This is a genomic window from Collibacillus ludicampi (assembly GCF_023705585.1).
Lineage (GTDB): Bacteria > Bacillota > Bacilli > Tumebacillales > BOQE01 > Collibacillus > Collibacillus ludicampi.
In genome coordinates, this window is the sequence record NZ_BOQE01000001.1 from 2,245,001 (window position 1) to 2,302,485 (window position 57,485).

A 57,485-nucleotide genomic window follows, 5' to 3' on the forward strand; every position below is an offset into this window, starting at 1 on the left:
AGCTCCCGGGAGAGTAGGTCGTCGCCAGGCTGGCTCTTATAAAAACGCGGAGGGATACCGAAGTGGTCATAACGGGGCGGTCTTGAAAACCGTTAGGGCGCAAGCCCACGGGGGTTCGAATCCCTCTCCCTCCGCCATCTATGTACGTATCCTTGATGTTGTGCGCAAGATACTGAGAGTTTCTTAAAAACAACTTGCTCGAATGGCGGAATAGGCAGACGCAACAGACTTAAAATCTGTCGGGATTTAATCCCGTGCCGGTTCAAGTCCGGCTTCGAGCACCAAAACCATTTCGGAGTGTGGCGCAGCTTGGTAGCGCGCCTGCCTTGGGAGCAGGAGGTCCAGAGTTCAAATCTCTGCACTCCGACCATGAAAATCGTATGAGCCATTAGCTCAGTTGGTAGAGCACCTGACTTTTAATCAGGGTGTCGAAGGTTCGAGTCCTTCATGGCTCACCAGAGATGCGGAAGTAGCTCAGTGGTAGAGCATCGCCTTGCCAAGGCGAGGGCCGCGGGTTCGAGTCCCGTCTTCCGCTCCACAGATGCGATCGTGGCGGAATCGGCAGACGCGCACGTTTGAGGGGCGTGTGGGTTTATCCCGTGGTGGTTCAAGTCCACTCGATCGCACCATACATGTGCCCGTAGCTCAGCTGGATAGAGCGTTTGACTACGAATCAAAAGGTCGGGAGTTCGAATCTCTCCGGGCACGCCATCGTAAAACGCCAGCGTAGCTCAGCAGGTAGAGCAACTGACTTGTAATCAGTAGGTCGCAGGTTCGATTCCTGTCGCTGGCTCCATGTCTCGCAGGGGCATAGTTCAGTTGGTAGAACGGCGGTCTCCAAAACCGCATGTCGTGGGTTCGAGTCCTGCTGCCCCTGCCATGAAGATTTTTTCGTTCTTTCGTTGGGGAGTCGCCAAGCGGTAAGGCAACGGACTTTGACTCCGTCATGCGTAGGTTCGATCCCTACCTCCCCAGCCAGATGCGGTCGTGGCGGAATTGGCAGACGCGCAAGATTCAGGTTCTTGTGAGTGCAAACTCGTGGAGGTTCAAGTCCTCTCGACCGCACCAAGCGAAATCCATAGAAACGTCGCGGGGTGGAGCAGTTGGCAGCTCGTCGGGCTCATAACCCGAAGGCCGCAGGTTCGAGTCCTGCCCCCGCAACCAAGAATCGGCTTGGTAGCTCAGTCGGTAGAGCAGAGGACTGAAAATCCTCGTGTCGGCGGTTCGATTCCGTCCCAAGCCACCATATGCCATCTTAGCTCAGTTGGTAGAGCGATTCACTCGTAATGAATAGGTCACCGGTTCGAGTCCGGTAGATGGCTCCAGCTTGGAGGGGTACCAAAGTGGTCAAATGGGGCGGACTGTAAATCCGTTGCGTAAGCTTCGAAGGTTCGAATCCTTCCCCCTCCACCATTCATGGCTCGGTAGCTCAGTTGGTGAGAGCGACGGATTCATAACCCGTAGGTCGGCAGTTCGACTCTGCCCCGAGCCACCAAAGAATGGCGCCATAGCCAAGTGGTAAGGCAGAGGTCTGCAAAACCTTTATTCCCCGGTTCGAATCCGGGTGGCGCCTCCAAAGAAGTGCACGCGGCTATAGCTCAGAGGGAGAGCACCACCTTGACACGGTGGGGGTCATAGGTTCGATTCCTATTAGCCGCACCATAATACCAAACGCTTCTCATTCGAATACATTCGAGTGGGAGGCGTTTTTTATATCATAGCTTCACGAGAAGGGAATTGTCTAAAAATATTGCGATATGAGTATGAATGTTGTAAGCTTAGGATAAATGGGCAAGCGCTTTCTGTTTTGTAGATCAAACGATCTTGTAAGAACATGAGTATTTCAAATGAATATAATAACTACTAAACGAAAGATTGATGAAAAATGAAAGTAACGATTTATGATGTTGCCAAAAAGGCGGGTGTATCTATTTCCACTGTTTCCAGAGTGATCAATAATACCGGCCGAATTAGTGAGAAGACAAAGAAAAAAGTCTTAGAAGTGATAGAAACATTACAGTATCAACCCAGTGTCGTAGCCTCCGCTTTAACGGGAAAGCGTACTCGTACAATAGGACTCATTATCCCGGACGTCGCCAATCCCTTTTTTGCAGAAATAGCCAGAAGTGTGGAGGATCGTGGAAGGGAATTGGGATTCAATCTGCTAATGTGCAATACGGATAATAACCCGGATACGGAAGAGATGTACCTTTCTCTACTAAAGCAAAAAAGTGTAGACGGAATTATTATCGGAACTACGACAAAGAACTATACTATAATAAAAGATTTATTACAAGAACGTTTTCCTATTGCTCTGATTGCACAAGATATCCCTGAATTAACGATTGATGTTGTATGTGTGGATGATTTTTTAGGCGGTTATATGGCTACCTCCCATTTAGTTTCATTAGGACATAAGAAGATTGCCATCATGTTGGGAAGTATGAATCATACAAGTGAAAAATTCCGTTTTCAAGCTTATCGGCAAGTTCTTGAGGAAAATGGAATCGAATACGATGAAAAATTAGTCCTGTACACAGACTATTCGATAGAGAATAGTCGACGTGCAGCTCTAGAAATTCTTCAATCGCCACAGCGACCTTCTGCTATTTTTGCTCATTTTGATTCCCTTGCCATTGGAGTTTATCAAGCGGCCAAAGAATTGGGACTGAACATTCCGGACGATTTATCGGTGATCGGATTCGACAATACCATATTAGCTACCATAGTCGATCCTCCGTTGACCACCATTGCACAACCGATTCATGAGATGGGACGCCAAGTGATGGATTTGCTGGTACAAGAGATAGAGGGTAATAAAAAATTGAAACAACGGGTGATATTACCCCCCGAATTAATTGTTCGTCATTCCACGAAAGAAAACGCAAGATCATAGGAGATTTGTGCTTTCAATTTTACAGCAAAAAAACTACGGCATACCAATGAACGAACGAATCCCAAAACCTCCGTCGAAGTAGTTTGAGAAGCGCTTAGACGGAGGTTTTGTTATGCCGTTGCCTAAAGATCGTATGAGGCCATCTCATTAAGTCCACATCCGCCCTGACCTTCAATTGTATTCCCGTTGTCGATCGAAATCTATTTGAAACACGTAGAGTATGTTTTCGAACGAGGTTTCGGTAAAATTAATATTTTTTAAAAAAATGTTGCAAAAGAGTTGGGTAAGTTATAAAATGAAGATAAGTTAGCGAAAGCGCTTGCTCAAATTCCTCCTCAGAAATATGTCATTGATCAATCATTACTTAGGAGCGCTGGATAGCTAACTATTCCATGTCATTCATCTCATTTTCAACCTTGGAGGAGGGGGGAGATTATAAAATTTTTATTCAAATGAAGCAAGCGCTTCCATTATGGTTGTAATATCATGAATATTTCATGTCTTCCAATGTGAGTAAAAACATTCAATTTTTTGAGCGTTCATTTCCACTTCATTTTGAATACAAAATTCGATTTAAAAATATTGTCCGACTAAAGGGTGAGATGATGGGAAGCAAGACACCAGTAAGAGTTGGGATGATTGGTTATAAGTTTATGGGGAAAGCTCACAGTCACGCATTACGCGATGTTCCGTTTTACTTTGATCAGGGAGTGACTCCGGTACTTCAAGCGGTTGCAGGACGTGATGAAAACGGGGTTAAAGCCGCCGCGGAAAAAATGGGTTGGAACTCTTATGAAACAGATTGGCGTCGACTCATTGAACGTGATGATATTGATCTGATTGATATTGTAACCCCTAACAATACACATGCGGAAATGGCCATTGTAGCGGCAGAAGCTGGTAAGCATATTCTATGTGAAAAACCATTGGCTTTAACTCTTGAGCAATCCAAACGAATGTTGGAAGCGGTTAAAAAGGCAGGTGTAATACATATGATTTGTCATAACTATCGTTTTGCACCTGCTGTTCAGTATGCTAAACAATTAATTGAAGAAGGGCGCTTGGGAAAGATATATCATATGCGTGCAACTTTTTTGCAAGATTGGAATATGGATCCTAATTTTCCGTTAATTTGGCGTTCGCGCAAAGAAATTTCCGGTTCAGGAGTCCTGGGAGATTTGGGGACACATATTATTGATCTGGCTCGTTTTTTGGTAGGTGAAATTGCAGAAGTATCCGGAATGATGGAAACGTTTATAAAGAAACGTCCACTTGGCGATATGACAAGTAATCTGCGGCCTCAAATCGATGGGGATGCTTGGGGAGAAGTTGATGTAGAGGATGCTGCAGCATTTTTAGCGAGGTTTGAAAATGGTGCTTTAGGTGTTTTCGAAGTGACGCGTTTTTGTAGAGGTAACCGTGCCGGTAATCGATTTGAAATCAATGGTGAAAAAGGCTCCATACGCTGGGATATGGAGAACTTGAATAACTTGCAAGTGTACCTTGAAGATGATGAACGAGGTTTACAAGGATTTCGTACAATTAACTGCACAGAAGTAGAACATCCATATGCGGGAGCTTATTGGCCAGCCGGACATATTATTGGATATGAACATACTTTTATTAACCTAATGGTAGCGTTGATGGATGGGATCGAGAAAGGATATTCTCCATCTCCTAACTTTGAAGATGGGGTTCGAAATCAAGCGGTATTAGAGGCGGTGATCCAATCTGCAGAAACCGGAAAGTGGATGAGCATACCCCGACTATTGGAATCATCGAAAATACTTTCTTCCCAAACAGTAAAAAATTCATAATGAAAGGGGTTTCTGGCCAAATATGAACAAAATTCGTTGTGCAGTTCTTGGGTTAGGCCGATTAGGTTATCATCATGCCAAAAATATGGCGACACAAGTTCAAGGCGCCCAATTGGTCAGCGTAATTGATCCCATGCCAGGTCGGGCTGAACAAGTGGCAAGAGAATTAGGTGTTGAAAAATGGTCAACGGATCCCAATCACGCATTTGAGGATCCAAATATCGATGCTGTGATTATTGTAACACCAACAAGTACACACGCTGAAATGATCGCGAAAGCAGCTGAACATAAAAAGCAAGTATTTGTAGAAAAACCATTAACACAAACTCTGGAAGAAGCAGAGTATATCATAAAAATCATAAAAGAGAACGGTATCATTTGTCAAGTCGGATTTATGAGAAGATTCGATCCTGCTTATGCAGAAGCAAAAAGAAGAATTGATGCTGGGGATATCGGAAAACCGATTTATTTTAAAGGTATTACACGGGATGCTGGTAGTCCACCTGCTGAGTTTATAAAGCATAGCGGCGGTATTTTCCTGGATTGTTCCATCCATGACTACGACATTGCCCGATATCTGATGGGGGCGGAAATCACATCTGTTTCCGCTCACGGAAGAATTCTGAAAAATCCGTTTATGGAAGAATTTAATGATGTGGATCAAGGACTCACTTATGTGCAATTTGACTCAGGGGCAGCCGGAGATATCGAGGCAAGTCGTAACGCGTTGTATGGACACGATATTCGCACAGAAATCATTGGAACAGAAGGTTCCCTTTTCATCGGCACCTTGCGGAATCAAAATGTTACGCTCCTGAGTACCCAAGGCAGTACCTATGAAATCGTACCTGATTTCCAGACTCGTTTTAAAGATGCTTATGTATTGGAACTGGTTCACTTTATTGAGTGTGTTCAAAACAAAGTTCAACCAGCCGTTACGGAGGTGGATGCAAAAATAAACATGGAAATTGCTTTGAGAGCAACAGAATCTTTCTTAAGTGGTAAAACATTAAATGTTGAGAAAGTTCAGGTTTAGTTGTTTGTTTCAGATCAAAAGGCTGATTTTAGGTAAAGAGAAGAAGACAAAAGGTAGAATCCAAAAAGGGGGCTTTTATCATGTGGATCTCAAGAAAAACCATATTATCCATTTTGATGATCTTGTGTTTAGCCATTTTTACCGGTTGTGGAAGCACAGCTTCGAATACGGCTTCCTCCAATGGACAGAAAAAAATTGTCATTGGTGCGGCCCTTCCTGATTTTAGTGATAAGTGGTTGAGCTATTTGCAAGATGGAATGAAACAATATCAGAAAACACTGGACAATGTTGATGTGAATTATGTGGATGCACAAAATGATGCGAGTAAACAGTTAGCTCAAGTAGAAACCTTTATTTCTCAGAAAGTGGATGCCATTGTGATCGTTCCTGTCGACACGACTTCCATAAAAGAAATAGTGAATGAAGCCAATAAAGCCAAAATTCCCATTGTCGTCGTTAACAGAATATATGATGGAGTAGAACAAGCTACGGCTTATGTGGGTTCAGAGTCAATCAAGGCCGGAATCATGCAAATGGAAGAAGTCGCTAAGCTTCTTCATGGAAAAGGGAATATCGCGATTATGGATGGACAAATGGGACAAGAGGCACAAATTAAAAGAACAGAAGGAAATAAACAAGTCATTGCTAAGAATCCGGATATGAAGGTGGTATTAGAAGGTACTGGATCATGGGATCGAGCCAAAGGCATGGCTTTGATGGAAAACTGGTTGCATTCGGGTACGAAAATCGATGCCGTTGTATCGAATAACGACGAAATGGCGATCGGTGCCATTATGGCGGCTGAAGCGGCAGGAAAAGCGAAAGACATTCTGTTTGCGGGAGTCGATGCTACACCGGACGCTTTACAATATGTAAAAGAAGGAAAGCTGCAAGTAACTGTTTACCAAAATGCAAAAGCCCAAGGACAAAAAGGACTGGAAACAGCCATTAAAGCAGCAAAAGGCGAAAAAGTGGAAAAATTGAATTATATTCCTTATGAGTTAGTCACGAAAGATAACGTAGATGAATATATCAAAAAATGGCAGTAATAATCTTGTTATCGTATCGGTTTATAGAGAAAAAGAAAGGACACTATACGATTCCATAGTGTCCTTTCATAAACAACATACTCTCGAAAGGAGGTAATCTGTATGAGTAGTGATTATATCTTGGAAATGGAGAATATCACAAAGGAATTCCCAGGAGTCAAGGCTCTGGATCATGTGCAGCTCAAAGTAAAAAAAGGAACCGTTCATGCTTTAATGGGTGAGAATGGTGCGGGAAAATCTACTCTTATGAAAATATTGATTGGGATTTATAGTCCCGATCAAGGTGTTATCAAATTTGATGGTGAAGTATTACAGACTTCCAATATTCGCAACGCTTTAAACAAAGGGATTTCCATGATTCATCAGGAACTAAGCCCAGTGCCGCATATGACGGTGGCAGAAAATATTTTTTTGGGAAGAGAGCCCAGTTATGGCTTCATGGGTTGGGTAAAAAGCAAGGAAATGGAGGAAAATACAAGGAGATTATTTGAAAGACTGGAGATCGATATTGATCCGAAAGCCAAAATGGTCGATCTCAGCATCGCTAATACACAAATGGTTGAGATTGCTAAGGCGATTTCCTACAATTCAAAATTGATTATCATGGATGAGCCGACATCGGCCATTACTGAAAAAGAAGTGAACCATCTGTTTAAAATCATCCGTTCTTTAAAGAAAGAGGGCGTATCTATCATCTATATCACCCATAAAATGGAGGAGCTTGCCCAAATCACGGATGAAGTCACGGTTTTAAGAGATGGAAAGTATATAGGAACAAAATCGACGGGAGAGATGACAAAAGATCAACTCATTGAAATGATGGTGGGAAGGGAATTAACTCAAATATTTGACAAAAAACCAATCGAAATCAAAGACGTCGTATTATCGGTGCGAAACTTATCGAAAAAAGGGAAATTTGAAAATGTGAGTTTTGAATTGAGAAAAGGTGAAATATTAGGCTTTGCCGGTTTGATGGGTTCCGGAAGAACAGAAGTGTTAGAAAGTATATTTGGAATATTCAAACCAGATGAAGGTGAAATCTACGTAAAAGGGAAAAAAGCTGTCATCAATTCCCCCAAGGATGCCATTGCACATGGAATGGGTTTATTGACAGAGGACCGAAAATTAACCGGTTGTTTTCTACCGCTATCGGTTCAGGATAACATGATTACCGTCAATATAGATAAATATTTAAAATGGGGATTTCTTAATCGGAAGAAAATCACATCCGATTGTAATAAGCAAATCGATCAATTATCCATTAAAACGCCGAGCTTACATCAAACCATCAATTTTTTAAGTGGAGGAAATCAACAAAAAGCTTTAATCGCGAGATGGTTGCTTCATGATCCCGATATTTTATTTTTGGATGAACCCACAAGAGGGATTGATGTGGGTGCAAAATCAGAAATTTATCATCTCATTTTTGAATTAGCCCAAAAAGGAAAAGCGATCGTTGTCATCTCTTCAGAGATGCCAGAAATTTTAGGATTAAGCGATCGGATTCTAGTTATGCATGAAGGGAGAAAAATGGGAGAGTTATCAAGAGAAGAGGCGACACAAGAGAAAATCTTGCAGCTGGCGACCGGAGAGTTGATCACCAACTAGATGTTAAAGAATCTGGAGGAGATAAAGATGAGTAGGAATATTTCAGTCACCCCTGAGCAAAACAATGCTCCAATCATGAATAAAATTAATTTAAAAGAAAAATCATTTCATTTCCTTCATCGTTATGGAATGTTATTGGTTTTGATTGCTTTGCTTATTCTCATGTCGACACTATCCCCTACTTTTTTTACATCTAGTAACTTAATCAATATCGTACGGCAAATGTCAGTGATAGGTATTGTAGCCATTGGTAGTACGATTGTCATTATCACCACGGGTATTGACCTTTCCCCAGGTTCATTGATCGCGCTTGTTTCTGTTGTAACCGCCAGTCTTGCTCATCCAGGTAACTATCCTCTTATTGTTCCGATCGTCATAGGACTTGGTCTGGGACTTCTCACCGGTATCTTAAATGGCACCATCATTGCCAAAGGAAAAATTGCTCCCTTTATTGTAACCCTAGGGACGATGACAGGTGCAAGAGGTGCGGCTTTACTCTTCAGTAACGGAAGACCGATTGGTAATTTGTCAGACGCCTTCAATTTTATCGGCCAAGGTGATGTGCTCGGTGTTCCTGTTCCCATTCTCCTTTTTGCTCTCGTAGGAGTTATCTCTTATATCCTTCTCAACAAAACCAAATTTGGGAAGTATGTCTATGCGATCGGTGGTAATGAGCAAGCGGCATATATTGCAGGTGTAAACGTGGATAAATACAAAATCATGGTTTATGGTTATGCCGGGTTATTAACATCCATTGCTGGCATCATTTTAACGTCTCGCATCAGCTCCGGTCAACCAACCGCGGGTTTAATGTATGAATTAGATGCCATCACAGCTGCGGTGGTTGGTGGAACGAGTCTTACCGGGGGAATCGGCACGATTGGCGGAACCGTTATTGGCGCTCTCATCATTGGTGTCATGAATAATGGACTTGATTTGTTGAATGTATCTTCGTATTGGCAACAGATATTAAAAGGGGTTATTATCGTGGCTGCTGTACTTATCGATAACAAAAAGAATAGAAAAAAATAGAGGGTGGAGCGATGAAAACGATTCGATTAACCATGGCTCAGGCGTTAATAAAATTTTTAAATCAACAGTATATTGAATTTGATGGAAGAGAGGAGAAATTTGTAAAAGGAATCTTCACTATATTCGGTCATGGAAATGTTCTAGGTATTGGCCAAGCATTAGAAGAAGATCCAGGAGATCTTGAAGTTTACCAAGGAAGAAATGAGCAAGGGATGGCTCATGCAGCCATAGCATTCGCGAAGCAAAAAAATCGTAAGCAGATCATGGCTTGCACATCTTCCGTTGGTCCGGGAGCAGCCAATATGGTCACAGCCGCAGCGACCGCTTCCGCGAATAACATTCCGGTTTTATTGCTTCCCGGCGATACGTTTGCCACAAGACAGCCAGATCCTGTTCTTCAACAAATTGAACACGATCATGACTTAACCATAACAACAAATGATGCATTCCGAGCAGTGAGCAAATATTGGGATCGCATCAACCGCCCAGAACAATTGATGACAGCCATGATCCATGCGATGCGTGTTCTCACAGACCCAGCCGATACCGGAGCGGTAACGATTGCCCTTCCCCAAGATGTGCAAGGAGAAGTGTATGATTACCCTGAATATTTCTTCAAAAAACGCGTTCATCGGATTGAACGTCGCATTCCGACCGAATCGGATCTGAAAGATGCTGTTGAACTGATAAAAGGAAAGAAAAAGCCAGTCATCATATGCGGCGGGGGTGTTCGATACTCCGAAGCAGCCGACTCGTTAAAGCGTTTTGCTGAGAAGTTCAACATCCCTTATTGTGAAACCCAGGCCGGAAAAAGTGCGATTGAAAGTTTTCATGCGTACAATCTGGGAGGGGTCGGAGTCACCGGAAACCTGGTTGCGAACATGATTACGAAAGATGCAGATTTAGTTATAGGAGTCGGTACCCGATATTCAGACTTTACGACATCATCCAAGCGACTGTTTCAAAATCCTGACGTGGACTTCTTAACCATCAATGTTTCCGAATACCATGCCTATAAACTCGATGCGGTAAAGATCGTGGCAGATGCGAAATTGGCCCTTGAAGCTTTAGAAAAGGAACTGGAAAAGATTCAATATTGTTCAGGCTATACTAATGAGATTGAAGCGGCCAAAGATGCGTGGAAGGCTGAGCTCAACCGTCTTCACCACATTCAATATACGGATCAAGGTTTTACACCGGAAGTAGCCGGTCATCTGGATGAAGTGCTGCCCGAATTCGTTGAAACCTATCAATCATGCCTAACCCAAACAGAAGTGATCGGCCAAGTGAATACACTTATCGATGAGGAGGCCATTATCGTTGGGGCTGCAGGAAGTCTTCCGGGTGACTTGCAAAGAATGTGGGAGTCTCGAAGACCGAACACATACCATATGGAATACGGTTATTCGTGCATGGGATATGAAATATCCGGGGCTCTTGGCGTAAAAATAGCTGAACCGGATAAAGAGGTCTATGCCATGGTCGGTGACGGAAGCTATCTTATGTTGCATTCTGAATTGGTGACGAGCATCCAGGAAGGTAAAAAAATCAATGTGCTGTTATTTGATAACGCATCTTTTGGGTGTATCAACAACTTGCAAATGGAGAATGGCATGGGCAGCTTTGGGACGGAATTCCGGTATCGGAACCATGAGACCGGCCGTTTGGATGGCGGTTTTATCAAAATCGATTTTGCGCAAAGCGCTGCCGGATATGGCGTGAAAACCTATAAGGTTAGAACCCTGGAAGAATTGCGGGCAGCCATCGAAGACGCGAAGAATCAAACAGTGTCTACCTTGATCGATATTAAAGTGCTTCCCAAGACGATGACATGCGGCTATGAATCATGGTGGCATGTGGGAATTGCAGGCACTTCGAATAATCCAAAAGTAAATGAGGCTTTCAATCATAAAGAAAACAACTTGAAAAAAGCGAGAAAATATTAATCAATTCTTCCATAAAAAGTGTAAGATGCATTCCTGGTATGAGGAAGTTAAGAGAAATAGCAAAACCAATTCAAAATAAAGGTGTGAATATTGGATGAAGACACAAAGCAATCAATTCCGAATCGGGATCGCTCCCATCAGTTGGGTCAATGACGATATTCCCGGTCTTGGCGATCACTATACACAAGATCAGGTCTTATCCGAAATGTCTGCTCTGGGGTATATTTCCACCGAAATGGGACGTCTCTTCTCTCAAGATCCTCCGTCTCTGAAGGCCAAATTAAAGGAACATGGAATACAGCTTGCAAGCAAATTTGTGGGGGTATTGTTTTCTGATGCCAATCGCTTGGAAGAGGAACTTCAATCCTTTAGAGAATGGGTCAAATACCTGAAGGACATGGAATGTGAGTATGTGATTACGTGTGAAATGGGTGGATCCATGCACTGGGATCCTCGGCGTTCTCCGGAAGACAAGGATATCCAAAAGCTTACAGAAAGAGAATGGGAATCTCTGGTGGATGGGTTGCACCGCGCGGCCCACATATGCCAAGAATACGGTATGCAACTGGTCTATCATTACCATGCCGGTACTGTCGTTGAAACGAAGGAAGAGATCGATCGCTTAATGACGCTGACCGATCCCCATTTAGTGCATCTATTGTACGATACGGGGCATGCCCTCTATGGAGGTTATGATCCGCTGGAGTTGTTGAAGAAATATCCTGAACGGATCCGATACGTCCATTTGAAAGATGTACGGCGCGATATTTTGGACCTTGTCAGGAAAGAAAATTTAGATTTCCGTACGGCTGTGCTAAAGGGACTGTTTACAGTACCTGGAGATGGCTGTATTGATTTTGCTCCTATCTTTAAAGAATTAATTGAAAGAAACTACGAGGGTTGGATCATCGTAGAAGCGGAACAGGATCCTGCTATAGCTAATCCTTATAAGTATGCGAAAATGGCGAAAGAATACATTGATTCTACCATCATGTCCATCAAAGCTATGTATTTAAGATAAGAAAAGGGGATAGATATGAGTCGATTGATTGTACCCAGTCGCTGTGAAGCTGATCAGGAAGGAAATGTCTTAACCATTACCCCTATGTCGGCTGGTTGGGACTATGTGGGCTTTCAAGTGTATACGTTGCAAAAAGGTCAAACGTTACATAGGGAAACGGGTGATCAAGAGGTTTGTCTTGTTCTCCTGAGTGGAAAAGCTCATGTAACGACTAAGATGGAAAAGTGGGAAAATATCGGTAGGCGGATGCATGTGTTTGAGAAAATTCCACCCTATTCCGTATATGTTCCATCGAATGATATGTACACAATCGAAGCGGTCACGGATCTTGAACTGGCGGTTTGTATGGCTCCTGGTAAAGGAACGTATCCTGCCCGTCTCATCGCTCCGGAAGATGTTGGGGTTGAAATGAGGGGAGCCGGAAATATTGAACGTAAAGTTCATAATATTCTGCCTGAGAATAAGCCTGCGGACAGCTTATTGGTGGTCGAAGTCTTTACCCCGGAAGGCCACTGGTCCAGTTATCCTCCTCACAAACATGATGAGGATCATTTGCCTCATGAGTCTTATTTGGAGGAAACTTACTATTACAAAGTGAATCCGGAACATGGGTTTGCGGTGCAAAGGGTATATTCGGATGACCGAAGCTTGGATGAAACGATGGTCATTAAAAATGGTGATGCGGTTCTTGTTCCGAAAGGATATCACCCTGTGTCTGCCCCTCCCGGCTATGAAGTCTACTATTTAAATGTGATGGCAGGTCCTGTCCGCACATGGAAGTTTCGTAATGATCCAGATCATGAATGGATTATGAATGAAAAATTGTCTTTAAAGCAGTTCTAAGTGAGGGGGGAGAACATGAATCATTTAACATTTCATCCAAATAAAAAGATGGATATGATCGCGCTGGGAAGACTTTGCATCGATTTGAATGCCAATGAAATCAATCGTCCGATGGAAGAAACCATGACGTTTACCAAATATGTAGGCGGTTCTCCGGCCAATATCGCGATTGGATTGGCCAGACTCGGCCGAAAAACCGGGTTTATCGGCCGGGTGGCGGATGACCCAATGGGGCGGTTTATTGTTAACTACCTGGAGAAGAATCAGATTGATACGTCCAACGTCATTACGGATCAATCGGGGGCGGTAACCGGACTTGCTTTTACAGAGATCAAAAGCCCAACGGATTGCAGCATTCTCATGTATCGGGATAATGTCGCCGATCTGAAGTTAGAGCCCAAGGATGTCTCTGAAGAATATATCAAAAATTCGAAATCACTCCTCATTTCTGGTACCGCCTTAGCCAAAAGTCCGTCGCGGGAAGCGGTTTTTCTCGCTCTTGATTATGCCAGAAAGCATGAAGTGATTGTTTTCTTTGATCTCGATTACCGCCCTTACACGTGGACCTCACCGGAGGAAACCGCGATTTACTACAATCTGGCGGCCGAAAAATGTGATGTCATTATCGGAACCAGAGATGAATTCGATCTAATGGAATGCTTCGAAAACAATGTCGCTCATGATGATGATGTGACGGCGAAAAAATGGTTTAAGTATCACGCGAAAATTGTAGTCATTAAACATGGGAAGGAAGGTTCGATCGCCTATACCAAGGAAGGGGAACGTTTTGAGGGAACGATTTTTCCTGCGAAAGTCTTAAAGACCTTTGGGGCAGGAGATTCTTATGCGGCTGGGTTTATCTATGGCCTTATGAATGGTTGGGAGATTCCCCGATCGATGGAATACGGCGCTGCTGCCGCTTCGATCGTCATTTCCTCCCATAGTTCTTCAGATGCCATGCCAACGGTGGAACAAATCGAAAGCTATATTCATAAGTGCAAAAACGGGGAGATCGTCACAGCTTAATAACATTCAAAAGGAAAAAGGAGATGATTGTCATGTCTACAACTGCAACTGCAGCAACTTTGAAAAACTTTATAGGCGGAGAATGGGTGGAATCCATTTCTAGTCAAGCAGAGCCTGTGTATAACCCAGCAACGGAAGAGATTTTGGCCTATGTACCGATCTCCACGAAGGAAGAAGTAGATCGAGCGGTTCAAGCGGCCAAAGAAGCATTTAAATTATGGAGCAGAACACCTGTGCCGCGCAGAGCCCGCATTCTATTCAAGTATCAACAGTTACTTGTTGAGCATTGGGAAGAGCTTGCTCGCTTAGTCACTCTGGAAAACGGAAAAAACTATGAAGAAGCGTATGGGGAAGTCCAGCGCGGAATAGAATGTGTGGAGTTTGCAGCTGGCGCTCCTACCTTAATGATGGGAAAACAATTGCCGGATATTGCGACCCATGTGGAATCGGGTATGTATCGCTATCCGATCGGAGTGATCGGTGGGATCACGCCATTTAATTTCCCGATGATGGTTCCTTGCTGGATGTTTCCTTTAGCCATCGCGTGCGGAAATACGTTTGTCCTCAAACCGTCCGAGCGGACGCCTTTGTTGGCCAACCGCTTGGCTGAACTATTCAAGGAAGCGGGATTGCCGGATGGTGTTTTGAATATTGTTCATGGTGCTCATGACGTGGTGAATGGATTGTTGGAACACAAGGATGTGAAAGCCATCTCTTTTGTCGGATCTCAACCGGTGGCGGAATATGTCTACAAGACAGGTGCTGCTCATGGCAAGCGGGTGCAAGCTTTGGCAGGAGCGAAAAACCATACCATTGTCATGCCGGATGCGGATTTGGATGCAGCGGTTCAGCAAATCATCAACGCGGCATTTGGATCTGCAGGGGAAAGGTGTATGGCATGTTCCGTTGTTGTGGCTGTAGGGAACATCGGAGATCAGCTGGTTGATAAACTGGTAAAGGCCGCCGACAACATTCAAATCGGGAATGGGTTGGAGGAAGGAGTTTTCCTCGGGCCTGTGATCCGTGACAGCAACAAAGAACGAACGGTGAAATATATTGAAATCGGGGAAAAGGAAGGAGCGATCTTGGTTCGAGACGGCCGTAAAGATGCAGCTACTTGCGGAAAAGGCTATTTCGTTGGGCCAACGATCTTCGACCATGTTTCCACTGAAATGAAAATATGGCAAGATGAAATTTTTGCTCCGGTTCTATCCGTTGTACGTGTGAATACCTTAGATGAAGCGATTGAGCTCGCCAATCAATCCGAATTTGCTAACGGTGCTTGTATTTTTACTAAGGATGGAAGTCATGTCCGTCAATTCCGTGAAACGATTGACGCCGGGATGTTGGGAGTGAACTTAGGTGTTCCCGCACCGATGGCGTTCTTCCCGTTCTCCGGTTGGAAAAATTCCTTCTACGGGGATCTTCATGCCAATGGCCCCGATGGCGTCGAGTTTTACACTCGCAAGAAAATGGTTACGGCTCGTTGGTAATAGAAATTTTTCATTTTCATACCGGGGGAATTCCCCCGGTATTCCTTCGAAAGGGTAGTGGGAATGAAATCTTCCCTTTACGATGTGGCCCGAGAAGCCGGTGTCTCCATAAAACAAGTGGTCGTTTCTATCACATGGACAGAAGGTGACGGTAATGCCTTTCGTTTCAATGAAAGAGATGTTACATCAGGCTTTGGAAAATAAATATGCAGTGGGACATTTTAACGTAAATAATCTGGAGTTTGCCCAAGCGATCCTGCAGGCGGCACAGGAAGAACAATCCCCCGTGATTCTTGCTGTAAGCCCGGGGTATATTCCTTACCTAGGGGGATTGAAGGTTGCAGCATCCATGGTGAGGGCGCTCGTTGATGAGTTTAAGATAAACGTTCCTGTCGCACTGCACTTAGATCACGGTTCATCATTCGAAATGTGTATCCAAGCCATAGAAGCAGGATTTACTTCGGTTATGATTGATGCATCTCATCATCCATTGGAGGAGAATATCGCCATAACGAAAAAAGTGGTTGAGGTGGCAAAAGGTTTAGGGATTTCTGTTGAAGCCGAGGTAGGGCGAATTGGCGGACAAGAAGATGACCTGATGGTGGACGAAGCTGAAGCGATGTATGCCATCCCGGAAGAATGTGTCCGATTCGTTCATGAAACCGGAGTCGATTGTCTCGCACCGGCACTCGGTTCGGTTCATGGCCCTTATAAAGGGGAACCTCGTCTGGGCTTTTCGCAAATGGAGGAAATCGGCAGATTAACAGGCGTCCCTCTTGTATTGCATGGTGGGACGGGTATTCCTACCCATCATATTCAGCGAGCGATTTCTCTAGGTACTGCCAAAATCAACGTGAATACGGAAAATCAGCTTGCTTTTACAGCAACGGTACGTCAATTTTTCATAGAAAATTCAACAGATTACGATCCCCGTAAATATTTGGGCCTTGCAAGGGAAGCGATCAAAGATACGGTGAAAAGAAAGATGCGTGAATTTGGTTGTTCTGGAAAAAACCATAACTACTCATACGAAAGATGATGAAAAATGAAAACAACGATTTACGATGTTGCAAAAAAGGCGGGAGTATCCATTTCCACCGTTTCCAGAGTGATCAATAATACCGGCCGGATTAGTGAGAAGACAAAGAAAAAAGTCCTGGAAGTGATGGAAGTATTGCAATATCAACCCAGTGTCGTAGCCTCCGCTTTAACGGGGAAGCGTACTCGTACAATAGGACTCATTATCCCGGACGTAGCCAATCCCTTTTATGCAGAAATAGCCAGAAGTGTAGAGGATCGTGGAAGGGAATTGGGATTTAATCTGTTGATGTGCAATTCGGATAATAACCCGGATACGGAAGAAATGTATCTTTCTTTATTACAACAGAAAAAAGTAGACGGAATCATCTTTGGAACTACAACTAAAAATTTTACAGTATTGAAGAATTTACTGCAGGAAAAATTCCCTGTCGCATTGATTGGAAACGATATTCCTGAATTAATGATTGATGTTGTATCTGTGGATGATTTTTTAGGCGGCTATATGGCCACCTCCCATTTGGTTTCTCTAGGGCATAAAAAGATTGCCATCATGCTGGGACGTTTGAATCATGCAAGTGAAAAGTACCGTTTTCAAGCTTATCGGCAAGTTCTTGAGGAAAATGGAATCGAATACGATGAAAAATTAGTCCTGTACACAGACTATTCGATTGAGAGCAGTCGACGCGCAGCTCTAGAAATTCTTCAATCATCACAGCGACCTTCTGCTATTTTTGCTTATTATGATTCTCTTGCCATTGGAGTCTATCAAGCGGCCAAAGAATTGGGACTGAACATTCCGGATGATTTATCGGTGATCGGATTCGACGATACCATATTAGCTACCATAGTCGATCCTCCGTTGACCACCATTGCACAACCGATTCATGAGATGGGACGCCAAGTAATGGATTTGCTGGTACAAGAGATAGAGGGCAAAAAAAAATTGAAACAACGGGTGATTTTACCGCCTGAATTAATGATTCGTCATTCTACCAAAGAAAAATAAGATCAATGGAATTCGAACGAGTTTGGTTTTAAATTCATAGATGTAAGAAAATAAATTATTGATTAAAAAATGTTGCAAATGATGCATGAAGGGTATACAATGAAAACAAGACAGCGCAAGCGCTTGCACAAAATGATTAGAAACGACTCTCGAAAAGCCATTACAGAGCAAGGTGTGTATGATAGTCGAACCTTGAATTTTATTGATTTTTGCATTCTTTTTGGCAAAAAAGATATAACATTCTGTAATGTTTATCGAGGCAAGCGCTTTTATTCAAGTAGAAAGATTAAAACAGACTTCATAGCAAATACAAGAAATACAAGTTAGGAGATGGAAATATGTCTCAAGTTAAAGTTGGTATTTTAGGAGCAGGCGGGATTGCCAAAGTACACACTTCCATTTTGAAAAAAGATGATAGGGTAGAAATTATTGGGGTAGCAGACATTTCCGATGAAAGAGCCATTTCTTTAGCAAATGATGCGGGAAATGCTAAACCTGTAAGAAGTTTAGAAGATTTATTTGACCTTGGGGTTGATGCAGTCTATGTAACTACCCCGAATACATTGCATGTGGAGCCGGTATTGAAGTGTCTCGAAAATAATATTCATGTTTTTTCCGAAAAACCCATGGCAACCTCTTTAGCTGAAGCGGAACAAATTAAAGAAGCGGCAGCGAGATCGAAGGCTATATATAATTTGGGAATGAACAGACGTTACGCCTCCGTTTATAAGAGAGTTAAAGAATTGATCGTTTCAGGTGAACTAACCCCATACTTGGCCAATATTAAGATGAATCGCGGGGAGTTACTAAATCCTCCTTGGACTGCCGACCCGAAGATCACAGGTGGCTTTCTCTATGAAACGCCTTTTCATCTCATGGATATGAGCCGTTATTTATTTGGTGAAGTGAAATCGGTTCAATGTGAAGCTAGACAAAATATTTCTGAGTCAGAATTCGATACTTTTGCCATTTTACTTACATTTGAATCAGGAACGATCGCTAACTTTGTTACTTATGCTCACGCTGGATGGAGTTTTCCTTTTGAAAGCCTCGAAGTTTATGGAAAGTACTCCACTGTTGGAACTTATGAATTAGAGAAAGTCATGTATGCGCCCGGATTGAAACAAGCCGCACAAATAAATGACTTTTTTCAAGTTTCTGTAGAAGAAAAATGGGGGTATATGGAGGAGGACCGTTTATTCATCGATGCTATCGTTAATGGAACGAAGCCTCCTGTGACAGCTGAAGACGGATATCTTTCCATTCGATTATTGGAAGCGATTTATGAGAGCGGGAGAACCGGAAAACGAATCGATTTTCGCGAGTATGCACATGTAAAGTAATTTCATCTCATAAAGAAAATGAACGCTAATCGGGAAGATGGTTAGCGTTCATTTTCAAAAGGACGTGTTCATTACGTTTTGGAAATGGGGGAAATCCTTTTGAAAATAGCATTCAATCAAGCAACAACGATGAAAAACTCTTCTCTGAAAACGGATTTAGAGCTTTGTGAAAAACTTGGATACGAATTGATTGAAATTCGATTCGATAAACTGAAGGAATATTTATTAAACAATACCGTAGAGGATCTGAAATCGTTTTTCGAAAACAGTAGAATTAAGCCCTATGCTTTTAATGCGCTTGAGTTTATTAGCTTTAGAGACGAAGAAGGGTATCAGCAAATCAAAGAAGACTTAAAATTTTTATGTCATGTTGGTGAAATCATCAATTGCAAAACAATCATTGCTGTCCCAACCTTGGATATTGGAGATTATACGAAATCGCAGATTAAAGAAGAAACTGTAAGAGTACTGAATGAGTTAGCAGATGTAGCCCAACCCTATGGCGTAAGACTTGCCTTGGAATTTATCGGATACCCAAACTGTTCAGTAAATACTTTTGGCCAAGCGTATGAGATTGTAAATGAAGTGAACAGAGATCATGTAGGGATCGTTTTGGATTGTTTTCACTTTCACGCCATGAATTCCAGAATAGAAGACTTACAGAAAGCTGATCCAAATAAAATTTTTGTTTTTCATATTGATGACTGTGAAGATTTACCCGTTGGTGCATTGAGGGATTATCATCGATTATGGCCCGGAGAAGGGGCAATTAACTTAGATCTGATAGTACGTACTTTAAAAGAAATTGGGTATCATGAAATGGTTTCTGTTGAATTATTTAGGCCGGAATATTGGGAATGGGATATTGAAAGAGCCATAAAAGTCGCTAAAGAAACTACTGAAAAGATGGTTAGTAAATATTTTGAAGTGGAGTAATCGCCAAGACTCCACTTTTCATTTCCTCAATTTATACCGGCTGACCGCATCGTTCAACAAACGATCAATGAGTCCGAAAAAGCGATGCTGAATCAATATCGTGTGCTGATGCTCCTCGGCGTCCGAGAGCACGTTAAAAGTACATAAGAGATCAACGAGCAATAGCAATGGGCAGTGGGGTGTATTTCATGAGGATAACAATCGGTAAAAAGTTGATAACTGGATTTATTTGCGTACTTCTTCTCCTGGTTTCAGTGGGCGGAATCTCCATCTGGAAAATAAACAAAATGGCAAGTCATGCAAAAGAAATAAACGACGATTGGATACCCAGCGTACAGACTCTCAGTCAAATTCAGCAGGATTTTATTGATATTCAACGACTATCCTTACTCATTGCCTTGGAGACGGATCGCAATGAAATGGATCAACTGGTACAAAAACTCAACGCTGAAGTCGATGATTTAAAGAAAAAACAGCAAACCTATGAATCCTTCATTCGTAGTGAAGAAGAAAGAACTATGTACAACATTTTCGCCGCGTCTGAAAAAAAGTATTTGGAATTTACACCCGCGATTATAGAGGCTGCAAAGGAACATAATTTGGTAAAAGTGAATGTATTGGTAAGGGAAAACCGTGACAATTTTAATCGAGCGCTCCGTGATCTCACCGATAATATTGACCTAAATAAAAAAGGATCGACTACTGCTGCCCTCGCTTCATTACAGGAAGCCCAATCCGGTAGTACCTTGGTGACTCTTTTAGTTGTTTTGGCCATTCTCATGGGGATTGGCATTGCTCTTATGATCACACGAATGATCTCCAAACCTCTCGTTCAAATGTATGGAGCGGTCGAAAAAATCGCAATCGGCGATCTGACTGCAGATGAACTTCAAGTGAAAAACCGTGATGAAATCGGAGATTTGGCCCGATCCTTTAATCAAATGGCGAAAAATCTTCGAACTTTGATTCACCAAGTGATGTCAAGTGCCGAACAGGTGGCTGCATCCGCGGAAGAATTGACAGCAAGTGCCGAACAAACCGTTCAGGCAACCGAACAAATTGCCACGATTGCACAGGAAATATCCATAGGATCTCAGAAACAATCTCAAAGTGTAAAGGAAACTTCCCATACCATTAACGAAATGGCCGCCAGTGTACAACAAATTGCAGCGAGTTCGCAAAGTGTCTCAACAACGGCTGTACAAACCTCTGATGCAGCAAAAGAAGGAAATCAATCCATTCAGAAAGCGGTTCAACAGATGAATTTTATCCATACAACTGTCAACGAAGCAGCCCAGTCCATCAAGCAATTGGGTGAACATGCCAAACATATTGATACGATCGTTGAAATTATTTCCAATATCTCCAATCAAACAAATTTGCTCGCTTTAAATGCGGCCATTGAGGCCGCCCGTGCGGGTGAACAGGGACGAGGTTTTGCCGTCGTCGCCGATGAAGTGCGCAAATTGGCTGAAGAATCCAGGCAATCCGCGCAAAAAATCGCTGAATATATCGCTACCATTCAGGATGAGATCCATAAAGTTGTACAAAAGATGGAAGCAGGCACCATCGAAGTGAATACAGGTATTGAAGTTGTGCATGAGGCGGGAAATTCCTTTGAGCAAATTCAACGTTTGATTCATGAAGTAGCAGACCAATTTCAAGAAGTTTCCTCATCTGTTCAACAGATGGCCGCGAGCTCAGAGCAGGTGGTTAGAACCATCGATGACGTCACGGAGATTGCCGCTTCTTCCGCGGCGGGAACACAAACCGTATCCGCATCTGCCGAAGAGCAACTGGCAACCATGGAAGAAATCACAGCATCGGCCACCGCTTTGGCCAAGATGGCGGAAGAGTTACAAACACTGGTTGGACAATTCAAAGTTTGATAAAAAAGCGCTCTTATCGTCACTTCTGTCATGGGTAAGAGCGCTCTCTTTATAAGAACCCAAGATTCGCAGGACGGACGCGTTCTGCCATTGTATCAACGAGTACACCCCGAGGTTCGTTTGATGGGACGATGATCTCCATGCAGGATCTCATGGTTGAAATATTACAAATTGAGTGAATATCATGAAACAAAAAGCCAAAAAATGATTTATTCCCTATATGACAATATGTTATACTATGATTCCTAAGCCATCACAAAGGAGGTTTGAGTGATGCAAACAAACGTACATATTTCCACAAAAAAATCATCGAAAGCAACTGTGTGGATGGTTTTACTGTTTCTTGCCGTAGCCATTCTCGGACTTTATTACGTAAAATGGGAACCGTATTATCAGAAAGCATTTCTAGCGGCAACAAAGCATGATATCGGCGCATCGATCGTGAGTGGTAAAGCTGCCGCCGCTCCGGCACCGTCTTGGCAAGCAGCCCTGGATTATGCCAAAACATATTTTCTCGCTGTCTGGAAGGCTGCCGTCCTTGGAATCGTTTTGGGATCTTTGGTGCAAGTGTTGATTCCGCGTGACTGGTTGGTTCGTGTGCTCGGTAGCCGATCCTTTAAAAGTACCGCTGTTGCCAGCATAGCCGCACTGCCAGGGATGATGTGTTCATGCTGTGCTGCACCTGTGGCTGTGGGTCTGCGTAAACGGTTTGCTTCAGTAGGTGCCGCATTGGCATTCTGGTTGGGAAATCCCGTTCTTAACCCGGCAACGATTATTTTCATGGGGTTTGTTCTCAATTGGCGATTTGCCTTTTTGCGAATTGTATTTGGGATTCTATTAGTCTTTGGAGTGGCTTATTTGGCAAATCGTTTAGTCAAAGAGAATGAACTAAAGGCGGAAGGCGATATTTTTGAAGTACCCAAAGAGTTGGCGAAAGCACAAGGGTCACTATGGATACGATGGGGAAAAGCGCTCTTGTCCTTATTTTGGTCAATTGTACCCGTTTATGTTCTCACAGTACTCATTCTAGGGGCTGCCCGCGCTTGGCTATTCCCATCTGTCAGCGTTGAATGGGGCAACAGTCTCGTAACGCTCATCGTACTTTCCATCACCGGTACGCTCTTTGTGATCCCAACCGCTGCGGAAATACCGATCGTGAAAACGATGATGTCATACGGCTTGGGAGTCGGCCCAGCAGCCGCATTGATGATGACATTACCTGCAGTAAGTCTTCCTTCATTGATGATGGTGCGCAAAGTGTTTCCAGCCAAAGTTCTTTGGATGGTCCTTGGAGTGGTGATTCTCGTAGGCATCCTCACCGGGCTGGTCGCTATGATATAAAAAATTTTGCACGACTACATAAGAGCAGAAAGCTTCACGTGAGCAGCTAAAAAGCTGACACGTGGAGCTTTTTTTGCATCAACAGACATCATATCGGTAATGCGTCGAAAGAATCAAAGACTTTTTTTAGGAGGTGCTCTGATTACGATCAGGGAAATACGGAGATTCGGGAAATGATGGGGTGCAGTGCGTTCTGCCCATCTTCAGAAGAGGGTTGTGTAACTCGGGTATGAGGTAATTGACTTGGGTAATCTAAATGTACTGCCACCTGAGTACAGTGTGTACATCTCGGTTCAAGAATGTTGTGATTGTTAGTACCTGTGACTTGAATCCCGAAAAACTCACCTTCATAGCACAAGTGGATACATCCATTCTCACAATCATGAAAAGATCGTACAGCACGAGTAGCAGGTCGATAGGATAGGCTCGATGTTGGGGCAAACGGTTAAATCGGTTTGAATTCTGAGTTCAAGCAGACAGGAGGAAGTTTGAAATGATCGAATTTCGTAACGAACCTTTTACAAACTTTGAGGATCCTGCGAACAAGCAAGCTATGCAGGCGGCTCTTGCAAAAGTCAAGTCTGAATTCGGTCAGGAATACCCGTTGATTATTGGCGGGGAGAAGATTTTTACCGAGAGAAAGGAAAAATCGATCAACCCAGGGAACTTGGATGAAATTGTCGGGCTTCAGTCTCAAGCTGATAAGACCTTGGCTGATCAAGCGATTCATGTTGCACTCGAAACGTTCAAAACTTGGCAGTATGTAGACCCTCAAGAACGAGCGGGGTATCTGTTCAAAGCAGCCGCTGCGATGCGCCGCCGTAAGTTTGAGTTTGCTGCATGGATGGTATATGAAGTGGGAAAAAACTGGAGCGAAGCAGACGCGGATGTGGCTGAAGCGATTGACTTTATGGAATTCTATGGCCGTGAGATGATCCGTCTGGGCGGTCCGCAACCATTGGTTCCGCTAGAAGGAGAAGATAACCGTTTGTACTACATACCACTGGGGGTGGGGGTGATCATTCCTCCCTGGAACTTTCCCCTTGCAATTATGGTCGGAATGACAACGGCCGCTATTGTATCCGGTAACACGGTAGTGCTAAAGCCGGCTTCCCCTTCTCCGATCATTGCCGCGAAGTTTATGGAGTTGATGGAAGAAATCGGACTCCCGTCAGGCGTCATCAATTTCATCCCTGGTCCCGCATCAGAAATCGGCGATTTCATGGTCGAACACCCCAATACTCGATTCGTTTCCTTTACGGGATCACGAGACGTCGGTCTGCGTATTAATGAACGCATCGCGAAAACTGCCCAAGGCCAGACTTGGATCAAGCGTCTTGTAGCAGAAATGGGCGGTAAGGACGCAGTCGTTGTGGACGCTTCTGCTGATCCGGAAGAAGCTGCGATCGGGATTGTACAGTCTGCTTTTGGATTCCAGGGACAAAAGTGTTCGGCCGGTTCCCGTGCGATCATTCACAAGGACTTGTATGATGTGGTACTGGAAAAAGTCATTGCGAAAACGAAAACGTTACAAATTGGCCTGCCGGAGGAAAATTATTCAATAGGTCCGGTTATCGACGAGAAGGCATACAACAAAATTCTGAAATACATCGAAATCGGAAAGAGTGAAGGACGATTGGTTGCTGGTGGCGGCAAAGCGGAAGGCAACGGGTATTATATCCAACCGACAATCTTCGCAGATGTAAAAGAAGACGCGCACATTATGCTGGAGGAGATTTTTGGCCCGGTATTAGCGTTTTATAAGGCAGATAGCTTTGAAAAAGCGATCGAAGTGTTCAATAATACCGAGTACGGGTTGACGGGAGCACTGTACAGCAACAACCGAGAGCACCTTGAATACGCACGCAGACATATGCATTGCGGAAACCTTTACTTTAACCGTAAGTGCACCGGAGCGCTTGTTGGTGTTCATCCATTTGGCGGATTCAATATGTCTGGTACCGACTCAAAAGCGGGGGGCCGTGACTACTTGTTACTGTTTACCCAGGGGAAAGTCGTATCGGAAAAATATTAAAATTGATCCTACGTCCGTGGGGCTGTTTTTCATGCCAAGAGAGGGGAAACTCGCCCCTCTCTTTTTTGCACGAGAACAAAAAAATTTTCGTGGATCCAATTCATTATATGTAATATTCATTGTGAAATGGGAAAAGAGAAGATACTGTCTATACAGGCAGTCAGACAAGAAATGAACAGATGATTGGCAAGCAGAGGATAACAGTAACGTACACCGAATATGAAAGGAATACGATCAACAAGAATACACATCTCCGGGAGGTAAAATGTTGTTAAGCAAGATTTTGTGGGGATATGTGATTCTGGCCAACCTGTTCGGCTGGGCCAGTATGGGCTACGATAAACTTCAGGCCAAACGCCATGGACGACGTTTGCCGGAGAAACGTTTGTTTCTCACCGCATTTCTTGGAGGTGCGATCGGCTTGTTCGTTGGCATGTGTCAGTTTCATCATAAAACCCGACACCGTTCGTTTCAGGTATTGGTGCCTATGGCAATATTGTTCAATATCGTTCTGTATGTGCTTGTTTTAGGTGGGCGGTGATCTTGTTTTCCGAAGAGAACCATGAGATGTAAAACAAGGAATAGCCAAGGTAGCCCCTCCCGCAAGCGGCGCTATCAGAGGATGAAAAGCTTCTTGTGCAGGAAGAAGTAAAAGGCTATCTCAAGAAACGGAGTGGCTTTTGGGTGGGTTGTATCGCTTTGCGGTGCAGAGGTGAGTTGAAGGTCGTTCCGCTTCCTTTAAACCGTTAATAGGTCATATGCTTTGCGTGAAACAGCGACTTTGGAGGGCGTCTCGTTTCCTCTTTGTCTGGAAAGGGGTATGTGCTTTGCGCGTAATAGCGACTTTGAAGGTCGTCTCGCAACATTTGATTATGATTCCATGCGAGACGACCTTCACGGAGCATAAGCCGCAATGCATATATCCGCTGAAACGACCTCCACGGAGCATGAACGCAAAGCATATGACCGCTTGACCTTCATCGAACCCAAGCGCAAAGCGATACACCCACCCAAGCACTAGTTTTCAAGGTAGTCACGGAAAGTGACCCACTTTGGCTTTTTGCATTCACTCATTTATATTTTCCACGTTACCCATTCACAATCTCCCCGCCATTCACATGCAGAATCTGTCCCGAAACATATGTAGAATCATCCGATGCCAAATAAACATAGGTAGGCGCAAGTTCGAAAGGTTGCCCCGCACGCATCATCGGAGTGTCTGCTCCGAATGTGGCGACTTCTTGTTCCGTAAACGTCGAAGGTATCAATGGGGTCCAGATGGGGCCTGGCGCGACACCGTTCACCCGAATGCCTTGTCCGACCAGTTGCAGGGACAGGGAGCGGGTGAATGTGACGATCGCACCTTTGGTAGAAGAGTAATCGAGGAGTGTCTTGTGTCCGTGGTACGCGGTGATCGAAGCGGTATTGATGATCACGCTGCCGGGTTTGAGGTGAGGAAGGGCGGCTTTGCTCATATAAAAAAACGAAAAGATATTCGTGCGAAATGTTCGTTCCAGTTGAGCGGCGGTGATATTGAGAATACTGTTTTGCGGATGTTGCTCCGCGCAGTTGTTGACGAGAATATCCAGTTTGCCAAACGTCTGAATAGTCTGATTGATAACCTGCTGGCAAATGTTCTCGTCACCCAGATCACCGGAAAACAGCAAGCAACGACGGCCAAGTGATTCGATCCTTCGTTTCGTTTCTTCGGCATCACTGTGCTCGTTTAGGTAGGCGATAACAATGTCTGCACCCTCTTGTGCGAACGCGTAGGCGACCGCGTGCCCGATCCCGCTGTCACCACCGGTGATGATTGCAACTTTGTTTTGTAGTTTGCTTGCAGCTGTATAGTTAGGGTTCTCAGAAAATGGACGAGGGTTCATTTCTGATTCGACGCCGGGTCTCTGATTTTGATGTTGCGGAGGAAAAGTAGTGGGCAGATTGAACAGAATGGAGTTGTTGATTGGCATGAAGAATCGACCCCTCTTTCAGTGAAATTTCGTTTGTTTATCTGGTACCCAAGTGGTGGAACTTTTATCACAAGCAACAGACTCAGTTGGATTGTCGAAAAAATATACGAGCGAGGTTCTTGCCACTAAGGCTGGAGCGTGCTATACTGTCCTCTAAATAAGGATTCAATTCCTTTGTAGGAGGACAGTAAGTTATGTGATTCTTCCTACGATATGTAGTACAAGTATTGTTATTTATGTTCCTTTTTTCTTTCAAGCTTGGCAAAGAATGTACATGCACTTTTCCCGGAAAATAATAAATCAAGAAATCTTAATCTTTCAATAAATCAGGAGGACATAAAGATGAAAACGTATGTAGAAGATATTGGGGAGAGAACCGATTCAGATGATCTTCATAATCATGGATCACAATATAAAATTTCTAATTTAGAAAACAAGAGGAATAGCTCGCTGAATGTACAAGAAAAGAGCAGCATCGAAAAAGGTCCTGTCCAAAAAAGAAAATGGCTCGTCTACCAATCTGATGGATCATTATTACACGAGAAGGAAGTCGATTGGGTCTGTTTTTCAAGGAGAGGAGACGAAGAGCTTATACTTAATGGATTTATTCCCGCCAACTTTTCCTTTCAAGGAGAACAAGATATCAAAGAAAATTTCCGGTTACGAATCTTCACACGCGTGAACTTTTCAAGGAACCCTTACATTGATTGCATGTATGTTGTGTATTCTACATATGCGGGTTCGTACATTTTGATCAAGGACGTTCCAACCCTCATCGATTTCTTTTATCGCCTGGAACACCTTACGGAGTTGATATTTCCGGAATCCTACGTGTTACGAATATAAAAATCTGAGCTGTCCAGAGGCGGATCCCCTGAATGATTGGGGTTCCGTCTATTCATTTTTACCACTTACCATGAACGAGACCCTCCGTGACCAACCGTTCTACTGTCGGAAGGTCTGCAGGTGCCCAGTTTAACGAAGAGAGTTTTTCTACTGGCAGCCATATCAATTTTTCGTGTTCGCTGGCGACAGGTTCCCCATGAACGATTTTGGCAAAATAGGTCTCAAGATGAACGACTGCGTCCGGGTAATGATAAATCGTCTCGGCGATATGATCGCCAACATCGATCTCACAGTGCAGTTCTTCTTTGATTTCTCGTTTCAGCGCGTCTTTCGGATCCTCGTTTGACTCGATTTTACCACCGGGAAATTCCCAGAAGGACGGTAGAGACATTTGCTCCGAACGTAACGCACACAAAATTTCGTTTTTTTCGTTAATGATCACTGCACCGACCACATCGATTCTTTTCGTCATGTTCGTTATGAACTCCCTTCTTTATATATGTCATTCTCATGAAAAATTTAGTCCTAGGTACGATCATATTCTTGTAGTCTGTATGCAAGTAATTTGACATAATTTTTGTAGATCCTTTTGATTAAAATTCACTCATAGATTGAATAAACCATGAGATGATGATAAGTGAGTGAAAACATGGGGTGCCAAAATCAAACAGGTTAAAAAGGAGCCATCATCATGAACTTTATGTCGCAAATGTTAGATTACTTTCGCTCACCTGCTATCAAAGAAAGTTTGTATAAAGCATTGGCGAATCAGGACTGTACATTGGAAAAGGATAAGCTGTTGCCGGAGATGGATGGATTTACAGCCGATTTGTATATTGAAACGGATGATGTCATCTATCTTGTAAAGACAGTCGAGAAATTCTCAATCGAGCCGTTATCTGGAGACGATGTGGAAGATCTTTGGCAGGCAAAAAAGCGGCTTGTACAACATGTGTACAAACAAGTGGTGCCTATCATGATTATCGGTCAAAACACCCAAGGTCATTCATTTATGGAAGCCGCGTATCGCCATCATGTGCTTGTCATACAAGGTCCGATTGAAGATTGTGCGAATCATCTGGAATTCATTCTGCAACACCAAGTGGTACCAACTTATCAGATGTCCATGCAAATACGAGATTCGGACATGCTCTTTTTTGCGATTTGATCATCTTAGGAAAGTCAAAATGGTGGAGCGCATTTTAACCATGATTTTGGCTTTTCGGATTTCAAAGAAGCTACCTTGAAAATGTGTAGTTTGGCGGGCGTATGCTTCGCGTTCGCGCTCCGTGGAGGTCGTCTCGCACGGAACAATGTTCAGATGTCGCGAGACGACCTCCAAAGTCGCTGTCTCACGCAAAGCATTACGCCCACCCAATGTCACTTTTCATCTTCTGATGGCGCCATCGCTTGCGGCATGGGGGACTACTTTGAAAATGAGTGCTTGGGTGGGTGTATCGCTTTGCGCTTGGGTTCGATGAAGGTCTTGCGCGCATATGCTTGGCGTTCATGCTCCGTGGAGGTCGTATCAGTGGGTATGTGCTTTGCGCTCATGCTCCGTGAAGGTCGTTTCAGCGGGGTATATTGCATTGCGCTTATGCTCCGTGAAGGTCGTCTCGCATGGAATCATAATCATATGTTGCGAGACGACCTTCAAAGTCGCTATTACGCGCAAAGCACATACCCCTTTCCAGACAAAGAGGTAACGAGACGACCTCCAAAGTCGCTGTCTCACGCAAAGCATTACGCCTACCCAAAGACACTTTTCATCCTCTGATGGGCCGCTTGCGGCATGGGTGGCTACTTCGATATCACGCAAAGACATCTGTAAGGCTTTAAAAAGACATTTTTATGAAAACCAAGAATAAGGGTGAGTATCCATACATGAAAAAAGATTCATCATTGGTTTTTGTTTACGGAACATTACGCCGTCATGAGACAAACTTTCACTTTTTGAAAAATGCGGAAAGGGTAGCCGCACAATGTTGGACATACGGCCAGTTGTTTAATACGGGAGAGGGATATCCCGCAATGATAGAAAGTATGACAGAACGGGTCTATGGCGAGCTTTATCGGGTAACCCCAAACGAATTAAAAGCCCTCGACCAACTCGAGGATTATTATGGGGAAGGCTGTCATAATCTTTATGACCGCATTCGCCAAACGGTTTACACGGATCGGGGGAAAGTGGAGGCTTTTGTTTACGTTTGGGCACAAGACAATAACTCGTTGAAAGAACATATTGTTTCAGGGGATTGGAAATGCTATCGGTTGTTTGGGAAACATGAACATCTCTTTTTCACGTATGGTTCCGTTATAAATAGCGAGAGATTAAAAGAAGATGATGTGGAACATTTGTTTCAGAGTGTCAATGGCAGAGGATTGCTGCATGGGTATTCATTAAGTTTTACGCAGCAATCATTTGACGGGGGAATGGATGATATCGTGGAGATCGGAGGATGTGTGGAAGGTAACGTGTACCTTCTCTCGCGGGAGGCTGTTGATTACTTGCGGGATCGGGAAGAAGTGAAACAAGGGATGTACCGGCCAACATTTGTCGATCTCGAAATGGATGGACAGATCGTCCCTGATGTGCTCACGTTCGTCGTAGTAAAGAAGGAAGTGTAAACAAGTTCCGCCGGCATATTTAGCCACAGATCTTTTGAGTAAGGTGATCTTTCTTCATGTAAAGTTTACAGGAGTCATGTCGATTCAAATCGAATCATATAGCTAATTCGAGAAAAAGAGAGAATCATAATAGAACGATACCATTGAATGAGTTATATGTAGATTTTTGTTTCGTATTGTTCAATGGACTGGATTGAGATGAGCCAAGTTACGTGATACTATTATTCACGTCGCCGCGATGCGGTGGTGATAATGAGTGAACATGAAACGGATGGATACTCAAGTGGTCGAAGAGGACGGTTTGCTAAACCGTTAGGAGGATGTAAATTCTCGCGAGGGTTCAAATCCCTCTCCATCCGCCAGTTCCTTGAAGTCAGCATCTGTAATCCAAGTGGGTTTTATAGAGATTGATGCGGACGCTTAGCTCAGCTGGGAGAGCACCTGCCTTACAAGCAGGGGGTCGGCGGTTCGATCCCGTCAGCGTCCACCATCATGCCAGCGTAGCTCAGCAGGTAGAGCAACTGACTTGTAATCAGTAGGTCGCAGGTTCGATTCCTGTCGCTGGCTCCACTTTCATATCGATTTCGATTACGTGTGGAACGTTGTTCCTGTGTGATATACTTGGTGGATGTGGCGAAGTGGCTAACGCACCGGATTGTGGCTCCGGCATTCGTGGGTTCGATTCCCATCATCCACCCCACGTTGGGGAGTCGCCAAGCGGTAAGGCAACGGACTTTGACTCCGTCATGCGTAGGTTCGATCCCTACCTCCCCAGCCAAGGATCTGATTCACTCAACTTGTTGATCGACAAGATAATCGAATATTTGCGGGTGTAGTTCAATGGTAGAACTCCAGCCTTCCAAGCTGGTAGCGTGGGTTCGATTCCCATCACCCGCTCCATATGGGCCTATAGCTCAGCTGGCTAGAGCGCACGACTGATAATCGTGAGGTCAGTGGTTCAAGTCCACTTAGGCCCACCAAAGAGGCACGCGAAAGCGTGTTTTTTTGTTTTTGTTGTAAACTTTCAATGATCCTTCCCATTCCGCTTTTACAATACCATCCGATCACCTGTTTAAATATGTGCGTGTAAACCACGCGATCATATCTCTCACCATTTCTTCCCGGTTGATTTGAGCATTCATGACTTTCGCCTTCAGAAAAGTGAGACGCAACATTCGCGCTGATTGTTGTTGATTCGATTATTTTGAAAAAATGAAATAAATTCATTGTTTTTTGTCTGTTCTATAACATAGGACATTGACAAAGAACAGATGAAAAAGATAATTAAAATAAGCGCGAAAAATGGAGGCGATTCAGATTGAAAACAGCGGATTTATGTGATCGGTACCCCAACGAATTGAACATATGCGAATTGTCTTTCCGTTCTTATGGGAAAAAAAGCTCGTTTTTTGGTCCCATCTCAACTGTCAAAGTGCAGGATGATAATGTTTTGGTTTTAGAAGCGATCGAAAGTGTACCAGCCGGTACAGTGCTTGTAGTGGATGGTGGCGGATCGAAGCGATGTGCCCTTCTGGGAGACCGATTGGCCTCAATCGCTGCCTCACGTCAATTGGCAGGCATCATTATAAACGGTTGTGTCCGTGATGTCAGTGAGTTATCTAAAATTGAGTGTGGAATTTTTGCTTTAGGGAGTATGCCTCTCAAGAGTAAAAAGGAAAGAAAAGGAGAGACCAATGTTGTTGTTCGTTTCGGTGGCATAGACTGGACACCTGGCCAGTATGTTTATGCGGATGAAGATGGTGTTGTTGTCTCCGCAAGAAAATTAGAAGTGTAAAACAAATCCATGGGGATCAACCGCTGTGAAGAACATCCGGTCATCGGTAGGGGTTGATCGGCTGTATCTTTAGAGTCCTTATGATTTCACGCTATCCCTCTGAAATAAACCGTGCAAAAATTCATCGTATAGGTTAATCTGACATTGAGCCATTTTCCATTCCTCTTTAGTAGATGGGGCGGCAACCATACTCCACCCAAGAGGAAGATAAATGGCTCAATTTTTCTAGATTCTGAACCGCATACTCTCTACCAAGCTGTTTATTATCTGAGTCGAATACAAAATAAGGGTGTGTTTGTATGCATCAATATTGGTTTTGGATTGGAAATTTCCCTGTACGTGCTTATAGCACGATCTTTGTCTTAGCATTTCTTCTCGGATTGGGAGTGACTTTGTATTTTGTAAGAGCCGATCAAAAGCAAGATTATATCCCGCATATATGGAATCTTGCACCCGGTTTGTTCATTGGCGGAATCATTGGTGCTCGTTTTTGGCAGGTGTTCTTCTTTGATTGGTCCTATTACTCTAAGAATTTGAGTGAAATCATCGCGATCTGGCATGGGGGGCTGTCAATACAAGGAGGTATAGTAGGAGCCTTTCTTGTCGGCACCTGGTATGTCTGGCGTCACAAGTTAGACTTTTGGGATATGGCAGATCTCGTGGCTCCGGGTATCTTACTTGGACAGAGTATTGGCCGTGATGCCAATTTGTTGAATGGTGACGCATTCGGAAGTCCCACACATCAGGGATTTGGCTTGTTGTATCCGACGAGCACATTGGCCTATCAAACATATGGCAATCAACCGTTATGGCCAGCCGAAGTCTGGGAGGGACAGGCCGATGTCATATTGTTTGCACTGATGTTGGTATTCAAGCAGCGTAAATGGCCAAAGGGATTTCTGTTTTTGTTTTATTTGATCGGTTATAACCTCATTCGTTTTGGACTGGAATGGTTACGAGGTGATTCCCCCCGGTTCCTATTCGGTTGGGATGCGGCCCAGTGGACTTCGATGCCGATTGTGGTGTTGGGAATCATCGTTGGGGTCATGTTGTTCGTACACGATCGAAAAAAGAGAGGCAACCCAAGCGCATGAAGTCCTGACTTTGGTAAATGGCATTCCAAAATAAAAAACTCCCCATTTCTTGACCAAAGTCTCCTCTCCTCTCAGAGAGATTGTCCAGAAAGTGGGGAGTTTTCCATTCGGCTTCATCTTTCTGTTGAATTTATCATATTTTAATGTTTTGTTGTGGCAAGTGAGTAATCGAGGACACGCGAATCGACAAGATGAGCGTGATCATAAGGAAGCACACGATCATGCTGACTACACCGTCCCATCCATAAGATGTCCAGAACATGCCACCGGCTGTTCCACCAATGCTCGAGCCGACATAGTAGAAGAACAGGTAGAGTGACGATGCTTGTGCTTTGTCATGGGTAGAGCGGCGCCCGACCCAACTGCTGGCAATTGAATGACCGCCAAAGAAGCCAAAGGTGAAGACAGCAATGCCAATGATTTTTAGCAGAAGGTTGATGTTCAGAGTCATGCACGCACCGATGAACATAATCAATAGCGTGACCCCAAGCACTTTGGGCCGCCCGTATTTGTCAGCCATGCGTCCCATCCAGGTCGAGCTGAACGTCCCTACGATATAGACAATGAAAATCCAGCCGACTAGCGTTTGACTGAGCGAATAGGGAGGGGCGATCAATAGATAGCCGATGTAATTGTATAATGCGACAAAACTGCCCATCAGAAAAAAGCCAATACCATACAAGCAAAGCAAACCGGGATCTTTAAGATGGCTGATCATCGATTTTATCAGTTTCCCTATTTCCAAAGAACGTGGGTGAAAGTTTTTCGAAGGTGGAAGCGAGAACCAAAATAAAAAGCTGGCTATGATACTTAACACACCAATGACACTGAGCGCGACACGCCAATTGAAGAGGTCGGCCAACATCCCGGTGATCAACCGACCACTCATCCCTCCGATTGAGTTACCGCTGATATACAGCCCCATGGCCACTCCCAAATGAGTAGGCTCGATCTCTTCCCCCAGATAAGCCATTGCAATGGCGGGTAAGCCCGCCAATACGATGCCTTGCAGGATTCGAACCCCAAGCAAAAAGTGAAAATCAGGGATGAATACGGTCAGTACACTCAGCACGGATGCTGCGAAAAGGGAAAATGTCATGATTGGTTTTCGGCCCCATACTTCTGACAAGGAGCCAACCAGTAGCATGCTGACAGCCAAGGCGAACGTTGTTACCGACAGTGAGAGGCTGGCGGCAGTGGGTGAGATATGAAACTCCCTGGAGAGCTCTGGCATGATCGGCTGTGTGCTGTACAAGATAGCAAACGTGTTGAGGCCACCGGCAAATAACGCAACATTGGCCTTGCGAAATGCCGGAGTCCCTTGTTGGATATAACTCATCGTGCTATCACTCCAAGGTTCATACTCCATACTATATTTTCCACAACGTGTGACTCCTTTCAAAATCTGCAAACATTCATAGTTATAGAGTTCAAGTGCTGAGTCGAACATATTTTGAAAACAGAATTCAGTTCGAACACAATTAATAGTACGCCTTGACTCGTTATAACGTCAAATTTATAATTTGCATCAATTTGATGCATGTGGATAATGAATGGACGTCACGATAAAAGAGGTGTTCGTTAATGGAATGGAATCAACTCCAATACTTTCAAACGGTAGCACAAATACAACACTTTACTCGGGCTGCAGAGATACTTTCGATCTCCCAACCTGCCCTAAGCCGTTCGATCGCAAGGTTAGAAGAGGAATTGGGGGTACCCTTATTTGAACGACAAGGACGGATGGTTTCTCTCAATCGTTATGGGGAAATATTCCTTAAGCGTGTGAACCGTGCCATACAGGAAATAAATGATGGACAACAAGAGATTCAAAATCTCATTCATCCTTCACACGGAAGTGTTTCCATCGGATTTATTCATACGCTAGGAACGAACCTGATACCAGATTTACTGGGTCTATTTCGTAAAAACTATCCGAATATAAACTTCCAGCTCTTCCAAAATGGGGCGAGCATGATTTTAGATCAGCTTGAAGCTGCAGAAATTGACTTTTGCCTCTGTTCGCCGACGCAAACAAGAGAAGGAGTCCGTTGGGTAAAATTATTTACCGAAGAACTTTTTGTCATCGTTCCTAACGATCACAGGCTTGCAAAACGAAGTAGTATTAAACTGAACGAAGTTGCCGAGGATCCATTTATTCTTGTAAAAAAGGGGTACGGTTTAAGAGAAATTACGGAGCAAATATGTAATGAGGCAGGATTTATCCCAAATGTAACATTTGAAGGCGAAGAAGTGGGCACCATTGCAGGATTGGTCGGGGCGAAATTGGGAGTTGCACTTATTCCTCATATCAAAGGATTAGATATGACAAAAATATCACTATTACGGGTGAGTCAACCTATATGTCAGAGGGTTATAGGTATCGCTTGGATAGAAGGTAGATACTTATCACCTGCAGCGAAACGGTTTAAGCAATTTGTCCTCGATCATTTTTGTCAATTCGAATGAGATCAATAAGTAAGGCTTGCTAGCCTCAGGTCAACATTTTTAAAATCACAGGTAAAACCAGAAAGGAGGAGAGCGTGGTCCAAAGGATACATTTGGATACGCATTGCGGGGCAGCGTTAAATTGTTCTGCCAGGATGATCGCATTGACAGCCGCGGGCATGGAAGCCAGGATCAAGAGGACGGAGAACAGCAGGCCTTTTACTGCGATCACGTTTAAAATCACGTACGCGAGCAGAGGGGCGGCGAGCAGTCGCACGAACAACCCCGCCCAGAATGCCCGCTGATACGTTTGCGGGAGTTTTACGCGTTTCACACTCATCATTTGCACGCCCAGAACGGACAAGACGACGGGAGAATAGGAATCGGAAAGCATCGTGAATCCCTTATCCACAGTATCCGGGAGATGGACATGCAACAGGCGCAAGAGAACGGCCAGGAGGGTCGCATATACGGAAGGCATCGCAAAAACGCTCTTGACTGCCTTTTTCACTGTGAAGTGTGAACGGGCGGCAAAGTAAACGCCAAGCGTGTTGACCAGAATCATCTGGATGATGACATATACGGCGGCGATATCCAGACCGCTTTTGCCGAAAGCGAGCATGACAAGCGGCAAACCGTAATTGACGCAGTTTGTGAATGTGGAAACCATCGTGAGGCCTGCCCGTTCTTCCATGGACAGAGAATAAAGTTTACATAAAATAGTAGAAATCAACCAAAGAGACAGCAAATTCACAAAGGAAAAAATCATGATCTCTGAAATATCGTGAAATGAGATTTTCGCTTTGAAAATCGACTCGAAAATCAACGCAGGGCTCAACACATACAACGCAAGCGTTGAAATGGGCTTCGTGTCAATCCCGCGAAACCGGTACAGTAAGGCGCCCCCGATCACGGGGAACAAAATGGGAAGAAACACATGATATATCGTGGATAGAAAAGCATGCCCCATGGTTTTTCCGGCCTCCTCCGACCCTATTAAGAAAAATCATAAAACATATTGAGGAAGCGCGCAATCGGAATGCGGGAAACGCTCGCTCGTACAGAAAGCCTTGAATGAAGAGCACAATGTTAGCGCCTTTCAGCGTGTAGACGAAGTACTGAAAATTCAAGGTTTACACGCATTTTTGTCGTATATCATACACAAGTGAGGAGGAAAAAGAATGAAATTTACCTTTCGATACGGAATTGATGCCCCCTTTTGGGTGATATTTCTCATTGTGTTAGGAGCAGGTGGGTTCATCGTCAGCATGACAGGATTACCCCAAAGTATAGGTGGTTTGGTATTTGGTTTGTACATGTTGGTCACTGGTCTTTGGATGTTCTTGTATTCGACTGTGATTAAAATAATGCACCGCCACGTGATCTTGAACCTTGCCCAAGCACATGCTGGCGACAAGGTATTGGACGTGGGAACTGGACGGGGGCTACTCGCTATTGCTGCCGCGAATATGGGGTGTAAGGTGACTGCAATCGATAAATGGTCTCAATGGGATCTTGCAGGAAACGGAAGAGATGCACTGCTGAAAAACGCAAGAGATGAGGGGGTTCCGCACATTGAGGTAGTAGACGGTGACGTACAGGAATTGCCGTTTGCGGATGAATGTTTTGACGTAGTTGTTTCGAATTTCGTTATCCATAATATCAAAAGCGCTGGGGGCAGAGCCCGAGCGATCCAGGAAATGTGGCGAGTCCTGCGTCCAAATGGTCATCTTGTTATCTCAGATATCAGTCGAACGCAGGAATATGTTCAGATATTATCCGGGTTGACTGATCATATCACAACGGAGCGGTTTTTTTACACGTTCCCCTTTTCTCGGGTCGTAGTGGCACAAAAAAGGAAACTTGGTTAGGAAAATAAGGTTTGTATTCTGACTATCGGTTGTCGAAACAACAAAAATTGATTTGCGTGAACGTGATCATTTGGGTCTCTTCAGAGAGAAAGGAGGCAGGGAAATGCACTTGGCAAACAGTTCTGAGTTAGCGTTTATCATTTTACAAATCATAATCGTGTTGTTTCTTATGATTCACGATTGGGTTCCGATGGGGACTTTGAATGACGTCAAGGGAGTTCTTAGCCAAAACACGGTCAAGCAAAATCTCATCATCACACTGATCAATACCATTCCGTTTGCGGTTGGCTTGATCATTTCTCTTGTTTATGCAGGGAAGCCATACCCCTTGTTTGTAAAAATGTACTTAGTCCTTGCTTATGGTACTGTTTATTGGTGAACTCAAAGCCTCGTGGATTCCTTACCTCTTCGTGACGGATCCGCAACGTATCAGAAGATATGAAGCCATGTTTGGCAAAACCCATTCCTTTTTGCCCAAGCGCAACGGGATCGTTCCAAACACCGCCCATACTCTGCTGCACATTTGTACACTCATTGTTCTGATTCTGGCAATTCAAATTTCGTTGAGATAATAACACATCTTGTTTTACCCGGGAAAACAGGGGAACATTTAAAAAAATATAGATTTACTCGAAAGGAAAACAGGTAAAATTCCTCGGTTGGATGCCGGGGATTTTTTTAATACTTTCATTCTGTAACAGAATGAATATTTTATTTGAATTTATGTGAAATGTTTATTATCATTGTATGTAAAAATAATTCACAAATTAGTGACGGGAGGAGTCTTGAAGAAATATGATGCATTTTGGAAGGGGAACGATCAACAGAATACGGTTGCCATTCACTGATTACATGATCCATTTGGGATCCGTTTATTATTCGGCTTGAATTTGTATCGGGGGAGGGTATAAAGAAATGAAACTTTTGTTTCTGCCTGTTATCACTTTAATGAATCGCTTGAAATACATACAGAAATTTTTATTAATTGGTACAATTATGGTCATACCGATCGCTATTTTAATCTATTTTTTAAATTCCGAAGTGAATCAGGGGATCGATTTTGCGACGAAAGAGCGACAGGGGATTTCCTATCTTACCCCCGTTAAAAACTTGACGAAAGATATACAAGAACATCGAGCGTTGGCAAATATGTATGCCAATGGAGATTCGACAGCGAAAGAAAAAATGATAACGCGAGAAACAAAGATCGAAGAAGATATAAAAGAAATAGATCACGTGAATCAAAAATTAGGCACTTCTTTAAAAGCTTCTGAAAAATGGAATGAACTGAAATCAAAATGGACGGATCTAAAAGGGGAAGTATTTCACATACAAGCTAAAGAAAGTTTAGATATGCATACCGCATTAATTGCAGATATTTTAGATTTCAATAATTATATAGGGGATACTTCAAATCTAATATTAGACCCTGATATTGACAGTTATTATTTAATGGATGCGATTGTTATCCAAATTCCTCATCTTACGGAAAAAATAGAACAAGCGTCATTTCTAAGTAATGATATAGCGACGAAGAAATCTGTTAGCGATGGGGATAGGATCCGTCTTACTACTTAATACGCAGATATCCAATCACTTCTCATGAATGTGGATAAAGATATGAAAAAAACGGTCACCGAAAATTCTACCTTAAAACCTAAAATGGATGCTACTTTTCAAAGTTCCACAACAGCTATAAAAGACTTTATGAAAATGTTAAATACAATAATCGTGCAGGAGAATACAATACCCGTGCAGTCGGAACAAATTTTATCGTTAAGAATAAAAGCAATGGAAGCAAATGATAAACTTTTTGACCAAGAAGCTTCTACTTTAGATGGATTATTGCAAGCGCGCATCGAGAAATTTACAGATCATCGAACTTTTATGATCATTGTAACTACAATCTCGTTGGTCGTCGTACTTTATCTTTTTGTTGGCTTTTATTTATCGGTAAGGAATACTGTATCCTCTTTAGAACACATGACGAGTCGTTTGGCGGAAGGCGACTTGACCGCACGTGCAAAACTGCATACAAAGGATGAGTTACGAAGGATCGGAGATTCTTTTAATCGTATGATTGAGTCGTTCCGTGAGTTAATCTCGATGAACATGAAGATCGTACAACAAGTGGCTTCTTCTGTTGAAGAATTGACTGCCAATGTCGAACATACAAGTAAAGCGAGTGAACATATTGCCGATACGATTCAAGAAGTGGCAAACGGTACAGAAAAGCAATTTCACAGTGTTGCAAAGAGCGTTGAGACTTTTAATGAGATGACTACAGGTATACAACATATTGCGGCAAATGCACAAGACGCTTCTTCTTCGGCAATTCGTACTGCAGAAGTCGCAGCCAAAGGAACAGAAGCAATCCAAACGGTGATTCAACAGATGAATTCAATTCACCATACGGTTAATGGTCTGGCCCAAGTGATTCAGGAACTGAACCTTCGTTCACATGAAATCGGGCAAATTGTAGAGGTGATTACAGATATTGCAGAGCAAACCAATCTTCTCGCGCTAAATGCTGCAATTGAGGCGGCGAGGGCAGGAGAACACGGCCGTGGATTTGCGGTAGTTGCAGATGAAGTAAGAAAACTTGCAGAACAATCTGCCCAATCTTCTCAAAAGATCATTGCGCTTATCGGCAACATTCAAAATGAAACAAGGAAAGTGATTCACTCCATGAATGCTACGACGAAGGAAGTAGAGGCGGGGATCGGAGTTGTAAATACATCCGGTCGTCTATTTGAACAGATTCAGCGTTCCGTCAATGAAGTAGCAAAACAAATAGAGGAAATTTCTTCATTCTCTCAACAGATTTCGATCGGTGCAGAACAAATGATCCAATCAGTTACTTTTATTTCGGAAGTTGTAGAAACTACAGCATCAGGGACGCAAAACATATCTGCGATTACACAAGAACAGTTGGCATCCATGGAAGAAATCTCTATTTCTGCAGCATCCTTATCGAGAATGGCTGAGGAACTGCTGCAGTCGATTCGTAAATTTAAGATATAGTATGGAATCGTAAATGCCTTGTCGTAATCTAAGGCTAAGAAACTGAAAAACCTAGGGGAAAAATTCCACTAGGCTTTTGATCCATAAATTTTTAATGTAGGTTCATATATGGTTGACTTTCGACTTGACCTTCGAATGTGTGGAAGAAAGGTTTCGTTTCTTCAAAGAAACGGTCTTGATTCTCAGGTGCAACGTATCCGAGTTGGATTCCTGTCGCTTTTGCTATAAAGGGGTCAAGAGTACACAGATCAGACTTTGTAATATCTGATAATGCAGTTTTACCGAGTGTTACGGCTACGGATTCCATTTCTTGAACACAAGCATTCAGATATCGAACGACATTCAATGCCGCTTGGTCAATATTTAATTGGTCTGTCAATTTACCTGTATATATAACTAAGCTCGTGGGCGGTTCAAACGGTACAGCTTTCACCATTTGTTCACTGACAAGCGCCATGATAGCGGCTGTACCAATATAGACACCATCTGCACCCAATGCCATTGCCTTCAACATTTGTCCAGGTGTCACGAGTCCCCCGGTTGCAATCAGGTTGATATCACCAATTACGCCTTTTCGCGCGAAGAACTCAGCTGCCCTTGTGATAGCAAAAAGAGTGGGTAATCCAACGTCATCTTGTAATGTGGGTGACCCTCCATGCGTTCCCCTTCCGCACCATCAAGGGTTACGAAATCCACTTCGGCTTCTACAGCAATTTGTAATTCTTTTCAAGATGATGCGTGGCGGCTATTTTCAGTCCTATGGGTACACCTGTTTCGTCTCGAAGACGCCTTACTAATTGAATAAAGTCATCCTTTGAATTAACCCCGGCAGGCGCGAATGAATCAGGGCGTCTTCGCCCTCGTGTAAACCAAAAACTTCTCGAAAGTCCTCCCCGATATTTTTGCTGTTGTGCGTTGTGGCGCTGAACCTTGTGCACCTTGACCCAATTGAATTTCAATGGCATCCAGACGCTTATATTTGTCGGGGGTGTTCATCCATCCCCCCCGATTATACTGACCAATGAATAAATGAGCCGTATCCCTTTCTTCTTTAAGGAGTCCCGCTTCACCCGAGTTTGTTGCTGTACCGACTGCGGTTGCCGCTTTGGCCAAAGCGATTTTGGTACTTTTGCTTAACGCACCGCCAAAAGACATAGCGGCAATCATAATCGGAATAGAAAGGGTCAAAGGTTTTCTTGCACGTTGTCCTATCGTGATTGACGTACGGATTCCGACGTTTTCAGGCGTTGGAAAACGAAAGAGATGTACAGGATTGAACAAAATTTTCTCCCATGGAGACATATGAATCGGGCTCCCAAGAGGACGCGAGATAGGAGTTCCTTGATTCGCTCGCATGGCAATTTCCATAAGGTTCGTCATGCCCACTTTGTTCGTTGCAGGAATCATTTCAAACAGGTTCTCGGTGTATTGGTCTCTGATTGCTCTCGAAATCGCTTTATCGACAGATTCGTTAATCGATGAACGGATAAAATTTTCAATGAGCCTCAGCACGATGAGCACTCTCCTCGGTTTTACCAAGATCCATTGCGTTTTTTATCCCTTCAATCTTTTGGGCCATCGCTAAACACATATGCTTCATGGTTTCGAGTTGACGGGCAGCATTTTGTTCTTCAACCGCAAGATCCACTAACTCACGATGGTCAAACTTTGTAAGTTTGTTGAAGTGGTCACGTTCAATGGAAGAAAGTGTTCCCGCCATTGTTTCGATACGATTGAGTTCAGAATGGATGTAGGAAAGTGTATGTTTCAGGTCTTGATCATTCTCCATTTTGTTTACACCTACCCAATGTTTTTGCTTTTACTTTACCCATTGTTTAAAATTTTATCCCCGCCCATTCTGTTATCCGGATGTACCCTGAAATGGTTTCTAAACAAGGCCCGAGAAAGAAGAACGCACCGGGCTGACATCAATAACTTCTCCGCAGCTCAATATCCAGATACGGCTTTTCTTTGTTAGGAGAAGAAAATATCGAATAATGATCCAATTACTGGAGAAAATAATCAAAGAATGATCGCGTTGGGCATGAGGTCATTTTTAGAATGTCGTAGACCTTATCGCAGATCTTCTTCATCTTTATTCAGGAAGGTTATGGAATACCATGATGAGGATGTTGCAACAATGACGAGTATCATTGACATGTGTAAAGGGAAGGATGATTTTTGTGCCTTACATCGTATCAACTGGCATCGCAAAAGCCCCCTACGAATATCAACAAAAAGACATTCTTCCGATTGTCAGAGAGATGTTTTCAGATAGGTTTCCTGATATAGACCGATTGCTTCGGGTTTTTGAAAATACACAGATCGATACGAGACGTTTTTGTATGCCGATCGAACATTTTGCGGAAACATACGATTTTAGAAGAAAAAATCAACTTTACATAGACAATGCCGTCAAGTTAGGAATGGATGCACTTAAAAATTGCCTTGACCAGGTTCAACTCAGTCTGAATGAAGTTCATCATCTATTTTTTATCTCTACCACAGGACTGGCGACACCAAGTATCGATGCGAGGATTTTGAATGAACTTGATGCCCATCCACACATGAAACGGACTCCCATCTGGGGATTAGGTTGTGCGGGTGGAGCAGCGGGTCTCTCCAGGGCTTACGATTATGTCCAGGCACATCCCGATGAACTTGCGATTGTCGTCGCTGTCGAGCTTTGCGGATTAACATTTCAACGTGACGATAAAACGAAAAGCAATCTGGTAGCGACTTCCCTTTTTGCCGATGGTGCTGCAGCGGTTTTAGTCTCTGGGGATCGGGCATCCCTAAAAGGAAAGTTGAAGATTAAAGGAACGATGAGCACACTTTTAAAAGATAGCTATGATGTCATGGGATGGGATTTTTCGTCATCCGGATTTCATGTCATCTTTTCACGCGATATTCCTACTTTGGTAAAACGGGAACTACCGAAGACGATCCGTGAATTCACGAATTTCTATCGTTTAAACGAGGAGATTGATCATTATGTTATACATCCGGGTGGGAAAAAGGTTTTAGAGGCATATCAGAAGTCACTGTCCATACCTGTTGAAAAACTGCGTTTGGCAGAACAGATCCTCCGTGAAAACGGAAATATGTCATCTTGCACCGTCCTCTTTGTTTTAGACCGTTTCCTTAAAAATGAACCGATACAAAAAGGTGAAGCGACTCTTATCTCCGCCCTCGGCCCAGGCTTTAGTTCTGAACTTATACTTGCGGAAGGAGTCTAGCTGATGCTTATCAATCATTATTTTCTATTCCTTTTTCTCTTTCTTATCCTCCAACGCTTTGTGGAATTATGGTTGGCAAGAAGAAATGGGAAGTGGATCATTTCCCAAGGCGGGTATGAAGTTGGGAAGAGTCATTTTAAATACATCGTGTTCATACACACAGGCTTTCTCGTCAGCCTTTTTATGGAGGTAGGTGCCGGCGCGAAACCTCCGACCTGGTGGATGTTACCCTGTATCATTCTCATTCTTTCTCAGTTTTTGCGATACTGGTGTATCTATTCCCTTGGACCATATTGGAATACAAGAATTTATATCGTTCCAGAAAGCGGTCTTGTGAAGAAAGGACCTTATCGTTGGTATTCCCATCCTAACTATTTAGTCGTTATGACAGAATTCGTTGTTATACCGCTTATTTTTGGCGCTTATTGGACGTCTGTTTTCTGGTCCTTGATCAACTTTGTTTTCTTAACATTTGTTCGAATTCCTGTTGAAGAAAAAGCTCTGGAAGTTGCCGATTTTAACGGTAGCAATATAAATGAATGAACGGTTAAAATCAGGTGTCATTCGTTTAAACACAAATGACATGACATCTCAATCTGCAAATAAAATATAGGGTAACCACTGATGAGTTGGTGATCCCTATGGATAAAAATGAAAAATTATTAATAAGGCCTTATTTACGCACAAGAAGCTTAGTTCCTGAAAATCAAGAATCTCCTATAGAATTTATGAATACTCCAAGTATCCCCGAGGAATATTTTTATAAAAGAAATCACTTTCCTTATCCTGAAATACAAAAAAATGCTTTTGAGTTATCAATAGAGGGTGAAGTTCAAAGACCAATGGTTTTTAGCTTACAGGATCTTCTCTCCCTTCCCTCCAAGGAAATTGCAATGGTAATGGAGTGTGCAGGTAATAAAAGAGCATTTTTTGAACCCAAAGTATTTGGGGAACAATGGGAAATGGGAGCCATGAGTCAAGGTGTTTGGAAAGGAGTGTCTTTAGCGGAATTACTTAAATATACGGGGGTTACATATAGAGTAAGAGAGGTTGTCTTTGAAGGACACGATTACGGATATAGGAATGATTTGAATGGGGAATATCGATTTGCTAGAAGTTTGCCTATTGATAAGGCGATTCATCCTGATACCATCATCGCTTATGAATATAATGGGAAACCCATTCCTTTCAAGCACGGGTATCCCATACGTCTTATCGTACCCCAATGGTATGGAATGGCTTCCGTGAAATGGTTACGTAAGATAACGTTGATCGCAAATACATTCAATGGACCTTTTCAAGCAATTGATTATATGTATTATCCGTTTAAAGATAACGACATCGGAAAAACCCCTGTTACACGTATCAACGTGAATTCCACGATTCTGCAACCTCATGACCTTGCTCAACTTGATACAGGTATACACACGGTTTTCGGAATTGCTTGGACTGGAATGGGAACAATTTCAGAAGTAGAAGTCAGCCTTGACCAAGGGGTAACTTGGGAGAAGACGCAATTGTACCAAGATTTGAACTCAATGTATGGATGGACGTATTGGTCTTATAAGTGGTACGCAGAGAAAAAAGGGGAATATGTGCTCATGGCAAGAGCAAAAGACACATATGGAAGAATGCAACCTAGTAATGCGTTCTGGAACAGGAAGGGTTATGGGTTTAATGCTATTTCTAGCGTACGTGTTAAAATTGAATAGACCAGTAAACTCTTGCGGAAGAACAGAATCAAAAAATTAGCACGAAATTCCTCCATTTCATAAACGAATCGGAAAATAGGATACGCCAGGAAGTCAATGGTGGCGTATCCCAAGAAGTAAGCCATTGATTCATAGTATGAATGGATCTTCTTCATCTTAGAAAAAACGTTACGGTCTTTTAATTAATACACAGGAACAGTTTTACATACTCGGGTATATCCAGGAACCAGCAAGAAGAACAAAACGAAAATGATCAGAAAAACGACGGCCCAACGAGTGTAGCCACCGAATACTCCATACATTTGTGATCGCTCCTTTTTGTTCAGGTCGATAAAATCCAGAATCGTACGTTAAACAGGTAGTTCATTTCCTGTTTTTCCACTATAAGAGTGGCTATGTGGAGGGACGCCCGGCGCACCATCTCTTGTGGTGATTCCCTCGAAATAATGGTAATGCCCGCCGCCTGGAAGTGGAATGGCAGGCCCCGTCCTTCCACGAATGAAATGCGTATGCCCGTCGTCAAATGTTGTTTCAGTGGCGTAGGCATGGATATGCGGAACACCGCTTGGAGCCGGTTCGGTGACCCCTTTGTAACCATGCCGATGCCCAACATCAAACGAGGTAATGCCTGAAAAATCGTGAACATGAAGTACTCTTCCATCCCATGTAATGAGGTACATTTCATGGGAATGAGCACCTGAACCAGATTCATCTGGCTCATAAATCACTCCATAAATGTGTTGTTCTTCTTCACCGCGTTGCTGGGCTTCCATCCCTACTCCCCCTTATCAACAAAAAAGCCCGCTCATGGGTAAGGGTTTTTAACCGTCCACATCATCGACTGCGGGTACAATCAGCCTCCTCACTTTTTCATGTGTAAACATCAGGGGTCATAGGTGGGGGCAGCAGCTGCAGGGGCTCCATAATAACCAGGTACGAGCAAGAAGAAAAGAACAAAGATGATCAGGAATACAACGGCCCAACGAGTATAGGCTCCGAAAGTGCCGTACATTTGATTTCCTCCTTTTGTTGATCTCGATATTAGTTAATGAAAATGGGCAAGGTTAGGAAACGTACATTTATCATGGGTATTCGTACGTTCTTAAGGCTACGATTGTAAAAATACAAAAACGGGCTTGTGGCCCGTGCGGTGATCCCCAAAACCCCTTGATCTTTCCGTAGTGTTCTTTTGAATGAATGTCGTTTTCTCTGCTCATATTAAATGCGAAATGAAGTTATGATCAGGGAGAAATCATTGATGGGAAATGTGTGAAAAAAACATGAAAACATGGGGCGAATCATGATGTGGAAACTATCACGAATTTTTATTACCGTTCTCCTTTGTATTAGCTTCATGTGGATGATCTTATTTGAAAACAAAATAACTCGTGCGAACGATTGGGTATCGGATGGGATCCTCGTAACGGTAAAATCCTCCCCGGAATCGAAGTTTTCATCCACTCTACATATTGATGACCGTAAATTTTTCCGTTCGATCGTGAGAAGTCAGACCATAAAAACTGACCGAAAGCCAGAACTGCCTGAAGTTTATTTGACAGTAAAAAATGGAAATCAGCAAATGGAGTATATAGTCGATCATTCCCTTCGTGTATTCTTGAAAAACGACAATCAACTCCTTCAATGTTCTTCCGATACCACAAACAAGCTTCTCCACTCGATTCACATGGTTAAAAGAAAACATTACGGTGAGGCTATCCCTTGGACTTCGGTCAAAGAGATATTCCCTAGAATGGGATTCGCACAGGTCATTGACCTTGAAACAGGTTTAAATTTCACTGTTCAAAGGAGAGCGGGCAACTATCATGCTGATGTGCAACCTGTAACCCAAGACGATACTCGAATAATGAAAGAGATTTATAACGGTAAGTGGAGTTGGAAACGTAGGGCCATTTTGGTGAAAGTAAAAGATAAAGTAATCGCTGCTTCAATGAACGGTATGCCTCATGGTGCAGGAGCTATCAAGGGAAACAACTTCCCCGGTCATTTTTGCATTCACTTCGAAGGAAGTACCACCCATCGTTTGCGGAAACATGATCTTAGTCATAACCTTATGATACGAAAGGCTTCCGGGCAATTAAACGATGTGATCACAAAAGCGACTCCCCGAGAGCTAGTGAATTTGGTTTTAACCGCACTAAAAGAGAAAGATCTCAATATCGTAAAACTAACTCTCGACCAGTCCGATCCTGATGCAGTGGAAGATTTCCTCGAAAAAGCGAAGGGCATTGAGAATATCCGTTTAATGAAAGCAGATACAAGTGAAGAGAATGAAAAATACAGCAAAGAAAGTGCAGATCGGGTTGAAATACCTGTCCATGTATCGGTGTTCATGTCATCACAAAAAAAATTCCAAAAGAAACTTCAGTTCGTTGTAACAAGAGATCACGAAATGAATAGATGGAAAATAGATGTAGAATCATTAAATTTATTGTTTTAACCCTCTTCTCCGTTACACCCGAGTGGAATATGTGAAACCTTTGCTGCAAAAAGTAAACGAGTCAAGAAAAAAACAGGAGAAGGAGTGGTTTATGCCCTTGAAATGTATACGGAAGTTAAATCTGTTTGGGTAAATTTACAATAGTTATTTAAAGGAGTCCGACAATGGGATCTTATAAAGGAGACTTTATTTCTGGAGACATGAGTCCTGATAAAAAAGAATTCACGATTCGAAAGATAAAAAATACCCCCGCCTATTCCGTTTGGAACGAAAAACAATTACGAACGATGTATGATCAACTTACAAAAGTGAAAAACAGTGGAGAAGACTTTTTGGTGATGACTTACGGTATGTTTCCTATTCCATTAAATCGTAACGAAATTGAAAGATTCCATGAAGACCTAAGAGCGGTTCTGTCACAAACAGAGCAACTGTGAACATAGCTTCAGCAATCATTCAAAAGAGAGTATTTACTCAAGAAAGCGGGGGCGGGGCTGATTGTTCGGAGCCCGCCTTCTTTCATGACTGAACCTCACGAATCCGGTGGAAGTCTCTTATTCCTGCATCGTCAGGTGGCTTGAGAGTGCCAACCGGATCGGGATGAAGTCCTGAGCGGTTTTTTTATGCTTCTGTCAGCTTCAAGATGGCTTTTCTTCTAATAAATTATAGAAGAGGGAAGCGAACGTTTCTTTTCCAACGTCAAACGAAGACGTGCCATACAAGATCGTTAAGAAAGGAGAGAGTACGATCTTAAAAAAGAACATCTATCCGGTTAAATTCATTCGAACATTGGAAGGAGGTATTGCTCATCTCTTTCTTTGCAATAACGATTTAAGATATGTAATTAAGTTCAAAAATGATCGACATGGAACCAAAGAACTGGTCAACGAGTACATTGCGAATCATTTGGCTCGACTACTTTACCTCCCAGTGGTTCCCTATAAGCGTATGTATTTAAAAAGGAATAGGATACAGTCAATCAATGAAAAGCTTAAAAAGAGATTCAAACCTGGCAATCAATATGCCAGTTTATTTATTGAAAATTGTACGGGACTCCCATACCCACTTCCCTCCTTCGAGAAAATCGAAAATCCCCATGCTCTTGCAGGAATGATTGTATTCGACCATTGGATCGATAATCCTAGCAGAGACTATAAAAATATACTTTTTGAATCTCTTCCCAAAGGACGTTATCATATCCATATGATCGATCATGGTTCTTCTTTTCCGGGAGGATATGATTGGACCGCAGAAAAACTGAAATATGGCCGGGGACATGTACACGATACGGTTGTATATCAGTGGGCTATGACATTTTTGAAGGATAGGCAACTGACTTCATTTATCAGAAGGATCACATCCTTATCGGATCAGGCAATAGTCAAAGTGATCCATTCGCTCCCGAACGATTGGAACGTTTCTCGAGAAGAGAAAGACGCTTTTGTCGCCTTTCTTTCAAAACAGAAAAAGTTATTACCTGATCTCGTATCAAAGTTCATCCGGCAATATCGGTAAAAGGCAGAAGGGTTGTGCTTCCAGAAAAAATGAAATCGGAGTGATTGTACGGGAGCAGCGGTATACCCGTTTGTGATTTGCCGGATTTATTCTGTTTTTTGGACTGGAGGATAATGGGTAGAGGAGGTTCGTTATGATCAAGAAGTTGACCGAAGCCGATCATCAGGCTGTAATTCAATATTTGTCAAAAGACTCGGAGATGAACCTCTTCATCATCAGTGATCTGGAATCGTTCGGATACCATTCGGATTTTCAAGACATTTGGGCGGATCTCGACGAAGACAGGAAGATACGCTCCGTATTACTTCGTTATTATCATACATATATTCCGTATGCACGCGGAGACTTTGATGTCACCCCCTATGTGGAGATCATCATGAAGGATGACCGGTTTGAACTGCTTCAGGGAAAAGCGGATGTTACAGAAAAGTTTGAAGTGATTCCTTCTGTGCGACATGCACAGAAACGTACGGCCTATTATGCCAAGTTGTCAGCTCTTACAAAGGCGGACGCACACTCTGGTGCTTTGTCTCAAGTAAAACGGGCAACTCTGGATGATGTGGATCGTATTTTCGAGTTGCGAAGTCAGATCGCTACGTTCATACCAAGCAAAAGCAGCCGTCATAGTTTATGGAAATCAATGGAGAAAGGAGTTTCCCGTACGTTTTATATAGAAGATGAAAAGGGTCAAATGATCTCCGCGGCATCCACAGCGGCGGAAAATTCAATGTCCGCAATGATTGTAGGGGTATGTACATTACCGGAGCATCGCCGGAAAGGACTGGCCTCTCTCTGTATGACCGTATTATGCCAAGAGTTAGTGAATGAGAAGAGAACTCCCTGCTTGTTCTACGATAATCCAAGTGCCGGCAAGATCTACAAACGTTTGGGCTTTCATGACTTCGGTTTATGGAACATGTACCGGGTTATGTGACATTTTCGTTTTATCCTTATGTAAACCGATCATCTATACTATACTTAGTAAAAAGGTTGTATTCCTATATGTGTAAAGACACATGAAACGGGCTGGAGGAATCAAATGAAAATCGTACTCGCAACTTTGAACGCGAAATATATACACTCTTCACTGGCACTGCGCTACCTGAGAGCTTACGCACGCAGGGATTTTCCCGATATCGATCTGTGTGAGTATACAATCAAGGATGTCGCCATCAATGTCGTGGCGGATATTTATAAACGGAATCCAGATGTGGTGGGATTCTCATGTTATATTTGGAACATCGAAGAAACGATCCCTATCATTCAGATGCTGCGCAAAATCAAACCGGACGTGAAAATCGTTTTGGGTGGCCCAGAGGTTTCTTATGACGTGAAGTACTGGATGGAACGGATCCCGGAGGTGGATGTGATCGTATGTAACGAAGGGGAGAAGACGTTTCATCACGTGTTGACCGAGTTTCAAGCGGAACAGCGATTGGAATTGGTTCCGGGAATCGCTTTTCGCCATCCGGAAAAAGGGATCGTTCAAAATCTGCCGCGTGAAAAGATGAATCTCGAAGAAATTCCGTCTCCATATGACGATGACGATTTGCCAACACTCGTTGATCGTATCGTCTATTTTGAATGCAGCCGCGGCTGTCCGTTTTCTTGTTCCTACTGTCTTTCCTCGATTGAAACGGGCGTACGTTACTTTCCACTAGAACGTACTCTGTCGGAATTGAAACGATTAATCGACGCCGGGGTCAAAACGATCAAGTTTGTCGATCGCACGTTTAATATACATCGCCGCTATGCCCTGAATGTATTCGATTTTTTGATCAAAAATCATAAGAACACCGTCTTTCAGTTTGAGATTACGGCAGATATTTTGAAACCGGATGTCGTTCAGTTTCTGGCGGAGAATGCGCCGCCGGGAATTTTCCGTTTTGAGATTGGTGTGCAATCGACGAACGATTTGACGAACGCAATCGTACAGAGGAAACAAAATTGGGAGAAGCTTACACATACCGTGCTAAGCATTAAAGAGACAGGAAAGATCACTCAGCATCTCGATTTGATCGCTGGCCTTCCGGAAGAGGATTACAACTCGTTCCGCAAAACGTTTAATGATGTCTTTGGCCTCGAACCGGAAGAGTTGCAACTCGGATTCCTGAAAATGTTGCGGGGCACAGGAGTTCGCTTGAACGCGGACAAGTATCATTATGTATATATGGACACGGCTCCTTATGAAATCTTGAGTAACAACGTCCTTTCTTTTGATGATGTGATTCGCATCAAACGTGTCGAAGATGTGTTGGAAAAATATTGGAACGCGCATCGCGCCGATCGAACGGTAAAGTACCTGATCGATGAAGAGTTTCCCTCTGCCTTTGATTTCTTCCAGGAATTTGGGGACTATTGGGAAGAGAAAGGATGGAACCGAATCGGTCATCAGTTGCATGATTTGTTCAAGCGATTATACGAGTTTTTATCCGTCCGTGGCATCAAAAACCTGGAAGTTGCCCAGGGGCTGATGAAACTTGACTATCTCGAGGCCTTTAAAAACAAACCTCGCGGGATTTGGTGGGATCGTTCTCTCGATAAACGGGAGACACAGCGCATCATTCAGGAAATTGTTACGACTCCTTTGTTGTTGGGAAGTGCGTTTGCAAACCTGGAATTGACAGAACAAGACATGCATAAGCACTGTCTTTTGGAAGTTATTCCCTTCAACCCTATCGATGTATCAAAGAAAAATGTTCATCCGCGGGAGATCGGTGAGCCGCATTTGCTCGTCGTCTACTATGGAAAGAGTCAGGAAGAGGATCCGGTCTTCTACCATTGCCCGATGTCCCGGTTTAGAGAAACGGTAAAGGCGATCGAATCCCCACAGCGTTAATCCGTTACCCCTTGGATCAAACCTCGAGCGCTAACGATGTCCTACGTCATTCGACTTTTTGAAATCCGAGCTCCCTTTGCGGGAACTCGGATGCTATTTTTTCAACCCCATGAAAATAAGAAGCCTGCAAGAAAAAGGGGATATCCACATGTGCTAGCTCGTACGGTCGTAGGTTTCCCCTATGTTTTGAGTGAGAAGTGTCTCATACATGTCCATTAAGAGTATGGAGAAAAGATTTCTCATAGTCGGATTGTTTCATATGAAAATGTGCAAGGAAACTTTGCTCAACACCACTATGAGCGATCCCGTTGATGAATGACTTGAACGTTTGTTTTCCGAAGTTCTGTATCAGATGTTCAACAGCGAGTGCGTCCTCCCACTCCACATTGTAATTCGCGTGTAAAATATCATTTTCATCGGCAGACAGTGGGAGCAGCTGACCTTTTTCTGCCGCTTGTTTGACTTGCTGTGTGAGAGCGTATCTTTCTTCTTGAACTTTCCCTGGATTCATTTGACTCTGGGCGGTGAGTCCGTTATGCCACGCGATTCCTTCATTAATCCAAGTAGGAATCTGTTCGCCGATCCCTTTTTGATTGAGGACCACGTGTGTCAATTCGTGTGTTAACACATTGGCCAAATCGGATGAATCCTGAAGGTTATACAACGGAATCCAGACGTCGGAGCCTATGGTTAAACCGCCGGTTTCCGAAACAATATTGTCCACCTCATCGGAAGAGATTCCGCTTTTTCTTAGTGAATTTGCGTAAGACTGCGGAGATGAGAAGAGAACGATGTGCGTATTCCTAGCCGGAACGCTGTCTAAAGAATCTTGTATGACCGGAATGGAAAGATTTTTTATGATATCGGCAGCCATATTGACCGTTGACAAGGGAACGCCTGGATCCCCTGCCGCAACTTCGATGCCTGACGATGTCGTTCGAGCATGTCCGGATTTGACCCTTGGCAAATGATGAACTCCTGGGTGATTGAACGACGTTTGATCAAAAATGGTTTGGTTGATCCGATTCATGTCATTCAAGATTTGATTCATTCGATTCTGCAGATCATTTGGATCCATTTCAGGAGCATTGAACAGATCTTCAAGGGAGCTTAAATCATTTAAAATTTTCTGTTCAAGCTCGTTGAGCCCCTCATTTTGCTGCGATAAGGTATACGGTTGGGCGTTCTCGCAAGTCTGCACGTGAGAAGCAGGAACGAATGGGTGGGAAACTGCAATCAGACCAGCTAAGAGTAGCCCTTTCATTTTTTCCACTCCTTTGTTTTACGATGAAATGGAATGATCTTGCTCTGATACCGATCGGTAGAAGGTACTTCGATTTCATCTAGTTGTATGAAAGGATAGAAACTAATTTTATATTATCTGATGTAGCAGTTTGTCGTGAATAGGTTATGAAAAAAGTTCCGCCGAGTGTGCGTGACTTTTGCGCGTTTGAAGAATAGATGGGCCCCAAACCGTGAACGATCGAAGACATAAAGTATACGTATAGTTGGGTAAATTTACCTCTTGAGGAAACAAAAAAATTCAACTACATTATATAGAGTCGTCACGTTCGTATGAAGAAAACGGATGGCTCATTTTTTTGTCAAATGGGGGGAAATGTACTTCAGCGAACAACTGGTCGTTTCTCATTCTATCATTTACAATGTATACGTTTTATTGTAACATATTTTTTGTGAGTTATTATTTATCAAATGTAAAAATAATTTGAATTTTAAATGCGATGGAGGGGTAGAATGAAGAAAGTCGGCTTAGCTTGGCAAATTCTCATTGGACTCATATTGGGTATCGTTGTGGGTGCCGTTTTTTATGGGAATCCGACGATCGCTAAAGTCTTGCAGCCTATTGGCGATATCTTTATTCGTTTGATTAAAATGATCGTTGTTCCGATCGTATTCTCCACGCTTGTAATCGGCGTTTCCGGTGTAGGCGATGTAAAGAAACTCGGGAAACTTGGTGGAAAAACGATCCTGTACTTTGAGATTGTCACAACGATTGCCATCATCGTCGGGTTATTGACGGCTAATATTTTCAAGCCGGGTCTTGGTGTCGATTTACATGAACTTTCGAAAAGCGATATCCACAAATATGTTGAAACGACCAATAAAGTCGGTCATAGTTTCGTTGACACGTTTGTGAACATTGTACCTACAAATATCGTACAAGCGTTGGCAAACGGTGATATGTTGGCGATCATTTTCTTTGCCGTCCTGTTCGGCCTTGCGATTTCCGCGATCGGTGAGAAAGGAAAACCGATCATTCAATTTTTCCATGGTGTCGCGGATGCCATGTTCTGGATGGTTAATCAGATCATGAAATTTGCACCTTTCGGCGTTTTTGCCTTGATCGGTGTAACCGTTTCCAAATTCGGGATCCATTCATTGATTCCTCTGGGTAAATTGGTGCTTTGCGTATACGGTTCGATGATCTTCTTTGTCGTTGTCGTTTTGGGACTGATTGCCAAAATGGTGGGGACAAACATCTTTGCCATCATTAAAATTTTGAAAGAGGAACTGATCCTCGCGTATTCCACCGCAAGTTCCGAAACGGTTCTACCGCGTATTATGGAAAAAATGGAGGAATTCGGTTGCCCGAGAGGGATTACTTCATTCGTCATTCCGACCGGGTATTCGTTCAATTTGGATGGTTCCACTTTATACCAAGCGCTCGCTGCAATCTTTATCGCACAAATGTATGGAATCCATATGTCGCTGAGTGCACAGATTTCACTCGTACTTGTGTTGATGGTTACATCAAAAGGGATTGCCGGTGTACCTGGGGTTTCGTTCGTCGTCTTGTTGGCGACGCTCGGTTCCGTAGGAATTCCGTTAGAGGGTTTGGCGTTCATTGCAGGTATTGACCGTATTCTGGACATGGCACGTACAGCCGTAAACGTGGTCGGCAACTCTTTGGCCGCCATCGTAATGTCCAAGTGGGAAGGTCAATATGACACAGAAAAAGCGAAAACGTATGTAACTTCCATGAACAGTTCTGCAGTTACCAAGTAATAAGTAAGGCCTCTTTTCAAAAAGCCCCCTTGCTAGGAGAAGAGCAGGGGGTTTTTTTCAATTAAAAAAATCCTTTATACGAAAGTCGATTTTTTTCGATATTACTCGACAAAAAATTTACAGTGTGGTAATATAAGCTTGTCCATTATGTGCCTTTCTTGTGTCTGACATGTATGGCTATCTTACTTTACTCATCTTGGTTTGACGTTTCTTCGGATATGAAGAGCGTCTTTTTTTTGTTTACTTCACTGATCTTTTGATCTTGCAAGATCAATTTATTGCTTTAACGCTTTACTACATATATGTTTTTATGTATTTTCGCGTTTACGCACGTTTTTGCGTGAGATTTTGAATCCATTTATAATTACAGTAGTTGCAATTTTGTGAAAGGGGACGTGGTGATTATTATTAACGAAAAGGACATTTTCCAGCATGTCGCTGGAATGAAAACGCATACAAGCATTCTGCCTGCAGATCATGTGTTGGAAATGTATCAAGTGTTGACAAGTGATGGAGATGTCCGGGAGGATCTCGAGGGACGAATCGACGAATCCCTCATGCTCAAAATGTATGAAAATATGGTGCTTGTTCGGGCGTTTGACCGTAAGTCTTTGATCTTGCAAAGACAGGGGCGATTGGGCACATACGCTCCCTTTGAAGGACAAGAGGCCAGTCAGGTAGGAAGTGCGATGGCTTTGTCGCCCGGGGATTGGTTGTTTCCAACGTACCGGGATCACGCGGCCGCAATCACGCATGGCCAACCGTTGATGAGAGTGTTTCTCTACTGGATGGGCCATATGGAAGGTACCGTATGTCCAGAAGGGAAAAAGATCATGCCTTATTGCGTCCCGATCGCCACACAGATGCTACATGCTGTCGGTACGGCTTGGGCCAGCAAATTAAAAGGAGAAAAGAATGTAAGCATCGCTTACTTCGGAGACGGGGCAAGTTCAGAAGGAGATTTTCATGAAGCGCTCAATTTCGCCGGTGTGTATAAAGCGCCTGTGATCTTTTTCTGTCAAAATAATGGTTTTGCCATCAGCACTCCCTTTGCCAGACAATCAGCTTCACGGACGATCGCGCAAAGAGCGGCCGCTTACGATATCAAAGGCGTTCGGGTGGATGGCAACGATATTTTTGCCGTTTGGTTGACCGTTAAGGAAGCGATCGAGCGAGGACTCGCCGGTGAAGGACCAACGTTGATCGAGGCCGTTACGTTCCGTTACGGCGCTCATACTACTGCTGATGATCCGACTAAATATCGCGACCAAGAGACTCTTTCTCAAGAATGGCGAACAAAACGGGATCCGATTTTGCGACTGCGAATGTTCCTCGAAAAGAGGGATCTTTGGGACGAGAAGCGGGAAATTCAGTTACAAAAAGAAGTCAGTGAGAAAATCGATGCGGCCTTCCAGGAAGCGATGAACTATCCCAAGTCCCAGCCTGACGATATGTTCCGTCACGTGTATGCCGATACCCCGTGGCAAATCCGCGAACAACAACAAGAGTTTCATCGAGTCTGCAAGAAGGATGGGATTAAAGCATGAGCCGACAACTGACGATTATTCAGGCAATCAAGGAAGCATTGGATCAGAAAATGGCTGAGGATCAACGGGTGATGCTCTTAGGAGAAGATATCGGAGTCAACGGAGGAGTATTCA

Annotated in this window: 51 protein-coding genes, 25 tRNA genes and 1 rRNA gene (2 of these 77 running past the window's edge); 67 read left to right on the top strand and 10 right to left on the bottom strand. The window is 43.4% G+C overall.

The features are described from left to right. From rrf to DNHGIG_RS11500, 39 genes are all read left to right on the top strand, one after another. Positions 1–30: ribosomal RNA gene (gene rrf, locus DNHGIG_RS11310) — 5S ribosomal RNA — on the top strand; it begins 87 nt to the left of the window's first position. 18 nt (positions 31–48) lie between these two features. Further along, positions 49–137: transfer RNA gene (locus tag DNHGIG_RS11315), tRNA-Ser, on the top strand. 59 nt (positions 138–196) lie between these two features. Next, positions 197–284 (top strand) — tRNA-Leu (locus DNHGIG_RS11320). 9 nt (positions 285–293) lie between these two features. Next, a tRNA-Pro gene (locus tag DNHGIG_RS11325) sits at positions 294–370 on the top strand. Between the two features lie 12 nt (positions 371–382). Next, positions 383–458 (top strand) — tRNA-Lys (locus DNHGIG_RS11330). Positions 459–463: 5 nt separating this feature from the next. Continuing rightward, positions 464–538, top strand: a tRNA-Gly gene (locus DNHGIG_RS11335). Positions 539–543: 5 nt separating this feature from the next. Next, positions 544–629, top strand: a tRNA-Leu gene (locus tag DNHGIG_RS11340). A 5-nt stretch (positions 630–634) separates the two neighbouring features. Then, positions 635–711: transfer RNA gene (locus DNHGIG_RS11345), tRNA-Arg, on the top strand. A 9-nt stretch (positions 712–720) separates the two neighbouring features. Beyond that, positions 721–796 (top strand) — tRNA-Thr (locus tag DNHGIG_RS11350). An 8-nt stretch (positions 797–804) separates the two neighbouring features. Continuing rightward, positions 805–880, top strand: a tRNA-Trp gene (locus DNHGIG_RS11355). A 23-nt stretch (positions 881–903) separates the two neighbouring features. Further along, positions 904–978, top strand: a tRNA-Gln gene (locus tag DNHGIG_RS11360). Positions 979–981: 3 nt separating this feature from the next. Then, a tRNA-Leu gene (locus DNHGIG_RS11365) sits at positions 982–1,068 on the top strand. A gap of 20 nt (positions 1,069–1,088) precedes the next feature. Next, a tRNA-Met gene (locus DNHGIG_RS11370) sits at positions 1,089–1,164 on the top strand. 6 nt (positions 1,165–1,170) lie between these two features. Next, positions 1,171–1,246, top strand: a tRNA-Phe gene (locus DNHGIG_RS11375). A gap of 3 nt (positions 1,247–1,249) precedes the next feature. Further along, a tRNA-Thr gene (locus tag DNHGIG_RS11380) sits at positions 1,250–1,325 on the top strand. Between the two features lie 4 nt (positions 1,326–1,329). Next, positions 1,330–1,413: transfer RNA gene (locus DNHGIG_RS11385), tRNA-Tyr, on the top strand. A 5-nt stretch (positions 1,414–1,418) separates the two neighbouring features. Beyond that, positions 1,419–1,495, top strand: a tRNA-Met gene (locus DNHGIG_RS11390). 6 nt (positions 1,496–1,501) lie between these two features. Then, positions 1,502–1,576, top strand: a tRNA-Cys gene (locus DNHGIG_RS11395). 11 nt (positions 1,577–1,587) lie between these two features. Next, positions 1,588–1,662 (top strand) — tRNA-Val (locus DNHGIG_RS11400). Positions 1,663–1,885: 223 nt separating this feature from the next. Then, complete coding sequence (locus DNHGIG_RS11405; protein ID WP_282199695.1) at positions 1,886–2,896, top strand: LacI family DNA-binding transcriptional regulator; 1,011 nt, start codon at positions 1,886–1,888, stop codon at positions 2,894–2,896. 605 nt (positions 2,897–3,501) lie between these two features. Next, positions 3,502–4,713, top strand: a complete 1,212-nt coding sequence (locus DNHGIG_RS11410) for a Gfo/Idh/MocA family protein (RefSeq protein ID WP_282201408.1) — start codon at positions 3,502–3,504, stop codon at positions 4,711–4,713. Between the two features lie 22 nt (positions 4,714–4,735). Next, positions 4,736–5,749 carry a scyllo-inositol 2-dehydrogenase gene (iolX, locus tag DNHGIG_RS11415; RefSeq protein ID WP_282199696.1) on the top strand — a complete coding sequence of 338 codons (1,014 nt, stop codon included), beginning with the start codon at positions 4,736–4,738 and terminating at the stop codon, positions 5,747–5,749. Positions 5,750–5,829: 80 nt separating this feature from the next. Further along, positions 5,830–6,798 (top strand): sugar ABC transporter substrate-binding protein, encoded by a 969-nt coding sequence (locus tag DNHGIG_RS11420; RefSeq protein WP_282199697.1) that lies wholly within the window; start codon positions 5,830–5,832, stop codon positions 6,796–6,798. 102 nt (positions 6,799–6,900) lie between these two features. Then, a complete protein-coding gene (locus DNHGIG_RS11425; protein WP_282199698.1) occupies positions 6,901–8,406 on the top strand; it encodes a sugar ABC transporter ATP-binding protein in 1,506 nt (501 codons plus the stop codon). 27 nt (positions 8,407–8,433) lie between these two features. Continuing rightward, the gene (locus DNHGIG_RS11430) at positions 8,434–9,438 is read left to right on the top strand and encodes an ABC transporter permease (RefSeq protein WP_282199699.1); all 1,005 of its coding nucleotides are present in this window, start codon (positions 8,434–8,436) and stop codon (positions 9,436–9,438) included. Between the two features lie 11 nt (positions 9,439–9,449). Continuing rightward, positions 9,450–11,384, top strand: coding sequence for a 3D-(3,5/4)-trihydroxycyclohexane-1,2-dione acylhydrolase (decyclizing) (gene iolD, locus DNHGIG_RS11435; protein WP_282199700.1), 1,935 nt, complete (start codon positions 9,450–9,452; stop codon positions 11,382–11,384). 94 nt (positions 11,385–11,478) lie between these two features. After that, a complete protein-coding gene (gene iolE / locus DNHGIG_RS11440; protein WP_282199701.1) occupies positions 11,479–12,405 on the top strand; it encodes a myo-inosose-2 dehydratase in 927 nt (308 codons plus the stop codon). A gap of 15 nt (positions 12,406–12,420) precedes the next feature. Next, positions 12,421–13,248, top strand: a complete 828-nt coding sequence (iolB, locus tag DNHGIG_RS11445) for a 5-deoxy-glucuronate isomerase (protein ID WP_282199702.1) — start codon at positions 12,421–12,423, stop codon at positions 13,246–13,248. Between the two features lie 15 nt (positions 13,249–13,263). After that, positions 13,264–14,274, top strand: a complete 1,011-nt coding sequence (gene iolC / locus DNHGIG_RS11450; protein WP_282199703.1) for a 5-dehydro-2-deoxygluconokinase — start codon at positions 13,264–13,266, stop codon at positions 14,272–14,274. Positions 14,275–14,306: 32 nt separating this feature from the next. Then, the gene (locus DNHGIG_RS11455) at positions 14,307–15,767 is read left to right on the top strand and encodes a CoA-acylating methylmalonate-semialdehyde dehydrogenase (protein WP_282199704.1); all 1,461 of its coding nucleotides are present in this window, start codon (positions 14,307–14,309) and stop codon (positions 15,765–15,767) included. 154 nt (positions 15,768–15,921) lie between these two features. Then, the gene (fba, locus tag DNHGIG_RS11460) at positions 15,922–16,806 is read left to right on the top strand and encodes a class II fructose-1,6-bisphosphate aldolase (RefSeq protein WP_282199705.1); all 885 of its coding nucleotides are present in this window, start codon (positions 15,922–15,924) and stop codon (positions 16,804–16,806) included. Positions 16,807–16,812: 6 nt separating this feature from the next. Then, complete coding sequence (locus tag DNHGIG_RS11465) at positions 16,813–17,814, top strand: LacI family DNA-binding transcriptional regulator (protein ID WP_282199706.1); 1,002 nt, start codon at positions 16,813–16,815, stop codon at positions 17,812–17,814. A gap of 99 nt (positions 17,815–17,913) precedes the next feature. Beyond that, positions 17,914–18,141, top strand: coding sequence for a hypothetical protein (locus tag DNHGIG_RS11470; RefSeq protein ID WP_282199707.1), 228 nt, complete (start codon positions 17,914–17,916; stop codon positions 18,139–18,141). Between the two features lie 11 nt (positions 18,142–18,152). Next, positions 18,153–19,157 (top strand): Gfo/Idh/MocA family protein, encoded by a 1,005-nt coding sequence (locus DNHGIG_RS11475; protein ID WP_282199708.1) that lies wholly within the window; start codon positions 18,153–18,155, stop codon positions 19,155–19,157. Positions 19,158–19,256: 99 nt separating this feature from the next. Further along, complete coding sequence (locus DNHGIG_RS11480) at positions 19,257–20,093, top strand: sugar phosphate isomerase/epimerase family protein (RefSeq protein ID WP_282199709.1); 837 nt, start codon at positions 19,257–19,259, stop codon at positions 20,091–20,093. A 188-nt stretch (positions 20,094–20,281) separates the two neighbouring features. Beyond that, the gene (locus DNHGIG_RS11485; protein ID WP_282199710.1) at positions 20,282–21,982 is read left to right on the top strand and encodes a methyl-accepting chemotaxis protein; all 1,701 of its coding nucleotides are present in this window, start codon (positions 20,282–20,284) and stop codon (positions 21,980–21,982) included. A 273-nt stretch (positions 21,983–22,255) separates the two neighbouring features. Continuing rightward, the gene (locus DNHGIG_RS11490; protein WP_282199711.1) at positions 22,256–23,323 is read left to right on the top strand and encodes a permease; all 1,068 of its coding nucleotides are present in this window, start codon (positions 22,256–22,258) and stop codon (positions 23,321–23,323) included. 493 nt (positions 23,324–23,816) lie between these two features. After that, entirely contained in the window at positions 23,817–25,358 is a 1,542-nt protein-coding gene (gene pruA / locus DNHGIG_RS11495; RefSeq protein ID WP_282199712.1) for an L-glutamate gamma-semialdehyde dehydrogenase, read from the top strand. 268 nt (positions 25,359–25,626) lie between these two features. After that, positions 25,627–25,899: a DUF1294 domain-containing protein gene (locus tag DNHGIG_RS11500; RefSeq protein WP_282199713.1), complete on the top strand. Its 273-nt coding sequence runs from the start codon at positions 25,627–25,629 to the stop codon at positions 25,897–25,899. 547 nt (positions 25,900–26,446) lie between these two features. On the opposite strand, the gene DNHGIG_RS11505 is transcribed toward DNHGIG_RS11500, so the two are convergent. Further along, the gene (locus tag DNHGIG_RS11505; RefSeq protein WP_282199714.1) at positions 26,447–27,328 is read right to left on the bottom strand and encodes an SDR family oxidoreductase; all 882 of its coding nucleotides are present in this window, start codon (positions 27,326–27,328) and stop codon (positions 26,447–26,449) included. A 342-nt stretch (positions 27,329–27,670) separates the two neighbouring features. On the opposite strand from DNHGIG_RS11505, the gene DNHGIG_RS11510 reads away from it, so the two are divergent. Beyond that, positions 27,671–28,174, top strand: a complete 504-nt coding sequence (locus DNHGIG_RS11510) for a hypothetical protein (RefSeq protein ID WP_282199715.1) — start codon at positions 27,671–27,673, stop codon at positions 28,172–28,174. A 58-nt stretch (positions 28,175–28,232) separates the two neighbouring features. On the opposite strand, the gene DNHGIG_RS11515 is transcribed toward DNHGIG_RS11510, so the two are convergent. Further along, positions 28,233–28,646, bottom strand: coding sequence for a (deoxy)nucleoside triphosphate pyrophosphohydrolase (locus tag DNHGIG_RS11515; RefSeq protein WP_282199716.1), 414 nt, complete (start codon positions 28,644–28,646; stop codon positions 28,233–28,235). A 219-nt stretch (positions 28,647–28,865) separates the two neighbouring features. On the opposite strand from DNHGIG_RS11515, the gene DNHGIG_RS11520 reads away from it, so the two are divergent. From DNHGIG_RS11520 to lgt, 11 genes are all read left to right on the top strand, one after another. Next, the gene (locus tag DNHGIG_RS11520; RefSeq protein WP_282199717.1) at positions 28,866–29,342 is read left to right on the top strand and encodes a hypothetical protein; all 477 of its coding nucleotides are present in this window, start codon (positions 28,866–28,868) and stop codon (positions 29,340–29,342) included. Between the two features lie 716 nt (positions 29,343–30,058). Continuing rightward, positions 30,059–30,802, top strand: a complete 744-nt coding sequence (locus tag DNHGIG_RS11525) for a gamma-glutamylcyclotransferase (protein WP_282199718.1) — start codon at positions 30,059–30,061, stop codon at positions 30,800–30,802. Positions 30,803–31,071: 269 nt separating this feature from the next. Continuing rightward, positions 31,072–31,164, top strand: a tRNA-Ser gene (locus tag DNHGIG_RS11530). Between the two features lie 52 nt (positions 31,165–31,216). Next, a tRNA-Val gene (locus tag DNHGIG_RS11535) sits at positions 31,217–31,292 on the top strand. Between the two features lie 4 nt (positions 31,293–31,296). Continuing rightward, positions 31,297–31,372 (top strand) — tRNA-Thr (locus DNHGIG_RS11540). Positions 31,373–31,426: 54 nt separating this feature from the next. Then, positions 31,427–31,502 (top strand) — tRNA-His (locus tag DNHGIG_RS11545). Positions 31,503–31,505: 3 nt separating this feature from the next. Further along, positions 31,506–31,580: transfer RNA gene (locus DNHGIG_RS11550), tRNA-Gln, on the top strand. A 48-nt stretch (positions 31,581–31,628) separates the two neighbouring features. Beyond that, positions 31,629–31,702: transfer RNA gene (locus tag DNHGIG_RS11555), tRNA-Gly, on the top strand. Positions 31,703–31,705: 3 nt separating this feature from the next. Further along, positions 31,706–31,782 (top strand) — tRNA-Ile (locus DNHGIG_RS11560). A gap of 338 nt (positions 31,783–32,120) precedes the next feature. Beyond that, on the top strand, positions 32,121–32,597 hold the full coding sequence (rraA, locus tag DNHGIG_RS11565) for a ribonuclease E activity regulator RraA (protein WP_282199719.1): 477 nt from the start codon (positions 32,121–32,123) through the stop codon (positions 32,595–32,597). A 299-nt stretch (positions 32,598–32,896) separates the two neighbouring features. Next, positions 32,897–33,691 (top strand): prolipoprotein diacylglyceryl transferase, encoded by a 795-nt coding sequence (gene lgt / locus DNHGIG_RS11570; RefSeq protein ID WP_282199720.1) that lies wholly within the window; start codon positions 32,897–32,899, stop codon positions 33,689–33,691. A gap of 133 nt (positions 33,692–33,824) precedes the next feature. Here the strand turns inward: lgt and DNHGIG_RS11575 are convergent, their stop codons facing one another. Further along, positions 33,825–35,030, bottom strand: coding sequence for an MFS transporter (locus DNHGIG_RS11575; RefSeq protein WP_282199721.1), 1,206 nt, complete (start codon positions 35,028–35,030; stop codon positions 33,825–33,827). Between the two features lie 245 nt (positions 35,031–35,275). Between DNHGIG_RS11575 and DNHGIG_RS11580 the strand changes: the two genes are divergently transcribed. Next, complete coding sequence (locus DNHGIG_RS11580) at positions 35,276–36,160, top strand: LysR family transcriptional regulator (protein WP_282199722.1); 885 nt, start codon at positions 35,276–35,278, stop codon at positions 36,158–36,160. Positions 36,161–36,185: 25 nt separating this feature from the next. Here the strand turns inward: DNHGIG_RS11580 and DNHGIG_RS11585 are convergent, their stop codons facing one another. Further along, complete coding sequence (locus DNHGIG_RS11585; RefSeq protein WP_282199723.1) at positions 36,186–37,109, bottom strand: AEC family transporter; 924 nt, start codon at positions 37,107–37,109, stop codon at positions 36,186–36,188. Positions 37,110–37,320: 211 nt separating this feature from the next. On the opposite strand from DNHGIG_RS11585, the gene DNHGIG_RS11590 reads away from it, so the two are divergent. From DNHGIG_RS11590 to DNHGIG_RS11605, 4 genes are all read left to right on the top strand, one after another. After that, positions 37,321–38,010 (top strand): class I SAM-dependent methyltransferase, encoded by a 690-nt coding sequence (locus DNHGIG_RS11590; protein WP_282199724.1) that lies wholly within the window; start codon positions 37,321–37,323, stop codon positions 38,008–38,010. Between the two features lie 103 nt (positions 38,011–38,113). Next, positions 38,114–38,389, top strand: a complete 276-nt coding sequence (locus DNHGIG_RS11595; RefSeq protein ID WP_282199725.1) for a hypothetical protein — start codon at positions 38,114–38,116, stop codon at positions 38,387–38,389. 536 nt (positions 38,390–38,925) lie between these two features. After that, complete coding sequence (locus DNHGIG_RS11600; RefSeq protein ID WP_282199726.1) at positions 38,926–39,588, top strand: hypothetical protein; 663 nt, start codon at positions 38,926–38,928, stop codon at positions 39,586–39,588. Positions 39,589–39,630: 42 nt separating this feature from the next. Beyond that, a complete protein-coding gene (locus DNHGIG_RS11605; protein ID WP_282199727.1) occupies positions 39,631–41,034 on the top strand; it encodes a methyl-accepting chemotaxis protein in 1,404 nt (467 codons plus the stop codon). A gap of 91 nt (positions 41,035–41,125) precedes the next feature. Here the strand turns inward: DNHGIG_RS11605 and DNHGIG_RS11610 are convergent, their stop codons facing one another. From DNHGIG_RS11610 to DNHGIG_RS11620, 3 genes are all read right to left on the bottom strand, one after another. Next, the gene (locus DNHGIG_RS11610) at positions 41,126–41,638 is read right to left on the bottom strand and encodes a glutamate synthase-related protein (RefSeq protein ID WP_282201409.1); all 513 of its coding nucleotides are present in this window, start codon (positions 41,636–41,638) and stop codon (positions 41,126–41,128) included. A gap of 239 nt (positions 41,639–41,877) precedes the next feature. Further along, on the bottom strand, positions 41,878–42,546 hold the full coding sequence (locus DNHGIG_RS11615) for a glutamate synthase-related protein (RefSeq protein ID WP_282199728.1): 669 nt from the start codon (positions 42,544–42,546) through the stop codon (positions 41,878–41,880). Beyond that, on the bottom strand, positions 42,530–42,823 hold the full coding sequence (locus DNHGIG_RS11620) for a hypothetical protein (RefSeq protein ID WP_282199729.1): 294 nt from the start codon (positions 42,821–42,823) through the stop codon (positions 42,530–42,532). Before DNHGIG_RS11620 ends, DNHGIG_RS11615 begins: the two co-directional genes overlap by 17 nt. Before the next feature lie 394 nt (positions 42,824–43,217). Here DNHGIG_RS11620 and DNHGIG_RS11625 point away from each other — a divergent pair, with 394 nt between their 5' ends. From DNHGIG_RS11625 to DNHGIG_RS11635, 3 genes are all read left to right on the top strand, one after another. After that, a complete protein-coding gene (locus tag DNHGIG_RS11625; RefSeq protein ID WP_439647736.1) occupies positions 43,218–44,273 on the top strand; it encodes a type III polyketide synthase in 1,056 nt (351 codons plus the stop codon). A gap of 3 nt (positions 44,274–44,276) precedes the next feature. Beyond that, positions 44,277–44,816: an isoprenylcysteine carboxyl methyltransferase family protein gene (locus DNHGIG_RS11630; protein WP_282199731.1), complete on the top strand. Its 540-nt coding sequence runs from the start codon at positions 44,277–44,279 to the stop codon at positions 44,814–44,816. 98 nt (positions 44,817–44,914) lie between these two features. Then, positions 44,915–45,985, top strand: coding sequence for a sulfite oxidase (locus tag DNHGIG_RS11635; RefSeq protein ID WP_282199732.1), 1,071 nt, complete (start codon positions 44,915–44,917; stop codon positions 45,983–45,985). 350 nt (positions 45,986–46,335) lie between these two features. Here the strand turns inward: DNHGIG_RS11635 and DNHGIG_RS11640 are convergent, their stop codons facing one another. Both DNHGIG_RS11640 and DNHGIG_RS11645 read right to left on the bottom strand, forming a co-directional pair. Then, positions 46,336–46,758 carry a YmaF family protein gene (locus DNHGIG_RS11640; RefSeq protein ID WP_282199733.1) on the bottom strand — a complete coding sequence of 141 codons (423 nt, stop codon included), beginning with the start codon at positions 46,756–46,758 and terminating at the stop codon, positions 46,336–46,338. Positions 46,759–46,868: 110 nt separating this feature from the next. Continuing rightward, a complete protein-coding gene (locus tag DNHGIG_RS11645; protein ID WP_282199734.1) occupies positions 46,869–46,997 on the bottom strand; it encodes a hypothetical protein in 129 nt (42 codons plus the stop codon). A 288-nt stretch (positions 46,998–47,285) separates the two neighbouring features. Here DNHGIG_RS11645 and DNHGIG_RS11650 point away from each other — a divergent pair, with 288 nt between their 5' ends. The 5 genes from DNHGIG_RS11650 (at position 47,286) to DNHGIG_RS11670 (ending at position 52,797) form a co-directional block, all read left to right on the top strand. Beyond that, positions 47,286–48,443, top strand: a complete 1,158-nt coding sequence (locus tag DNHGIG_RS11650; protein WP_282199735.1) for a hypothetical protein — start codon at positions 47,286–47,288, stop codon at positions 48,441–48,443. A gap of 164 nt (positions 48,444–48,607) precedes the next feature. Beyond that, on the top strand, positions 48,608–48,880 hold the full coding sequence (locus DNHGIG_RS11655) for a hypothetical protein (RefSeq protein ID WP_282199736.1): 273 nt from the start codon (positions 48,608–48,610) through the stop codon (positions 48,878–48,880). Positions 48,881–49,154: 274 nt separating this feature from the next. Continuing rightward, the gene (locus DNHGIG_RS21040) at positions 49,155–49,958 is read left to right on the top strand and encodes a HipA family kinase (protein WP_369414707.1); all 804 of its coding nucleotides are present in this window, start codon (positions 49,155–49,157) and stop codon (positions 49,956–49,958) included. Positions 49,959–50,091: 133 nt separating this feature from the next. Further along, complete coding sequence (locus DNHGIG_RS11665; RefSeq protein ID WP_282199738.1) at positions 50,092–50,892, top strand: GNAT family N-acetyltransferase; 801 nt, start codon at positions 50,092–50,094, stop codon at positions 50,890–50,892. A gap of 105 nt (positions 50,893–50,997) precedes the next feature. Beyond that, the gene (locus DNHGIG_RS11670; RefSeq protein ID WP_282199739.1) at positions 50,998–52,797 is read left to right on the top strand and encodes a B12-binding domain-containing radical SAM protein; all 1,800 of its coding nucleotides are present in this window, start codon (positions 50,998–51,000) and stop codon (positions 52,795–52,797) included. Positions 52,798–52,999: 202 nt separating this feature from the next. Here DNHGIG_RS11670 and DNHGIG_RS11675 read toward each other — a convergent pair whose 3' ends face one another. Beyond that, positions 53,000–54,061 (bottom strand): gluzincin family metallopeptidase, encoded by a 1,062-nt coding sequence (locus tag DNHGIG_RS11675; RefSeq protein ID WP_282199740.1) that lies wholly within the window; start codon positions 54,059–54,061, stop codon positions 53,000–53,002. A gap of 491 nt (positions 54,062–54,552) precedes the next feature. Between DNHGIG_RS11675 and DNHGIG_RS11680 the strand changes: the two genes are divergently transcribed. The 3 genes from DNHGIG_RS11680 to DNHGIG_RS11690 all read left to right on the top strand — a co-directional run. Further along, positions 54,553–55,824 carry a cation:dicarboxylate symporter family transporter gene (locus DNHGIG_RS11680; RefSeq protein ID WP_282199741.1) on the top strand — a complete coding sequence of 424 codons (1,272 nt, stop codon included), beginning with the start codon at positions 54,553–54,555 and terminating at the stop codon, positions 55,822–55,824. Between the two features lie 443 nt (positions 55,825–56,267). Beyond that, complete coding sequence (gene pdhA, locus DNHGIG_RS11685; RefSeq protein WP_282201410.1) at positions 56,268–57,371, top strand: pyruvate dehydrogenase (acetyl-transferring) E1 component subunit alpha; 1,104 nt, start codon at positions 56,268–56,270, stop codon at positions 57,369–57,371. Beyond that, on the top strand, positions 57,368–57,485 hold the start of the coding sequence (locus tag DNHGIG_RS11690; RefSeq protein ID WP_282199742.1) for an alpha-ketoacid dehydrogenase subunit beta. 866 nt of this gene lie beyond the right edge of the window; only the first 118 of its 984 coding nucleotides appear in the window; its start codon is at positions 57,368–57,370; the stop codon falls past the right edge of the window. Before pdhA ends, DNHGIG_RS11690 begins: the two co-directional genes overlap by 4 nt.

What these genes read in the sequence shown, in the direction of transcription:
- DNHGIG_RS11405 (WP_282199695.1), top strand. Translation starts at nt 1,886, where the DNA reads ATGAAAGTAACGATTTATGATGTTGCCAAAAAGGCGGGTGTATCTATT.
- DNHGIG_RS11410 (WP_282201408.1), top strand. Translation starts at nt 3,502, where the DNA reads ATGGGAAGCAAGACACCAGTAAGAGTTGGGATGATTGGTTATAAGTTT.
- iolX (WP_282199696.1), top strand. Translation starts at nt 4,736, where the DNA reads ATGAACAAAATTCGTTGTGCAGTTCTTGGGTTAGGCCGATTAGGTTAT.
- DNHGIG_RS11420 (WP_282199697.1), top strand. Translation starts at nt 5,830, where the DNA reads ATGTGGATCTCAAGAAAAACCATATTATCCATTTTGATGATCTTGTGT.
- DNHGIG_RS11425 (WP_282199698.1), top strand. Translation starts at nt 6,901, where the DNA reads ATGAGTAGTGATTATATCTTGGAAATGGAGAATATCACAAAGGAATTC.
- DNHGIG_RS11430 (WP_282199699.1), top strand. Translation starts at nt 8,434, where the DNA reads ATGAGTAGGAATATTTCAGTCACCCCTGAGCAAAACAATGCTCCAATC.
- iolD (WP_282199700.1), top strand. Translation starts at nt 9,450, where the DNA reads ATGAAAACGATTCGATTAACCATGGCTCAGGCGTTAATAAAATTTTTA.
- iolE (WP_282199701.1), top strand. Translation starts at nt 11,479, where the DNA reads ATGAAGACACAAAGCAATCAATTCCGAATCGGGATCGCTCCCATCAGT.
- iolB (WP_282199702.1), top strand. Translation starts at nt 12,421, where the DNA reads ATGAGTCGATTGATTGTACCCAGTCGCTGTGAAGCTGATCAGGAAGGA.
- iolC (WP_282199703.1), top strand. Translation starts at nt 13,264, where the DNA reads ATGAATCATTTAACATTTCATCCAAATAAAAAGATGGATATGATCGCG.
- DNHGIG_RS11455 (WP_282199704.1), top strand. Translation starts at nt 14,307, where the DNA reads ATGTCTACAACTGCAACTGCAGCAACTTTGAAAAACTTTATAGGCGGA.
- fba (WP_282199705.1), top strand. Translation starts at nt 15,922, where the DNA reads ATGCCTTTCGTTTCAATGAAAGAGATGTTACATCAGGCTTTGGAAAAT.
- DNHGIG_RS11465 (WP_282199706.1), top strand. Translation starts at nt 16,813, where the DNA reads ATGAAAACAACGATTTACGATGTTGCAAAAAAGGCGGGAGTATCCATT.
- DNHGIG_RS11470 (WP_282199707.1), top strand. Translation starts at nt 17,914, where the DNA reads ATGAAAACAAGACAGCGCAAGCGCTTGCACAAAATGATTAGAAACGAC.
- DNHGIG_RS11475 (WP_282199708.1), top strand. Translation starts at nt 18,153, where the DNA reads ATGTCTCAAGTTAAAGTTGGTATTTTAGGAGCAGGCGGGATTGCCAAA.
- DNHGIG_RS11485 (WP_282199710.1), top strand. Translation starts at nt 20,282, where the DNA reads ATGAGGATAACAATCGGTAAAAAGTTGATAACTGGATTTATTTGCGTA.
- DNHGIG_RS11490 (WP_282199711.1), top strand. Translation starts at nt 22,256, where the DNA reads ATGCAAACAAACGTACATATTTCCACAAAAAAATCATCGAAAGCAACT.
- pruA (WP_282199712.1), top strand. Translation starts at nt 23,817, where the DNA reads ATGATCGAATTTCGTAACGAACCTTTTACAAACTTTGAGGATCCTGCG.
- DNHGIG_RS11505 (WP_282199714.1), bottom strand. Translation starts at nt 27,328, where the DNA reads ATGCCAATCAACAACTCCATTCTGTTCAATCTGCCCACTACTTTTCCT.
- DNHGIG_RS11510 (WP_282199715.1), top strand. Translation starts at nt 27,671, where the DNA reads ATGAAAACGTATGTAGAAGATATTGGGGAGAGAACCGATTCAGATGAT.
- DNHGIG_RS11515 (WP_282199716.1), bottom strand. Translation starts at nt 28,646, where the DNA reads ATGACGAAAAGAATCGATGTGGTCGGTGCAGTGATCATTAACGAAAAA.
- DNHGIG_RS11520 (WP_282199717.1), top strand. Translation starts at nt 28,866, where the DNA reads ATGAACTTTATGTCGCAAATGTTAGATTACTTTCGCTCACCTGCTATC.
- DNHGIG_RS11525 (WP_282199718.1), top strand. Translation starts at nt 30,059, where the DNA reads ATGAAAAAAGATTCATCATTGGTTTTTGTTTACGGAACATTACGCCGT.
- lgt (WP_282199720.1), top strand. Translation starts at nt 32,897, where the DNA reads ATGCATCAATATTGGTTTTGGATTGGAAATTTCCCTGTACGTGCTTAT.
- DNHGIG_RS11575 (WP_282199721.1), bottom strand. Translation starts at nt 35,030, where the DNA reads ATGAGTTATATCCAACAAGGGACTCCGGCATTTCGCAAGGCCAATGTT.
- DNHGIG_RS11580 (WP_282199722.1), top strand. Translation starts at nt 35,276, where the DNA reads ATGGAATGGAATCAACTCCAATACTTTCAAACGGTAGCACAAATACAA.
- DNHGIG_RS11585 (WP_282199723.1), bottom strand. Translation starts at nt 37,109, where the DNA reads ATGGGGCATGCTTTTCTATCCACGATATATCATGTGTTTCTTCCCATT.
- DNHGIG_RS11590 (WP_282199724.1), top strand. Translation starts at nt 37,321, where the DNA reads ATGAAATTTACCTTTCGATACGGAATTGATGCCCCCTTTTGGGTGATA.
- DNHGIG_RS11595 (WP_282199725.1), top strand. Translation starts at nt 38,114, where the DNA reads ATGCACTTGGCAAACAGTTCTGAGTTAGCGTTTATCATTTTACAAATC.
- DNHGIG_RS11600 (WP_282199726.1), top strand. Translation starts at nt 38,926, where the DNA reads ATGAAACTTTTGTTTCTGCCTGTTATCACTTTAATGAATCGCTTGAAA.
- DNHGIG_RS11605 (WP_282199727.1), top strand. Translation starts at nt 39,631, where the DNA reads ATGAAAAAAACGGTCACCGAAAATTCTACCTTAAAACCTAAAATGGAT.
- DNHGIG_RS11620 (WP_282199729.1), bottom strand. Translation starts at nt 42,823, where the DNA reads ATGGAGAATGATCAAGACCTGAAACATACACTTTCCTACATCCATTCT.
- DNHGIG_RS11630 (WP_282199731.1), top strand. Translation starts at nt 44,277, where the DNA reads ATGCTTATCAATCATTATTTTCTATTCCTTTTTCTCTTTCTTATCCTC.
- DNHGIG_RS11635 (WP_282199732.1), top strand. Translation starts at nt 44,915, where the DNA reads ATGGATAAAAATGAAAAATTATTAATAAGGCCTTATTTACGCACAAGA.
- DNHGIG_RS11640 (WP_282199733.1), bottom strand. Translation starts at nt 46,758, where the DNA reads ATGGAAGCCCAGCAACGCGGTGAAGAAGAACAACACATTTATGGAGTG.
- DNHGIG_RS11645 (WP_282199734.1), bottom strand. Translation starts at nt 46,997, where the DNA reads ATGTACGGCACTTTCGGAGCCTATACTCGTTGGGCCGTTGTATTCCTG.
- DNHGIG_RS11650 (WP_282199735.1), top strand. Translation starts at nt 47,286, where the DNA reads ATGATGTGGAAACTATCACGAATTTTTATTACCGTTCTCCTTTGTATT.
- DNHGIG_RS11655 (WP_282199736.1), top strand. Translation starts at nt 48,608, where the DNA reads ATGGGATCTTATAAAGGAGACTTTATTTCTGGAGACATGAGTCCTGAT.
- DNHGIG_RS11665 (WP_282199738.1), top strand. Translation starts at nt 50,092, where the DNA reads ATGATCAAGAAGTTGACCGAAGCCGATCATCAGGCTGTAATTCAATAT.
- DNHGIG_RS11670 (WP_282199739.1), top strand. Translation starts at nt 50,998, where the DNA reads ATGAAAATCGTACTCGCAACTTTGAACGCGAAATATATACACTCTTCA.
- DNHGIG_RS11675 (WP_282199740.1), bottom strand. Translation starts at nt 54,061, where the DNA reads ATGAAAGGGCTACTCTTAGCTGGTCTGATTGCAGTTTCCCACCCATTC.
- DNHGIG_RS11680 (WP_282199741.1), top strand. Translation starts at nt 54,553, where the DNA reads ATGAAGAAAGTCGGCTTAGCTTGGCAAATTCTCATTGGACTCATATTG.
- pdhA (WP_282201410.1), top strand. Translation starts at nt 56,268, where the DNA reads ATGAAAACGCATACAAGCATTCTGCCTGCAGATCATGTGTTGGAAATG.